Raw genomic sequence first — 57671 nt, forward strand, 5'->3', positions numbered from 1 at the left:
ACTATTCTCAGGAACGTGCGGTGGGTTCGGTGTCAGCGCGTTCGAGGAAGGGGCGCGCTGGCATCGTTATGTTGGTCGCTATGATGCAGATTTTACAGAATCTATAAGTTTAAAGCTCTTCAGAGATTGATTACTGAAGACTGCTGGAGCGTCTTTCGCGCAGCATACACATTACACGTCTATAAGTTTGATGATCCGCTTAACTGATTTTTATGACATACATATGCGGACTAGACCTAACTAAAATCGTTAAATTACAACTAGTTGTACATTCCTTCACCGAAGACCTTTGTCGCCTTCGATAATAGATTGCGGGTGCGCCTGAATTTAATTTTGACAAAAGCCGGTGATTATCAATCAAATGTAAAATGAGCTTATTGACATATGTCGAACAATGGGTGATTTTTGTCGTGCGTGGTCAAGGAGGATACCGTGCAGACGCTATTGAAAGTTGAGAGCCTGAAAAAATCGTTCGGCGGTGTTGCAGCACTTCGCAATGGCCAGCTGGAACTGCGTGCAGGTTCGGTCCATGCGCTTTGCGGCGGTAATGGCGCAGGCAAATCCACATTCCTCTCCATTCTGATGGGTATCCAGCAGCGCGACGGCGGCAAGATCTGGCTGCGCGGCGAAGAGGTTCAGTATTCGACGCCTGCGGAAGCGCTTAAATCCGGTATCGCGATTATCGAACAGGAGCTGAGCCCTGTTCCGCATATGAGTGTTGCAGAGAATATCTTTCTTGGTCGCGAACCTCCAGCGCGATTTGGCGGCATTGACTTCAAGAAGATGAACAGTGAAGCGCAGGCGCTTCTGGATCGTCTGGAGTTTGACATTCGCGCGACACAGGTGATGAGCCAATTGTCGGTTGCACAGATGCAGCTCGTGGAAATCGCCAAGGCGTTCAGCCACAATGCCGATGTTATCTTCATGGATGAGCCGACATCGGCCATCGGTGAAAAGGAAGCGCAGCAGCTGTTCAAGGCAGTCGAACGTCTCAAGGCTGAAGGCAAGGGCATTGTCTATGTCTCGCATCGCCTGTCCGAGATTTTCCAGATCGCAGATTCCTATACGGTTTTCCGCGACGGCGGTTATGTCGGTTCGGGCGCGCTGAGCGATATCGACCGTCCCGAACTGATCCGTCTGATCGTTGGGCGCGAGCTTGGCGAAGAATTCATCAAGACCAACGAGCCTACCGATCAGATTGGCTTCGAGGTTTCCGATCTCGCTCTTCCTGGCAAGATCGAAGATATTTCGTTCTCGGTCCGTAAAGGCGAAATCTTTGGCATTTACGGCCTGATGGGTTCGGGTCGTTCCGAAATTTTCAACTGCATCTTCGGTCTCGACAAGGCAAGCAAGGGCGAGATTCGGCTTGAGGGCCGCGCCCTCAAAGTGGGCAAGCCTGCTGATGCAATGGCTGAAGGCATTGCCTTTGTCACCGAAGACCGCAAGCTGACGGGACTTAACCTCACAGACAGTGTGCGCGCCAATATCTGCCTTGCCAGTCTTCCTGAAATGAGCCCGTCATTTGCCATGCGTCAGCGCGAAGAAGCTGAAGCAAGCGCTAAGATGATCGCGCATTTCGGCATCAAGGCAGCACGCGACACGATGCCGGTTTCCGGTCTTTCGGGCGGCAACCAGCAGAAAGTTGTGCTGGGCAAATGGTTCCTGCGCAATCCGCGCCTGTTGTTGCTCGATGAGCCGACACGCGGTGTGGATGTGGGCGCAAAACGCGAAATCTATCGCATCATCTGCGAATTCACTGCGTCAGGCGGCACCGTCGTGATGATTTCATCTGAAATCGACGAGGTTCTGGGCATGTCCGACCGTATCCTCGTGATGCGGCAGGGCCGGTCGGCTGGCGTCTATGACAGGGCCGACACTGACGCACAAAAGCTGGTGCATTTGTCGACCTGATGGCCAGGCGTTGATCTAAGCGCATCCCGAAAAGCGGGAACCGGTTTTCGGGATGCGCGTAATGCAATGCTCTGCACGCTTGATTGAGATTAGGCCTGACACTGGCAGGCTGGGAAGAGGCTGGAAAACGTGAGCAATATCGAGAAAACACAAACGAACAGCTGGTTCGCTTCCGAGAAGCGCCGGTTGATCATTCAGGAATACGGCATTTTCCTAGCCTTCCTGCTTCTGGTCTTCATTCTGTCGGTGTCGAATCCATACTTCCTGACAACGGGCAATATTTCAAACGTCCTCCTGCAAACCTCGATCAACGGTGTGCTGGCGATCGGTATGACGTTTGTTATTCTGACGCGGGGCATTGACCTATCTGTCGGCTCAGTTGCAGCGCTCACAGGTATTGTTGCAGCGAGCCTCGCCACGACATCTGCCGCTGCAAGCGTTGCGGGCGGCCCTTATCCGGCAATCGTCGCCATTGCTGCCGGTCTTGCAGTTGGTTGTGCCTGCGGCGCACTGGTTGGCTGGATTGTTTCGCGTTTCTCGGTGCCAGCATTCGTAGCAACGCTCGGTATGCTGTCGGCTGCACGCGGCATGACGCTTATCTACGGTGGCGGTAAGCCTGTGCCTGCACTGATCCCGGATTTCCGCTGGATCGGAACTGCCAAGATTATGGGCATCCCGATGCCTGTCATTATTCTGGCGATCGTCTTCATCGGTGCCTGGTGGGTTCTCACGCGCACGCGCTTCGGCCGTTATGTCTATGCTGTTGGCGGTAATCCACATGCAGCAAAGACATCGGGTATCAACGTCACTCGCGTTCGTTTCTCTGTCTATGTCATCTCCGGCGCACTTTCCGGCCTTGCAGGTATGATGCTTGCTGCCCGCACCGGCTCCGCGCTGCCACAGGCCGGTATTGCTTACGAACTGGATGCAATTGCTGCGGTTGTTATCGGCGGCACCAGTCTTTCGGGCGGCGTAGGCCGTGTCACGGGAACGCTGATTGGCGCGCTCATTATTGGCGTCATGAACAATGGTCTCGATCTGATGGGTATCGAATCTTACTACCAGCAGGTTCTTAAAGGTGCGTTGATCGTCGGTGCAGTCATGCTCGATCAGAAACGCAACCAGAGCGCCTGATTTCTAAAAATTCTGAATTGCCAGTTTCATGGCGCAACCAAAGCCGCACATTCAATCATTGCGGACATTGTGGAGGAGAATACCAATGAAGAAACTGCTGATTGCCCTGGCATCGGCTACGGCTCTGCTCGCAGGCGCCGCAAATGCTCAGGAAAAGCTGAAGATTGGCGCAGCCCCTTACGGCCTGAATGCTGAATTCATGCAGATCTGGTCTGAAGCGCTGAAAGAACATCCAGCTGTGAAGAGCGGCGAAGTTTCGCTGACGGTTTTCGACGGTCGTTATGACGCGCTCGTTCAGCAGGAACAGTTCAACACCATGATCACGCAGAAGTTCGACGCGATCATTTTCGTGCCGATCGATGTTGAAGCCGGTGCGACTGCCGTTCAGGCAGCTGCCGATGCAAACATTCCGGTTGTTGGTTCCAACACCCGCGTAAATTCTGATCTTCTGGCTTCTTATGTCGGTTCTGACGATGCGGTTTCCGGCTACATGGAAGCCAAGACCGTTCTCGACAAGATCGGTTGCAAGGGCAATGTCGTCATCATCGAAGGCCCGATTGGTCAGTCGTCGCAGGTTTCGCGCCTCGAAGGCAACAAAAAGGCGCTTGCTGAATGCCCGGACGTGAAGGTTCTTGAACAGCAGACCGCAAACTGGTCGCGCGCTGAAGCACAGACGCTGATGGAAAACTGGTTGACCGCACACAAGGGCGAAATCAACGGTGTAATCGGCCAGAACGACGAAATGGCTCTCGGCGCGATTGAAGCCATCAAGTCGGCAGGTCTCAAGGTCGATGACTTTGCTATCGCCGGTATCGATGGTGTGACCGATGCGCTTAACGCAGTTAAGGCCGGCACCATGACGTCGATCCTGCAGGATGCACGCGCTCAGGCGCAGGGTGCAATGGACCTCGCAATCTTCCACGCGAAGAAAGGCGACTACAAGCCACAGTCCGACATCTGGGCTCAGTATCCTGACATGCCGTTCAACGATGGTAAGGACAAGGAATACAATGTTCCTTGGACGCCAGTAACAGCCGACAATGTCGACAAGCTGCTCGAAGCACGCAAGTAATAGAGAACAGCGGGATGGGCAGTCCCCGGCTCATCCCGCACCCCAAACATTCCGCTACCCTCAACACCGAGGATCAAACAATGTCCGACCAATCTCCCCAAATCGACCTGAACTTCCCGCTCAACGGTAAAGTTGCTCTGGTAACTGGCGCTGCTTCCGGAATTGGCGCGGCCGTTGCTGAGGCCTTCGCTGCCAAGGGTGCAAAGGTTGCTGTGCTTGATATCAATGCTGATCAGGCGCGTGCCAAGGCAGAAGCGCTTGGAGACGGTGCAAAGCCTTTCGTCTGCGACGTATCTGATCCGGCGTCGGTGAAGGCTGCGGTATCAGGCGTGGTCGAGGCATTCGGACAGATCGATATCGCTGTAAACAGCGCCGGTGTTGTTTTCCTCGCTCCCGCCGAAGATCTGACCATTTCCGATTGGGATCGCACGATTGCAATCAACCTCAAGGGCAGCTTCCTCGTCACGCAGGAAGTGGGCCGCGCCATGATCGCTGCAGGCAAAGGCGGCAAGATCGTCAATCTCGCCTCGCAGGCCGGTACTGTTGCGATTGAAGAGCATGTTGCTTACTGCGCGTCGAAGTTCGGTGTTATCGGCATGTCGAAAACCTTTGCTGCCGAATGGGGCAAATACGGCATCACCGTCAACACGATCTCTCCGACCATTGTTCTCACGGAACTGGGCAAGAAGGCCTGGAACGGCGAAAAGGGCGAAGCCGCCAAGAAGCGCATTCCAACCGGACGCTTCGCGTTTCCGGAAGAAATTGCAGCCGCCGCAGTCTTTCTGGCGTCAAGCGGTGCGAACATGATAAATGGTGCCGACCTTCTGATCGATGGTGGCTACACAATTCTTTAACAAAGCGAACGGTCTGACGATTGTTCGGGGCCGAAAATACGGCTTTAAAATTATAGAGCGGGAACTCATCTCTCGCCTTCGATAGGTGCAAAATGCAAAGATTTATCAATAACCCTGATGAAGTGGTCGAAGATACCGTCAAGGGTTTCATCAAGGCGCATAAAGACCTGGTCCGGCTTTCGACGGAAAATCCTCGCGTGGTTGTCGCGAAAGATGCACCTATCGAGGGGAAAGTTGGCGTTATTACCGGTGGTGGATCGGGCCATGAGCCTGCTTTCATCGGCTATACCGGCAAGAACCTGCTTGATGCTGTTGCCGTTGGCGAACTGTTCTCCTCGCCGACTGCCAAGAGCTTCTATGATGCTGCTCGTGAAGCCAATGGTGGCAAGGGCGTCGTCTGCCTTTATGGAAACTATGCTGGCGACAACATGAACGTCAAAATGGCGATCAAACTTGCTGCCAAGGCCGGAATTGAAGTTCTGACCGTCGTCGCCAATGATGATGTCTGCTCCGCTCCTGCCGACGAACGCGAAAAGCGTCGCGGCGTTGCTGGCGAAATCTTCATGTGGAAGGTTGGCGGTGCAAAAGCTGCATCGGGTGCAAGCCTTCAGGAAGTGCAGGCAACAGCACAGAAGGCCATCGACAATTGCCGTTCTATCGGCGTTGGTCTTGGTCCGTGCACGCTGCCAGCTGTCGGCCATCCGAACTTTCAGATCGAGCCAGGCACGATGGAAGTTGGTATCGGCCATCATGGCGAGCCGGGCGTCCGCGTCGAGCCTTTGAAGCGTGCTGACGAAGTTGCCAAGGACATGAGCAAGATCGTTCTCGACGATCACAATTTGCCCGAAGGCACCGAAGTTGCGGTTCTGGTTTCCGGACTTGGCGCAACGCCAATCAACGAGCTTTATATCCTTAACGATACCATCGAGCAGGAAATTACAGCGCGCGGCCTCAAGGTTTATCGCACCTATGTCGGCAACTACTTCACGTCGCTCGAAATGGTCGGTGCGACGCTGACAGTCATGGCGTTGGATGATGAACTGAAAGCACTGCTGGATGTAGAAGCCCGCTGCACGGCGGTTTTGTAAGAAAGAGGCATATCATGCAGACATTCAAGAATGCCGGATCGGGTGAGATCGTTCTTTCGCTTGCAGACCGGATTATCGAGAACAAAGCCTACTTAAGCGAAATCGACGGCAAGATCGGCGATGGCGACCATGGTGTGAACATGGCCAAGGGTTTCGGCCTCGCAGCCGAACGCCTGCGCGGTAAAGACGTAACGCTTGCTGAAGGTCTTGATACGCTCGGAACCGTTCTGCTGACCGAAATCGGTGGCTCGATGGGCCCGCTTTACGGCGTGATGTTCAACGAGTTTGCAGAAAAGCTGGAAGGCGTCGAAAATATTGATGCAGCCACGTTCAGCACCATGCTTCATGCAGGTCTTGAAGGCATCCAGTCGATCGGTTCGGCAAAGCTTGGTGACAAGACGCTGCTCGATACGCTGATCCCGGCAATCAATGCTTTTGACGAAGCAAACGGCAAGGGCCAGTCCTTTGCTGAAAGCCTGGACGCTTTGTCGGCAGCTGCTGAAGCCGGTCGCGACTCCACACTTAATCTCGTGGCTAAGATCGGTCGCGCGAGCCGTCTCGGTGAGCGTTCACTGGGTGTCCTTGATGCGGGTGCAACATCCTGCGCACTGATTCTGACTGATCTTGCAGCACAGGCAAAGAGCCGCTTGCAGTAAGGCTTTCTGTCCCGATTTTGAGTTTGGCGTCTGAAAACTGTGTGGGTCCACACATTCAGGCGCCAAATTCGTTTCATCATGTTGCAATTGCGTTTGAACGCTTTCATGTTTGCTGCGCAGGAGAGAGGCAACAGAAAATCGCATGACGCTCAAGCCCAACCCATCGCGCAAGGTCGGCAAACCAAAGACCGGTACAAGCGAGAATTCGATCACGATTCCCATGCGTTATGGCGATGATCCCTATGTATGGGCCTGCTGGCTTTATTACGAAGACGGCCTGACGCAGAGCGAGATTGCCGACGTCATGGGCATTTCGCGCGCAACCGTGAACAGCTATCTGGCCGAAGCGCGCGATAAGGGCATCGTCAACATCTCTCTTGAGGGTGGGCGGTTGGAATCGCTGTCTGTTGCTCAGGAGCTGAAGCGCCATTTCGGCCTGACTGACTGCCTTATCATTCCGCATGACGACAATGCCCGGCCGCTGATTGATCGGCTGGGGGTTGCGGGCGCACATGCGCTCAACAAAATTCTCAAATCCGGCGATACGCTTGCGGTTGCCTGGGGACGGACGGTGCTTTCGGTCGGCGAGCAGACCGCTATAGGCTCGTTACAGGACATGACCGTCGTGCAGGCGACAGGCGGCACCACGGCGTCATTTCCCTATACGCCCGAACGTTGTGCGGCAGCACTTGCAGAAGCTGTTTCGGCACGCTGCGTGAATATTATGGCACCCGCTATGGTGCGTTCGCAGCAGACGCGGGATGTGTTGCTCGAAGAGCCTTTGCTTCAGGAACAGTTTGCGACCCTTGAGAATGCCAATCGCATTCTCTTCGGTGTGTCGTCGCTTCGTTCCAATTCCACCATTCACACCAGCGGCTTTTTTGAATCGGTTTCTCTGCAGCAATATCTTGCAGCGGGCGCTGTCGGTGTTGTGGCAGGCCGTTTCATCGATGAGCGTGGGAAGCCGGTTGCAGGTCCGCTTGATGAGCGGACAATCGGCATTTCGCTCGATAAGCTGCGGCAGATTCATACCGGTATTGCGGTTGCAGGCGGTTTCGACAAGGTGCCAGCACTTCTGGCAGCGCTCCGCGGCGGTTTCATAAATGTGCTTGTGACCGATGCTGCGACGGGACTCGGTATTCTGCGCGCCGATGGTGTGATTGATCTTGATGCGCGTCTTTCGCAGAAGCCCAAGACCAATCAGGTTCCGACAGCTTTTCGCGTGCGGGTGAAAAAGCTCCTCAACAATCCAAACGAGGTGGTTGAGGAAATGCTCGACGGTATTGTTCGGGCCCATAGCAAATTCGTGCAGCCGATTGGCGGCTCCAACCGGGCACTGGTCGCGCGGGATGGTCCGCGCCCCGGCAAGGTGGGGCTGGTCATTGGCGGTGGTGCCGGTCACGAGCCATGCTTTGTGGGCTATGTCGGCAAGGGACTGGCGGACGCTGTGGCGGTCGGCAATGTCTTCTCGTCGCCTCCACCCGATCCGATTGTGCAATGCGCATTGGCAGCTTCCAACGGCGAAGGCGTTCTCTTCGTCTATGGCAATTATGCCGGCGACGTTATGAACTTCGAGATGGCGGCTGAAATAGCCGAGGAAAAGGGCGTCAGGATAAAGACGGTTCTGACCACCGACGATATTGCCTCATCGCCAATCGACGACAAGGACGGACGCCGCGGCGTGGCAGGTAATTTCTTCGTCTTCAAGGTGGCAGGGGCTGCCTGCGACAAGGGTTTGTCGCTAGATGCCTGTGAGATCGTTACCCGCAAGGCCAATTCGCGGACTTACACGATCGGTGTGGCACTTGAGCCGGGTTCATTGCCGCAAACCGGTCGGCATAATTTTGAAATCGGCCCTGAAGATATGGAAATCGGCGTTGGCATTCACGGCGAGCCGGGTGTATCGCGTGATCGCATTCGTCAGGCCGATGAAATCGTCGATGGCATCATGGACAGAATCTTCAACGAAATGAAGGCTGTACCGGGTGATCGCGTGGCGGTGCTGGTCAATTCATTCGGAGCGACACCGCTGATGGAACTTTACGTTCTCTATCGGCGTGTGGCGCAGCGACTTGAAGCCAAGAATATTCACATTGAAGCCAACTGGATCGGGCATTATTGCACGTCTCTGGATATGGTCGGAGCGTCGATATCAATCATGCATCTTGATCATGAGCTGTCGAACCTGCTGCTGCATCCATGTGAAACGGCAGGCCTCAAAATCAGCTAAAGGCTGTGTTTGGGTTCTATCGTTTCACTGTGCCTGAAAGTAAATTAGCATACGCCTTATGACGAGCGACGCCCGTTGCAGTTGTAAGGTTTGAGGAGAAAATCCATGTCGGAAACTGCGGCTCGTCGTCTTGCCCATATGTTTGATGCTGTTTCTGCGTCGCTTGAAGCGGAACGCGATCGGCTGTCAGAGCTTGACGGCGCAATCGGCGACGGCGACCATGGAACGACAATGGCCCTGGGCTTTCAGGCCGTGCGCAGTGAATTGTCGAAGCTTAATCTCGACGAAACTGACATTTCAACGGTTCTCAATACGGCGGCAACCGCATTCATTAATGCCGTCGGTGCATCGACTGGACCGCTTTATGCAACTGGCTTCCGCCGTGCAGCGCAGGCAACGGAGGGCCACAACAATCTTGATCTGGCGACGTGTGCAATCATCATTGAGGCCATCGGCGTTGGCATTCGTGAGCGAGGCCACGGACAGCGTGGCGACAAGACAATGCTCGATGCCTGGCTGCCTGCCGCCGAAGCCGCGCAAACGGCGGTGAATGAAAATCAAAGCGCGGGCGAATTCTGGAATAGGATTGTCTCAGCTGCCACGGCCGGTGCGAACACGACCCGATCCATGATTGCAGCCAAAGGGCGTGCCGCGCGTCTTCGCGAACGTTCGCTTGGTCACATTGATCCAGGGGCTGCATCGACGGTCATCATCCTGCAGGCGATGGCGGCATCGGCAAAGAGCTGAGGGCTGGCTTAAAAGCGGAAGCTTGGAGAGTAATAATAGAATATTACTCGAGTTTCCCGCGTCCTAATATAATTTCAATTATTGAACCTCGTAGGATATCAGTCCCAAGCAAACTGGCTGATGTCCGGCAGACGTATCGGCTCAATGCGGACTGACCCTATAGAGCCCTCGGTTAAGTGCGCCAGAAGTCTTCTGTTTCTCGGCATAGACTGCGGGATCGGCGAGGCGGCAACCCTAAACGCACCGCCTTCATTCTCATACTTTCCCCAAAATTTGGATCGTTTGCAGTACTGGTTTCATCAGCATCTAAGATGCTGATGTTTTCAACCTAAGAGCTGACGCATGTTTGGGAAATTGTTTCGGCGTTGGCGTTTCAAACGAAACGTCAGGTTCTTAATAGCTGACGATTGATAATCTATAAATTCACTAGAATTAATTATCGAAAGCTCGTTATGAACATCACATCGCGTGAACAGGAGTTCTGGCTGCAGGCCGAAGAGGGCGCTCATAGCGGGCAGACTCAGCGGATTGTCTTGCGCAAGCTGCCGCGTCGGCGGCGCGATATTCGCCCATCTTTTATCCTGCAAAGGCTCGGTGCGACGGTAATTTCTGTTCTCGGTTCAGTGTCTCTGGTGTTCTTCCTGATTTTTGCAACCGGCAGCCCGGCTACTTTGCTCGCGGGCGGACAGGCGACGAAAGAAGAAATTGCAGCGCTGAATGCCAGCTATGGGTTTGATCGCCCTGTGATTGAGCAGTATGGGCAGTTTTTGTTTAACAGTCTGCGTGGCGAGTTTCCGAAATCCCTGCGTTTTGACATCCCGGCGGTTGATGTTCTGGCGCCTGCCATACCACTGACGCTTACTCTGGTTTTGACAGCGCTTCTGATCGGTTCAGCATTAGGGCTGATAACTGGTTATCTGTCGGCCACGTCATCGAGCCGGTTTCTCCGTGAAGGCCCGCTGGCACTTTTAACCGTTGTGCAGTCCACGCCTGTTTTTGTGACCGGCATTCTTGCGGTTCTATTCTTCTCGTTGACGCTTGGCTGGCTGCCGACGGGAGGCAGTGGCAGTCTGCGTCATCTCGTTTTGCCCGCGATGACTTTGTCTCTGCTGATCGCTCCACCCGTAGCGCGGCTGTTTCGCACCAGTCTTAAACAGCAGCAGGGGGCAGACCATGTCCGCACTGCTTTATCGAAACAGATTTCGCTCGGTCGTGTGCGTTTCAGGCACATCGCAATCAATGCCCTCGTTCCTGTGATTGCACTCTTGGGCACGCAAACGGGAACCCTGTTGGGCGGCGCTGTTCTGACAGAAACAGTCTTTGGCTGGCCGGGTGTTGGCACGGTTCTGGTTAGCGCCGTTGGTATGAAAGATTACCCAGTCATTCTGGCGGCGATTGTCTTGATCGCCCTGACTGTCAGTCTTTGCAATCTGCTCGCTGATCTTTTCATCGCTATTGTTGATCCGCGAAGTGCGGTGGCAAAATGAGTGAAATTTCCACTTCTGAAATCCTTGATATCCCGCGCGAAATTCCAACGCCAAAGTTGGCTTTGAGAGGCAAGATCGGCTTGCTGATCATCCTGCTCTGGGTGGTGGCTGCCATTTTTGCACCGCTCCTCGCTCCCTATGAGCCCAATTCCAGTGATCTGATGGCGTTTCTGCAAGAGCCGTCATTCAATAGCGGGCATTGGCTCGGCACCGATGATCTTGGTCGAGATATTTTAAGCCGGGTGTTTTACGGCGCACGGCCTGTTCTGCTGGTTGCAACCATTGCAACGCTTCTTTCCGCTTTGATCGGAAGTCTGCTGGGAATTGTTGCAGGATTGAGCAATCGCTTGCTTGATCAGATCATTGCTCGGATCGCTGAAATTCAGCTGACAATTCCCGGTCTGGTTTTGGCGCTTCTGGCACTAGCCTTGTTTGGTTCAAGGCTTGAGAACTTGATCCTTATCCTGGCACTTGAAAGCTGGCCTCTGCATTTCCGTGTTGCGCGTTACTATACGCTGAACGCGCGCAATCAGGGGTATATGGAAGCCGCATGGCTTGCAGGTGTTCCGCTGTGGAGGTCCGTTCTGCGCCATATCGTGCCGGGACTGTTGCCGCTGTTGATTGCAACGTCCACGATAAGTGCCGCCTTCATCATCATGACAGAAGCTGGTCTCAGCTTCATTGGTTTGGGTATTCAGCCGCCAACTGCCGATTGGGGTCTGATGATCGCCCAGGGAAAATCGCAGCTAGGCGCCGCCTGGTGGCTGTCGCTTATGCCAGCTCTCGCTCTGCTCAGCCTTCTCTTTGGTGTGCAGCTTTTGGGTGATGCCCTTTCAAGCAGGCTTTCCGCGCGCGAAACAGGAGAGCCAGCATGACAATTATCAACACGCTTCTGTCCGTTGAAGGGCTGGTTGTCAGGTCCAATGAAACTGAACTCGCAGGTCCGGTGTCATTCACGCTGAAACAAGGCGAAACGCTTGGGATTGTTGGTGAATCCGGTTCCGGTAAAACACTCACAGCAATGGCTGTTGCAGGGCTTCTGCCCCAGAGCCTTTATGCTGATGGTCAAGCTTATCTCGATGGAGCACCACTCGCACTTGGCATATCTGACCAAGGCCGTGACGTCAGAACGTCACAGATTGGTGTAGTTTTTCAAAACCCAACAACGGCTCTTAATCCGCGCTTGAGCGTTGGCGCTCAGCTGTTTGAAGCCCTGTCGCCTGCCATGCGCCGCGATAAAGCCAAGGCTGCGACTATCTGCCTGCACCTGTTGGAAGAGGTGGGCATCAGCGAGCCCGTGAAGAAGCTGACCGCTTGGCCACATGAACTTTCGGGCGGGCTGGCGCAGCGCGTTGTCATTGCGATGGCTTTGGCGCGGCAGCCGAAACTGCTTATCGCGGATGAGCCGACGACAGCACTTGATGTAACGGTGCAGGCGCAAATTCTTGATCTCATTGCCCGACTGCAAAAACGTCATGGGTTCGGTGTTCTCCTGATTACACACGACATGGGCGTGATCCGGGATCGAGCGGATAGTGTTGCTGTCATGGATGGCGGGGCGATCGTTGAAAGCGGCGCTACGCTCAATCTTTTTGCAAATCCCAAGAGCCGCGCTGCGCGGTCACTTCTGAAGGCAAGCGAGCTGGTTTTTGCGACCGCGAGTGGCGCGCTTCACGGTGCTGCTTCCCAACCTCCACTTGTTGAAGTGAAGGCTCTTCAAAAGACATTCCGCAATGGCCCGCGCGCGCTTTGTGGTGTCGATATTTCGGTGAAGGCTGGAACGACACTGGGGATTGTTGGCGAGAGTGGGTCGGGTAAAACCACGCTGGCGCGGATTATTGCCGGGCTGGAGCGCGCAGATGACGGCCATATCCTGATTGACGGTAACGCGCGACCTCCGCGGACACGCTCAGACCACGTACAATATGTGTTTCAGGACCCGTATTCGTCTCTCGATCCACGCATAAGCATCGTGAACACAGTGGCGGAACCCTTGCTTGCCAACGGGCTTCGCAAAGCTGAAGCTTTGAGAATTGCGCAAGGCTTGCTTGAAGAAGTCGGTATCCATCCCGCTTTGTGGCATCGCTTGCCGGGGCGTCTATCGGGAGGACAGCGCCAGCGCGTAGGTTTCGCGCGGGCGATTGCACCCAGCCCCAAACTTCTCATCGCCGATGAGCCAGTTGCTGCACTCGACCCCACATCGCGGGAGCGTGTACTTGCCTTGATGGAAGACATGCAGCGTCGGCACGGCACTGCGCAACTGCTCATTTCTCACGATCTATCGGTCATTGCACGGCTTTGTCGCGAGGTCGTGGTGATGCGTGGCGGTGAAATCGTCGAACGCGGCGAAACCCGCCGTATCTTTGAGGCTCCGGCTCATCCTTACACCCGACAGTTGCTTGCGGCCATTCCTGGTAGAAAGCCGCTTGTCGCTCCCAAGTTCTGAATCTGAACACAAAAACTGGAAAAGACACATGATTGTAAAACGATCATTGCATGCATTGAGACTGATGGGAGCAAGCCTGCTTCTCTTGTCTGCAACGCTATCGGCGACCCACGCGCAAGCACCTGCGGACTATGGCAAGACCCATGAATTGGTGGTGGCGCTGCCCTATGCCTTGCAGACCCTTGATCCAGCCGTTGGGGGCAATTTGCGCGGCGATCTGAGCATCATCGCCTCAATCTATTCGCCACTGACGCGCCTTGATGGTGAAGGCAAACTGGTGGGTGTTCTAGCCAAAGACTGGAAGCAAGGGTCGGATACGCGTTGGGTGTTCGATCTGCGCGACGACGTGGTTTTCTCCAACAATGTGCCATTTGATGCTCACGTCGTTAAGTGGAACATCGAGCGCATTCTATCTTCCGAAAAGCCAAGCTGGATCGTCTCGTCGATGAAGGCGGTTGATAAGGTTGAAGTCCTTTCACCGCATCAGGTTGCCTTTACGCTGAAAGCGCCCGACATTGAGTTTCCCAAGCGGCTGGCAGGCATTTTCTATCTGGAACCGGAGTGGGCCAAGTCACACAATCCAGCGATTGAGGCTCTTGGCACCGGCCCCTATAAGCTGGTGAGCTATAATCCAGAGGGCGAAGTTCGCCTTGAAGCCAATGAACATTATTTCGGCAAGGCTGCACCCTTCACCAAGGCGCAGTTCCGCGTTGTGGTCGATGCTGCAGCCAAGATTAACGGCCTGAAATCCGGCGAGATTGATGCCGCAGCGGTTATCGCGCCGCAGGATCTCGCACAGCTCGAAAGCAATGGTAATCTGGTGGCAGGTGCGCGTCCAAGTACGCGCGTACAGATCATCCGTTTCAACACCAATATCAAGCCGCTTGATGATGCGCGTGTGCGGCAGGCTTTGAACTACGCCATTGATAAGGAAGCTATCACAAACGCGTTGTTCAAGGGATTGGTAAGCCCTGCCAACAGCCAGATCATCACCAGCTTTCATGAGGGCTATAACACAGACCTCAAGCCGTGGCCTTATGATCCCGAGAAGGCCAAAGCGCTGCTTGCGGAAGCGGGCTATTCGGATGGCTTTGATGTCGAGATGGTGTTTGGCAAAGGCACCTATGTCGGTGGAGAGCAGGCAGCGCAGATTATCGCGGCGCAACTGGCAGCAGTTGGTGTCCGTGCGCAGCTCAATATTCTGCCTGCCTCGTCCCATGCCGAGCGCGCGGCGTCTGACAAAGCCGCTGGCCTGACGTGGTTTGGTTACGCCGATACCGCAAGCATTGCAGCCGAAACACTGACCTATCTCGGCAGCACGCATTTTCAGACAATTGGACCCGTCCCAGCCGCCTTTGACGAAGCGGTAAAACAGGCGAAGGGCGCACTCACCAAGGACGCCGAGCTTGCATCGGTCAAAAGCGCGACCGAAGTGGCATCTGATGAAGCGCTTGCCGTCTTCCTTTGGGATCTGCCGCAAACCTATGCCTACAGCAACAAAGTCGTATGGGACATCCGCCGGGATGACTGGACGCTGCCATACGAAATCAAACCTGCTGAATAAGCCTCTCTTCCAAAATACAGAATACAGGAAATACCTATGACCAGTGGTCTGACGAAATATATCCGACACAAGAGAAAGCTGCACGACGCACGAAAGGGACAGCCAGCAGGCACCGGCCAGCTTTCCGCCCGCGTTGTTGCCGAAGGACGCAGCGGTATCCGTCGTCTTTTCATTCGTGATTTTCAGATTATCACCGATGGATCGCCCGCCGGCGGTGGCTTTGATCTTGGTCCGGCCCCGGGCGAATTGCTGATCGGCGCCGTTGCTGGTTGCCTCAATCATGGCTTTCTTATTCAGGCATCCCTGCTCGATATCGAGATCGATGCGCTGGAAGTTGTCGCCGAAGCTGTCAGCAAACCGGGACAAATCGGAACAGGCTCAAGCGAGCCAGTCGATCTGGAACTTCGCTACACCGCGAAAATCCAGTCTCCCGCATCTGACGCTGAGCTGGAAGACCTGCGCCAGCGTGTTGAGCTTAACAGCTTTGTTTATAACGTCGTTACCCGCGGCGCTTCGATTGCAGGACGTCTGGAAAGGATCACCGCATGACCATTCGAGTTATCGAAACAGATAAGGCAACTTCCGGCGGTCTGCGTTTCGCCACGCGAACGACCCCTGAGCCGGGTTACGGGGAAGTGCTTATCGATGTCACACACACCTCGCTGAATTTCGGTGAGACCCGACGTGGTGCGCGCGGTCTTGAGGCTGATGGTACGGTTCTTGGATGGGATGCGTCCGGTGTGATTGTAGCCGTTGGCCCACAAACCAAAGCGCCTCCCATTGGAACATTGGTTGTCACACGCGCCCCACTTGGAGCCTGGGCTGAAAAGCGCATTGCACATGTTGAGGATATCGCGGTCATTCCGGAGGGTGTCGATCCGGCAGAAGCTGCAACTCTGCCGACGGCAGCTGTCACGGCGCTGGCGACCTTGCAGCTTGGTGGGCCTATTCTCGGCAAGACAGTTCTGATCACCGGTGCTTCTGGCGGTGTAGGCCGCTTTGCAATTCAGCTTGCACGGCTGGGTGGCGCGCGCGTTATCGCCTCTGTCGGATCAAAAGCCAGTGCGGCGGGTCTGACAGAACTTGGTGCGGACCTTGTTGTGACCAGCCTTGATGATGTGAAGGAAGGTATCGATCTGGTGATCGAGAGTGTCGGCGGGGCGCAGCTCGTGCAATCCTTCAAGCTTCTTAACCGTCATGGCAATGTGCAGAGCCTCGGCTGGGCTTCAGGCGAAGACGCCGTTTTTGGTCATCTTGGCACGGTTGGTTCGGTTGGGCGTCACATTCATGGCTTCCTGATTTCCGAGTATCGGGTAGGCTCTTATCTCACGGCACTGCTGCGATGGCTGGCTGAGGGCAAGCTCAAGACAGAAGTTAAGTGGCGCGGCGACTGGAACCAATTTGACCAGGCTGTAGCTGCCCTTCTTGACCGGCGTTTGCATGGTAAAGCTGTTTTGGATGTGAAACCATGAATGCACATGCCCAATCCTTCCGGCATACGCAATGGTTTGATCCGCCAATCGAGGCGGACATCCGGGCGCGTGTCGAGCAGGTGAAAACTGAGCTTGCGCCGCATGTGGTAGAGCGGGACCGTAAAGGTTCCGCCCCCGTTGAGGAAGCAGCACTTCTTCGGCAGTCCGGGCTGGCGGCACTAACGATTGATGATGGTTTGGCGTTGTTTTGCAAAGCTGACGACCGCCGGGAAGCGATAGGCGCACGCTGGCAACATGCCCTTTTTGCGATCCGGGAGATTTCACGCATCGACTTATCAACCGCTGCACTTCTCGGTTATAATTACATGCATCTGCTGCGTATTGAGATTGCCGGGCGTGGGCCGGTGTTCTCAAAAGCCGTGGCAGATTCGTTGCAGGTGCCGACACTTTGGGGTGGTGCCAACAATCCAGGTGGTCCTGCCGCAGACCTTAAGCGGGTTGATGGCGGATATATTGCCAATGGCAGGAAAAGCTTCGCAACCGCTGCACAAACAGCTGACCGTTTGGTCGTCGGCGAAAGCTATCGCGCGCCCGATGGCCATGAGAAACGTTTGACGTTCGTTCTTGATGCGTCAACACCGGGCATTGTCCATGCTGATGACTGGGATGGCATTGGTGCGCGTCGCTCCGCTTCAGGCAGTCTGGTATTCGAAAATGTATTTATTCCGGATGACGCGATTTTCAGCACATCGGCAGCCGATCCAACAAAGCGTCCCCTAAATGAATCGATAGGCTCGCTGGCCTTTCAGATCATGTTCGTCAATTTTCTCAATGGAACGGCGTTGGGAGCAATTGATACTGCATTGTCGCAATTGCACTTGCGCAAAAACGGCCAGAACACATCAGTGCCGGACTATATCGCCGATACAATTGGCAACTCTATCACCACAGCCAACGCATCTTTTGCGCTTTCAACTGTCGCCAACAAGGCGTTTGGCGAACTGGTTGCAGACATTGATGAGAACCGTCTGGCACCGGAACGCCGTGGCGAGATTGCTGATCTCATATCACAGGCCAAGGTTGCTTCGGACGCAGCAGCGCTCTCAGTAACATCGCGCATTTTTGAAGCCGTTGGCGCACGTTCCGCGACTTTAAAGCAAGGGCTGGATCGCTATTGGCGTGATGCCCGCATCTATACACTGCATGACCCTGTGGCTGTAAAAATACAGGAAATTGGCAGATATGCCGTTGATCTTGAGTTGGCGACGCCTTCGGCGAACAGTTGATTTTGACAGCACTTATCTCATAAGTATCGTCCAGCTTTCAAAGCTGGGCGGCCTGTCACGCAAAGAACGAACTGATGGACATGATTGACGCAAAATCCAGGCATCCAAAAGAACGCCGGGAAAAGGGAAGCTGGCGCTTCCTGTTCCGCTCGGACAGTGTTGCGCTCAATCTTGTTGCGACCGTCGCCGCGTCAAAAGACAGGGCCAAGGGTATCGATCGCTTTTCAGAGGCGTCACTGCTGGACAGATGGCTTTGTGAAGCGGAACTACCACCGCTTGCTGGTTCTGTGACGGACGAGGAACTTGCAAAGACAAAGTCTTTGCGAGAGGCAATATTCAGGCTGGCCGATAATCGTATCAATCACAGTGAGATATCGGCGTCGGATATTGCTTTGATAAACGCTCATGCCCGTTCAGGTATGCCGGTTTTACGTATCGCCTGTGATGGCTGCAGCACCGAGCCGCCTGATGCAGCCGAAATGAACGAAATTCTTGGCCTGATCGCGCGTGATGCGATCGACGTTTTCACCGGGCCATATCGCACGCGTATCAAGCAATGCGCGTCGCCACGTTGTCATGTCATGTTCGTTGATAAATCACGGGCAGGTAATAGGGTTTGGTGTGCCATGTCTCCCTGTGGAGATCAGGCAAGTGCGCGCGCGTATCGAAAGCGAAAAGCGAAAGAGAGTGCATAGAGGCTGGGTCGAGACGAGCGATAAGCATGTTTTCGCTGAGAAGCTGACGATTGTGGCTACCCCCAATTGTCTCGAAACGTTTAACCCTTAGTGTTTCTGTTTTCGCATTCTCATGCCGCGCGGACAAAACATGCAAGATGCCGGTTGGTGTTTCGCTCGACAAGCGATGGCGGGGCTTCACGACATTCTGCGACAGCGAGAGGACATCTTGTCGAGAAGCCGCAGCCCTTCGGCGGGTTGGCCGGACTTGGCAGATCACCGCGCAATACAATACGCTTACGCTGCCGTTGGGCGATGGGGTCAGGCAATGGAATGGCTGATATCAGTGCTTCAGTATAGGGATGTTCTGGACGATCAAAAACATCGGAGGTTTTGCCGGTTTCAACAATGCGCCCCAGATACATGACAGCTACGCGATCCGCGAAATGCCTTACAACTGAAAGATCGTGACTGATGAACAGATAGGACAGTCCAAATTGGCGCTGAAGATCGAGAAGCAGATTGAGTATTTGCGAGCGGATCGAAACATCAAGTGCTGAAACAGGCTCATCCAAAATCATTAGCTTTGGGTTGAGCGCAAGCGCTCTGGCAATCACAATGCGCTGCCTTTGTCCGCCCGAAAAAGCGCCGGGTTTTCTCATTGCATGTTCCGGATGCAGCCCGACCAGCTTGAGCAGCTCAGCGACACGAGCGCGTTGCTCCGCCGCTGTCCCGATATTATGGATTGCAAGCGGCTCGGCAATGCTTTCGCCTATTGTGAGCTTTGGGTTCAGTGCCGATGCCGGATCCTGAAAGACGATCTGAATGTCGCGTGAAAGTCCGCGGATTGTTTCTGACAAGCCATGAGCGACCGGCTTTCCATCAAAACTGATATTGCCCGACGTCGCTTTCGTCATGCCGAGGATTGCAGTGCCGAGCGTGGACTTGCCACAGCCTGATTCACCAACGAGTGCAACGCTTTCTCCGCGCGCGATGTCGAGACTGACCCCATCGACAGCTTTGACGAAATTGACGGTGCGCCCTAGCAAGCCACCACGAATAGGATAATGAACTTTAAGATTGTCGACCGAAAGCAGTGTTTCGCTCATAGCAGCGCTCCCACTTGTTGCGAACGCCAGCAGGCAGCAGCACCAACATCAATTCGTGATAAAAGCTTTGGAGCGACCTCATGACATTGATCTTCTGCAATGGGGCAACGGGGTGCAAAGCGGCAGCCTTCAGGCCATGACCCGATATTGGGTACGATACCTTCAATCGTTGGCAAATGCGTTTTAGGTTCACCATCGAGACGCGGAATGGTCGAAAGCAAAAGCTTCGTATAAGGATGCTCTTGTCGTGCGAAGATCGCTTCGACCGGAGCTTGTTCGATGATGCGCCCCGCATACATCACTGCCACACGGTCTGCCATGTCCGCAACAACGCCCATATCGTGGGTGATGAGCAGTATCGCCGTTCGGGTCTCATCGCGGAGTTTTTTCATAAGGTCAAGGATCTGCGCCTGAATGGTAACGTCAAGCGCTGTCGTCGGCTCGTCGGCGATTAGAAGACGGGGGCGGCAGATCAAAGCCATAGCAATCATGGCACGCTGGCACATGCCGCCGGACAGCTCGAACGGATATTGTTCGAAACGAATTTCCGGCTCCGGAATGCCCACTTCTTCGAGCATGGCAATGGCAGCATGGCGGGCTGCTTTGCCGCTCAAGTTGCGATGCACGACGAGGCTTTCCTCTATCTGCCTGCCAATTTTCATCAGCGGGTTAAGTGAAGCAACGGGTTCCTGAAAAATCATCGCAAGATCATTGCCACGCAGGCCTCGCCGCGCTTTATCGGATATGCTGACCAGATCGCTTTCGCCGAACCGAATGCTGCCGGATGCAATTTTAGCGACTTTGGGGAGCAAGCCCATCACGGAAAACGCAGTCAGGGATTTTCCGCAGCCGGACTCGCCTACAACGGACAGGATCTCTCCTTCGTTGACTTGAAAACTGACGCCATCCACGACCGGCTGATCTGCAATGTGAACGACAAGTTCATCAACTTTGAGCACAGGTTTTGTCATTCCGCCTCCGTACCCACGGCTGCCCAAGGACTGTAGGGATGCGCCATGCCAATATTGTGGCCGTCTTCACGCATGACAACAGAAGGGATAGAGAAGTTCACCGGATAGAGTGTGTCTTCGATGATCTCGACAGGAAATTCCTCGCTCAGCCGCGTGGCAACATCCGCCTGTGCGCGCTCACCGACGCGAAGCTTTACGCCGCTGGCATCTATCCGTGGCGCGTGCAGCGCTGCCTCCGGCGAAATGCCGAATACATCGATATATGACAATATCTGTGCCACAGCGGGCATAATCTGCCGCCCACCTGCAGCGCCGAGCGCCAAATGAGGTATGCCATCTTTACTGGCAATAATGGGGCACATATTGGCAAGGGGCTTCACGCCAGCTGCAATTGAGTTTGGCTGGCCGGGACGAGGGTCGAACCACATCATGCCATTGTTCATGAGAAGATCGAGCGACGGCGCGACGACCTTTGAACCAAAGCGCGATAATAACGTGTTGGTGAGTGAAACCATGGTGCCATCACGATCAACAACACTGATATGGGTAGTGCAGCTTTCTCCAGTGCTCCCGTGGCCAAGCGTTCTAAGCCGTTCTTCGGATGCGCGGCGGATGGCTCGCGCGAAGGCGAGCGCGGTTTTGCCCGAGAGTGCATTTTCCTGTGGCAATGTCCTGCCGAGTTCTTCAAGAACGCGTGCCAGTGTCGGTCCGCCGGAAAGCCCAGGCATGGCGTGGACGGAGGAGCCGCGATAATCAATCGTCAGCGGCTTCTTCCACTCCGGCTGAAAGTCGCGCAGATCGTCGCTTTCAATGCGACTGCCACCAGCACGTAAATCGGTAATGAGAGTTTGGGCGATTTGACCTTCGTAGAAATCGCGTGCGCCTGCTTGTGCCAGCCGTTCCAGCATTGCAGCTTTTTTCGGCATAGGAATACTGCGCGGCGAGCCTGTTTCCGGCACACGAGGCGCACGGCCATTATCGAGAAAGAGCGCACTTGATGCAGAAAAGCGGTTTAAGCCTTCGCTATCGATAGCCAGACAAAGCGTGGTGAACCAGTCGATTTGCAATCCCCGTCGGGCATGGTCGATTGCTGGCTGCAGCGCATCGGCGAAGCTGATGGAACCAAAGCGTTCCAGTGCAGATGCCAGGCCCGCGATGGCGCCCGGCACACATATGGAGCTGTAGCCTATAAGGTTCCGGTCTTCGACAACTTTGGGCCAGTTAAACCAATCGCCGTCACTGCCGGCTGCTACCGGATAATCGTTGGGGTCAAGACGGCTCGCGGACACCACGTTGAAATCAAGCGCGTCCACACTTCCGTCTTTGCCATCCGCACGCAGTAAAAAGCCGCCTCCACCAACACCGGAAAGCCATGGTTCAACGACACTCAAGGTAAGTGCTGTGGTTACTGCGGCATCCATGGCATTGCCGCCACGGCGTAAAACGGCGGCACCTGCTTCGGCGGCGAGCCAGTTCTGGCAGGCGACCATGCCGCCTTCGCTGCGGATTTGCTTTTTCTGGATTTCCCAGTTCTCAGCCATGCGTCTGTCCAAATCTGCGGTTTCCGATAGCGTCGGGTATTTTCGCCCCCACAGCAAAGCGCCCTGCATTGGCGGACGAAGCATGGTGCGCTGCTATCTCTTTCGCCGTGGCAACCCACGCGTCTGACTGGCCGGTGATCTTATCCAGCAGTTCTTCCAGAAGAGCGATGCGTTGCGCCCGACCCGAAATCCAGTCATGCACGGTCAGCGTAAACAATCCGCCAAAGCGGTGCAGTGTGCGCCATTCGGAAATCCAGTCTTGCAATATTGCCTGTCCGGATTGAAACGGCCACTTGTCGCGTCCGCCACCTTCAAACTTGAAGAAAATGGCGTCATCGGTTGCCCACTGCACCGGGATTTCCGTAACATCGTCAATCTCATAGGGATGGTCAAAGCCGGAGAGCGAGGAGTCATAAGCCAATCCCACACGCTTGATTTCACGCAGCATATGCGGCGTAATTTCCCATGCGGGCGAACGAAAGCCGACCGGGTTCTTGCCGGTTTGTTTGACGAATAGTTCTATGCTTGCTTCCAGCGCGCCGGTGAATTCCGCATCTGATGCGTCGGCAACGATTTCATGAAAATAGCCATGCAGACCAACCTCGTGCCCGGCTTCAACGAGGGCTGGCAGGATTTCCGGATTGGTTTCTGCGGTCAGCCCAGGAACGTAGAAGCTCGCTTTGACGTTATAACGAGCAAAAAGGTCAATCAGTCGATAAAGCCCTGTGCGTGGTCCGAAGTTACGGATTTCCAGCGTCGCAAGCCGATCAGGAAGGCCGTCGCGGTGCGCCCACATGAACGGCACCTGCGCATCCACATCAACTGACAGAAGCGTTGCAGATTGCTTTCCGGCTGGCCATTGATAGCTGGGCCAAGGTGATTTGATGTTTAGCCCTTCGGTCATAGCGCCTTCTTCTTTTGCTGGAAAACGGCAAGTGAGCCGATGGAGTTTCCGCCATCGACCGTCAATGTAGCGCCGGTGACATAGGCGGCGGCCGACGATGTGACATAAAGAACAGCGGACGCCACATCAGGAGCGGACGATGCGCGTCCAAGCGGGATCGATGCTGTGACGGTCTTCACATGCTCATCGGATAAGGAGCTGACATCACTCCCGGCTGCAAAGCCCGGTTCCACCGCATTGACGCGGATGCCGTATTCAGCAAGCTCAAGAGCGAAACCTTTTGTGAGGCGGTCGAGAGCGGTTTTAGAGGTGCAATAAGGAACGGCTGTGGTCCGCATCTTGCGTGCAGCGCCTGATGAGATGTTAACGATGGAACCGGTGGTTTGTGTAGTAACCATCTGTTTTGCGAAAAGCTGTGACAGCAGAAATGGCGCGCGCAGATTGACGCCCATGATGCGGTCCCAGTCTTCCACCGAAATATCGAGCAGGAAGCCTGACGGATATATGCCTGCGTTGTTGACGAGAATGTCCGGTGCGCCCCAGCGTGCCGCAACCGTGTCTGCAAAGCTGGTGATCGAGGCCGCATCGGTGAGGTCTGAGACAATACCGAAATGGCCTTCGCCGGGAAGTTCCGCGACGCGTGAATCAAGTTTTGACTGATCCTGATCGGTAAGGCAGAGGATTGCGCCTTCCTTTGCAAAAGCTTTGGCAATCCATCCGCCAATTATGCCACCAGCGCCGGTTACTATAATTTTTTTGCCTTTGAATTCATTCTCAAAATTCACGGATAAAACTCCTATCTGCCGCGTGGATCGAGCCGGTCGCGGACATGATCGCCGATAAGGTTGATGGAAAGGACGAGCAGGAACAGAGCGAGGCCTGGAAACGTCGCTATCCACCACGCAGAGGCGACATAGTTGCGCCCCGTTGAAAGCATCGCGCCCCAGCTTGCGGTTGGTGGCTGTACGCCTAATCCAAGAAAGGATAGCCCGGCTTCAAACAGCACCATCAGCCCGAACTCGAGTGTAGCAACGACAATAAGCGCGCCTGCGATATTGGGCAGAATGTGCCGCCACAAGAGACGAAACCAGCCTGCACCCATGAAACGAGACAGGCGGACATAAGGCATGTTTGCAATTGAAAGCGTCTGCCCATAGGCAACACGCGCATAACGCGGCCAGCGTGTGAGCGCGAGTACGATAACGACATTTGCAAGGCTTGGCCCCAGAATGGCGACGGTGATGATTGCCAGAAGAATGGCGGGAACTGACAGAACCATGTCCACCAGCCGCATAATGATGGTTTCAGTCCAGCCACGATAAAATGCAGCCAGCATACCCAGAATACTTCCCAGAATGCCCGAAAGCACGACTGAGGAAACAGCAACCAGTAGCGAAATACGCGCGCCATAAATCAGGCGGCTTAAAACATCGCGGCCCAGTTCGTCGGAGCCAAGATAATAAACGATGCCACGGCTTTCAAAGCCCGGCGCCTTGAGGCGAGCCAGGAGGTTCTGCTTGTTTGGATCCATGGGAGCAAACACGGGCGCAAAAATTGCGATCAGGAGCAAGAGAACCAAGATCGCGAGAAAAGGGGAAACCGTGAGCGGTAGCTTTTTCGACCATTTGGCAAATGTACCGGATGATGAAGTGAGGGACGTCATGCCTGACCTCCCATCCGAATGCGCGGGTCCATGATACTGTAAAGCACATCGGCAACAAGATTGAGTGCAATTGCGGTGACCGCGCCCAGCAGAACAACCCCTTGAACAAGCATGAAATCCCGCGCGGCGATTGCCTGTACGGTCAATTGTCCGAGACCCGGCCAGGCGAAAACAGTTTCGACAATCACAGCTCCGGCCAGAAGATTGGCAATTTCGAGTGCTGCGACAGTCACGACTGGAATGGAAGCGTTGCGCAACAAATGACGAATAACGATGCGCGTTATTGGAACGCCCTTGGCATGAGCGGTGCGCACATAATCTTTTTCCAGTTCATCGAGAACTGCTGTACGCGCTACGCGAGCAAATGTTGCCATTGACAAAAGCCCAAGCGCGATGGACGGCATAATCAGGCTTGGCCAGTCACGGGCACCTGAAGGCGGCAACCATCCAAGCCAGACCGCGAAGACCATGATCATCAGGATCGCGCTCCAGAATGTCGGCATGGATTGCCCGGCCAAGACAAAGCCCATAATGGCTTTTGATTCAGCCCGTCCCCGACGTACAGCCATGATAACGCCAAGCGGAATACCGAGGCCGATTGCCACGAGAAGAGCGCCTCCGGCAAGCATCAATGTGTAGGGCAGGCGGCTTGCTATAAGTGTCCAGACCGACACATTTTGCACGTAGGAACGACCAAGATCGAAGGTCAGCAGACCGCGCAAATATTCGAGGTATTGAATGGCGAGCGGGCGGTCAAAGCCAAGTGCCGAGCGCATAGCTTCAATATCGGCCTGTGTCGCATTCTGTGGAACAAGCAGCAGAACGGGATCGCCTGCCAGACGTTGTAGAAAGAAAATGAGCGTCATGACGCCGAGAATGGCGATCAAAGCCTGCACAATGCGGGTCACAAAAAAGGCTGGCACGCGTCTATAGTTCCCTTGTTATTTTTATTTAGAGCCGGCGCATGACTGCGCCGGCCATTGGCTTTTTAGTCCTGCCAGCTCATGCGGTTCAGGAAGAGGCTTTCATTTGCGGTTGGTTTCCACTGAAGCTGCTTTGCCGCGCCATAAATAATCGCAGCCTGATAAAGCGGCACGAGTGGAACTTCCTGGGCAACAAACGTGCTGACGGTCTTGTAGTTTTCAAGGCGGGTCTTTTCGTCCAGCGTGCCGCGTGCGGCTTCCAGCGCCTTGTTGATGTCAGGATTGTTTGTCGACGACCATGAACTTGAAGAATGCAGCAACGGGAAAAGCACGCCGTCTGCATCCTGACAGGCGCAGGACCAGCGGCCAAAAGCGATAGCGGGCTGGCTTTTAGGTTCACTCTGCGCGCTTTTCAGATAGGTCGCCATATCGGTCATTTCGATGTTAACGGTAAGCCCCGTTTCGCCGACCATCTGTGCCACTGCCTGCACAATGCGCTGGTCGAAAGTGGGGGCTGTGGCGAAGCTTACTGCCTTGCCGGTCGCACCTGCATCCTTGATGAGTTGTTTTGCTTTATCAAGATCATAGGCATAGCCTTCAATGCCTTCGACATAGCCGAAATGCGATGGCGTCACCATCTGGGCAACAGGTTGATCGACACCACCCAGAAGACCTTCAGTAATTGCTTCCTTATCGATTGCGCGCGCTACGGCCTCGCGGACGCGTTTATCATCGAAAGGCGGAAGATTTGGATTAAGCTTCACATAGCCGACGCGTTCGGTCAAAACAGAGAGCGGTTTGGCGTTTGCGGAGCCTTCGATCTGTGCTGCGAGATCGGCATCAAGACCAACTGCCAAATCGGTAGTGCCGGATTGCAGATTGGCAATTCGGGTTGCCGCATCGGGGACCGCGCGGAATTCGGCGGTTTTGAATGCGCCCTTGTCACCCCAGTAATCGTCGTTGCGTTCCAGTGCAACGGATACGCCACGTTGCCAATTTACAAATTTATATGGACCGGAGCCAACAGGGGCGGCATTGAAAGCATCGTCGCCTTTGGCTTCCACGATTTTTTCCGGAACTATGGAAAGTTTCACGAGCTGGGCGAGGAGCGCCGGATAAGCACCGTCGGTTTTGACGGTTACCTCATGCTCCCCCGTTGCTTCTGCCGATACGATCTTGTTGAACTGACCGAGCTGCGGGCTGGCAAAAGCCGGGTTGATGATACGATTGATGCTGAAGGCAACATCCTTCGCTGTCAGCGGTGAGCCATCGTGAAACTTCACATCATCGCGCAGCTTGAAGACAATTTCCGTATCGGAATTGTATTTCCATTCGGTAGCAATCTGCGGAGCGATTTCACCCGCATCGCTGCGCGTCACCAGATTGTCGAAAATGTTGCGATAAACGTAGTAGCTGTCCGGATTCCATTGCTTGTGTGGATCAAGCGATGACGGTTCGTTCACAAGGTCAACAACTAGCTGATCCTTGGCAAAAGCCGTGGTCATTGCAAGCGGTGAACAGGCCAGAATGAGGCCTGCAATGGCGGAACGGATCGAACGGCTGACTACTTTCATATTTATAATGCCCCTGGTTTGTCCAAATGCGGTTCTGGACGAGATTGCTTCTCGGTTTTGTTTTTGCCCGCGTTGCGGCGGGCAGGTTTTGCGCCGACCATTGCTTCTGATTCAAGAAAGCGGTCGAGGAGATATGTTTCGAGTGCCGTGTTGGCAGCGCCAAACAGATCCAGAGCTTCACTCTTTCGCCCTTCGATAATCGCACTGATTAATAGTGATCGATTGGCGGGGATTAGTTTCACTCGGCCTGTCTTTTCAAAGAAATTGACCAGTCGTACCGCACGATCCCAAAGATCGGTCAGCCAGCCGGAAACGATCGGCATGTTGAGACGGGTAGCAAGAAGCTCCAATATTTCACGTTCGTAGCGGCGGATTGTCGGAAGAATGTCGCCGCCAAGTTCATTGCGTTGCGTTAGCGCAAGATGCATTTCACCGAGCGCATTCAGCCGCTGGATGGAGGTCTCATCCAACACAGCCGCGAAAAGGAGTGGCTCCAAGTGCCGTCTTGCTGCGCTCAGTTCACGGATTTCACCTGCAGAAATTGGTGTGACGACCCAACCGCTGCGCGCTGAAGACGATACCAATCCACTTGCTTTAAGACGTGCGAGCGCTGCGCGAAGTGCTCCGCGTCCAAGCGCAAATTCGGTTGCAAGTGCAGATTCCGACAGCCGTTCACCCGGTGCCAGAACACAGTTCACAATCGCACTTCGCAGCGCCTTTTCCGCCAAATCTCCCTTGCCTTCAAGCGATATGGGAGACGTATAGGCATCATTATCCAACATTTATAACTGACCTCTCAGTTTTATATTTTGAAATCTCTTTTATCTATTTAAAAGGGCATATTTTCTGTTCCTGATCGCTTAAGTGAAGAAATTATCTCCATATCGCGCTCCGAAAGAAACAGTGTCATGTTGCCTTCACTATTGCTATAAATCAACCATTTCTCTTTGAGGTGTAAAAATGAAATGACATTTTTCTATTGCGCGCAGATTTAGAAAATACGCCGGTTGCGGCAATTTCTATAAGGTGACAGTATCAATTATTAATATTGCAAATAATAAAACTGAGATGTCAAAATGACTCTTTGATTTGCAATTTGTTTTCCGCAGTCATGATAATCGGGGAAACCTTAGGGGAGATAATTTGATGCGCTTTAGAAACGCACTCTTCGCCGCGCTGCTTGCCGCGACAGCTCTGGCGGCTTTGCCGCAAAATGCTGGTGCCAAAGATTTGTTGGCGGTGGATTTCATAGCAGAGCCAAGCTCGCTTGACCCGCATGTGCAGTGGAACACCGATAGCTTTAATGTTTATCGCAATATCTTCGATAACCTTCTCACCCGTGATGACAAGGGGGAAATCGCCCCGCAAATCGCAACGGAGTGGAAATATTTATCCGATGCCGAAATAGAGTTTAAAATCCGCGATGATGTAAAATTTCATGACGGAAAGCCGCTAACTGCTGAGGACGTTGCCTTCAGCATCAAGCGCATTATTGATCCGGCCTTCGCAAGTCCGCAGATTGGTCAGTTCAACCAGATCAATGACGCTGTAGCTAAAGATGGTACGACCGTCGTCGTCACCACAAAGGGTCCTTATCCTGTACTGCTTGCACAATTGACCAAGCTTTCCATCGTGCCAAAGCATGTGGTTGAGAAAGTCAGCAAGGATGAGTTTAACATTAAGCCCGTGGGCTCCGGTCCTTATAAGCTTGCAAACTGGAATCGCGGTGTCGAGGTACTGCTTGCGCGCAATGATGATTATTGGGGCAAGAAGGGTGAATTTCCTAAAGTTGCATTTCGTGCCGTGCCGGATGGTTCAACCCGTATCGCAAACTTGCAGGCCGGAACGACCGATCTTGTCAGTAATCTCGATAATGATCTAGCGGCACAGCTCGAAGCCTCTGGCCAGGGGAACGTTCTGCCAGTTCGCGGTGAACGCATTGCCTTTTTCTCGCTCAACATCAATAAAGCGCCGCTTAATGATCCGCGTATTCGCCTGGCTATCGCTCATGCGATTGATAAACAGGGCATCGTTGAAGGTATTCTCGGTGGCTATGACGCACCACTTGATGAGTTGACCTCTCCGGTTTCATTCGGCTTTGTCGAAGGCATCAAAGCACCGGACTACAATCCTGAAAAGGCCAAAGAGCTTGTGGCTGAAGTGGGTGATGCGGCAAAAACTGAGATCACACTACTCACGACACCAACATACGATCAGCGTGTGGTGCAGGCAATTCAGCAGATGCTGAACGAGGTCGGTCTGAATGTAAAAATCGTTACCACCGATATGGGCAACTGGATGCAACAGATGCAATCAGGCGCCGATACAATTCCATCGGCCGCGTTTGGTCGCTGGAGCTGTGGTTGTCAGGATGCGCTTTATCCGCTCTTGCACTCGTCCAGCAGCTGGTCGACCATCAAAGATGACCGTTTGGACAAGGCACTTGATGAAGCAAGAAACGTCATCAATCCTGAGCGACGCCTTGAACTCTATAAGTCTGTGCATGAGATCGTGGCTGCAGAAAACTATATTATTCCGCTCTATCAGGCATCGGTGATTTATGGTGCAGCCAAGAGTGTGGAGTTTACCCCGCTACCAAATGAGAACCTCTTCCTCAACCGCGTTGGCTGGTCGGAGAAATAAGTCAGATTAAGAATCCAGAAAGCCGGGCACATATGTAGTCCGGCTTTTACCGTTTCCAAGTTTCACCTCAGGAACACAATGCAGTGATTACAATTCTCGAAAATGCCAATGTCGTCGACGTTGAAAACGGTAGTATTCTCGCCGACCAGAACATCGTTCTGGAAAACGGTTTTATTCGCGAACTCAACGAAGCCAATCCTTCGCATTCAGATGCCAACCGGATCGATCTCGAAGGCTCTTACGTTATTCCGGGTCTCATTGATGCCCATGTTCATGTTACAGCCTACACTGCCAATCTGGGTGAACTGCCTCGTCAGTCTCCAATGTATGTGGCTGCGCGTGCAGCGAAGGTGCTTGATGGAATGCTTTCGCGTGGTTTTACGACTGTACGGGATGTCGGGGGGGCAGAATTTGGTCTTGCACAATCTGTTGAAGAAGGACTGATTTCAGGGCCAAGGCTTCTTTATGGTGGTAAGGCGCTTTCCGCGAGTGGTGGTCATGGCGACCATCGATCCATGGGTGTAGATCGGTCCGATGAAACCTATGCTCAAGTGAGCCTTGGTCGACGTTGCGATGGAGTTGATGACGTTCGCCGAGCCGCGCGAGATGAAATTAGACGCGGCGCCCACCATATCAAGATCATGGCAAATGGAGGCATATCTTCGCCAACTGACCGCATCACATCAGATCAGTTTTCAGAAGAAGAGATTGCGGCCATTGTCGATGAGGCCAACATGGCCAATCTCTACGTGGTGTCGCATACCTATACCGCTCGTTCGGTTGCGCGTGCTGTGCGCAATGGCGTCCGCTCAATTGAGCATGGCAATCTTTTGGACGAAGAGACGGTCGCACTTATGAAAGGGGCTGGAAGTTATCTGACACCGACACTTTCTTGCTTTCGTGCGCTTGCCGAAGTGGGTGCGGAGAGTGGCTTTCCAAAAGACCGAATGGACAAGATCAAGCTGGTGCTCGATTCCGGGCTTCATGCAGTCGAACTTGCTTACCGCGCGGGCGTGCCCATGGCTTATGGTACAGATCTCATCGGCCCGATGCATTCTCGACAGCTGCACGAGTTTGAATTGCGTGCTGACGTAGTCCCGCCGCTCGATCTGTTGCGGGCTGCAACAAGCACTGCAGCAGAACTCGTGCGCCTCGAACATGAAATCGGACACGTTAAGGAAAATTACCGCGCCGACCTCAATATTCTCTCAGCCAATCCGCTTGATAAGGGGGTTCTGGAGAGTTTTGCCGATCATCTGCAGCTCGTCATCCAAGGTGGCGCAGTCGTCAAAAGCTACCTTTCATAGCTTTCGAAATGCTATCTCGCATTCTTCTGTAACCTGACTATCCCATTCGTTTTTATCGAGTGGGGCGAGTGGAAGAATGCGGGTCGCCCGTTTGGTGAAAGGAAACTTGGTGGCATCTGTCGAAGCAAAGCCGCCACTATCGACCACAAATACACCTTGCTCAGCCAGTGGAGTAAAGGACGTGCGGAAATGGTTGCTCGATTTGACGTGAATAATCGTCTTGCTTTCGAGATTGATACCCATACTACGGAAAGCCTGAGTATCATATGCCTGAATGCGTTCTGTAACGATTACGATATGGCCGTCATCGCGAATACGTAAGACTGCTCCTAAACCGCCTTCCAGCAGTTCACCATGCAGATTTGCGCCTTCATTGCGGTAGCGAACCTCGGTAACGCGCTCCACAAATGCATCCACGATAAATGGTTCGCCGTTCTGCAAACGCCCCATGGAAACCCTGCCGCGATTGCCTTCGCCAATCAGCTGAGCATCCAGAACCGCCTTGCCATCAACCATGAAACCTGCAGCAAAGGGTAGATCCTGCGCTGCTAGACTGGCGAAAATATCGGCGACATTAGCTACCCCACCCGAACCAGGGTTATCGCCTGCGTCGCCAATGACGACGCGGCCTTTGACTGCACGCGCATAGATCTCTGCTGCTGCTTCTTCAAATGAAGGTGCCTGGCGAGTGATTGCTTCTCGCTGTTGCCATATGACTTCGGCCATGTCGCGATAGGCCTTTTTCATAGCTTCTTCGTTGTTGCCTGTGACGAGAACCGAGCTTCCAACATCATCGGAATCCACATAAGGGAAACCTCCCATCACGACGACATCGGCCAGCCCGTCTCGAAGCTCGATTTCGTTAGAAAGCGCAACGAGGCTTTTGAAAGGATCCGCGTCGCTGGTTTGAGCGCTCATGGGGGCCGCTACTGGTAAACGGAAGCGTCGCGTGCGCCAGGCGGTGGGATCAAGTGTCAACTGCATCATTTTTTTTCCGCGCGCATGTGTGTCGGCGTGCGGATAGAGCTTGCCGCCGATAACGACGTCCACAACCTGTGGCAACATTGGCTCGACATTGGCATGAAAATCGAGCGGAACCGCTATGCGGACATCAGGCCCGACGATTTTACGTACTTTGCGTGCAAGATCAGTTTCAGGTGTGGCTAGACCTTCAACGACCAAAGCCCCATGCAGCAACAGTGCTACAACATCGATCGGACCATTGGCGGCAATATGTTCCAGCGAACGAATGATTTCAGCCACGATCCGGTGGTAACTTTCTGCTTCAAGCGTTCCGCCGGGCAGGCACCCTGTACATACGCCATAAGCAATCTCGTAACCGGCTTCATCAAGCGCTTCAGTTACTCCGCCGAGCCAATTGCTGGTCGAGCCGAATTCACGCCTTACATCTTCGCCCTGAAAATATTGCGCTGATAGGAAGCCGTCATAGTTTGCTTTGACAGGTGTGAATGCATTGGCTTCGTGAAAGAGCTGTATAACGGCAGCACGGGGCATCGGCTTTCCTTTAGTTACGATCAGACTTCACGACTGTCCTGCCATCGCAGATAGGGCAGAATGAAGCGCGCTGTTCGGCTAACAATTGGGTGAAATGCAACTTGTGAGACTGGTGTCGGGCGTAGGGCAAGTTGATTGTCAGCGACACCACATACAGCATCAGCGATTACATCCGCCATGGCACAAGCAAGTGCCAGTCCGCGACCGTTACAGCCAATCCAGCTGTAAAGACCGTCTTCGCGTCTGTGTAGATGCGGTAAACGATCAACCGTCATAGCGATACGTCCACCCCAGAAGGTTTTCACTGTGTTGCGCGGCAGGCAAGGGAAAAGTTCGCGCAAACGACGGTCGACCATCTTGGGCAGCCGATATGCTGCACCGGCCTGAATGGCAAGCGCGCCGCCAGAGACCAGTCGTCCCTCACGATCCTTACGGAAGTAACGGAGGTCAAAGCGGGTGTCCGACGATGCTTCATTGCCCGGCAGGATTGTTCGAACCAAGTCACCTAGAGGCTCAGTAGCTACTTGGTAAGAGGTAACGGGGACAATGGAACGCTGAAGCTCTGGCCAGAGATTACCAGTGTGTGCTGCGGTTGCGAGCACAACTTTTTCAGCGTGAATTTCGCCGTTTGGGGTCTTGATCTGCCAGCCTGTATGCGTTCGCTTCAGATTAAGTGCTGGGCTTTGCTCGTATATTGTAACACCTTCTGAAACTGCACCACGCGCAAGCCCAACTGTAAATGCATATGGGTTGATGTGACCGCCGCCAAGATGCTCCCACCCCCCATCATAGGCTTTGGTGCCTAGCCGTTCAGCCATCTCATCAGGAGAAATAACTCCAGTTGGTGCGCCTGCTTCTGCCCATTGTGCTGCGAGCGCTGAAACGCGTTTGAAACGACCAGGACTGTGCGCTGGTTGCAGCCATCCAGCACGGCTTAAATCGCAATCAATGCTGTAACGATCGGCTAAGGCATAAAGTTTGTCGGCCGCACCTTTGACAAGCTTGATAAATTTTTCGGCTTGTTCTCCCGGCCAAATATTCCGCAACGCGTTTGGACCGTGGCGTGTTAGCGCTGAGATAACCTGTCCATTGGCGCGACCTGATGCTCCATGACCAACTTTGGCAGCTTCAAGCACCGTGACCTTTCGACCGCGCCTCGCAAGCTCGATAGCTGCGGCCAGACCAGCAATTCCGCCGCCGATGATAGCGATCTCGGTGTGAGCCGCCCCTTCAAGTGGATTGCTCTCAAATGTCTCGCGCGAAAGTGACATCCATAGTGGTGACGGCTTATCTGATGGCCAGGATTTCATGCGCGTACCATCGCTATTTCCAATCCACAACTCGCGCGCAAATCAAAAAGAGCATCACTGTTTCCCGTAAGGGTCAGGCGATCCTGCCCTGTTGAGACAATTGTGTCCGAAGAGTTGGTACTCGATAGCGCACCAAGTTCGGATGCGTTTGGTGTGGAAACCGATAGCAGACGTCGCGCTCCATTTGGGTGTTTCAAAGCGTCGGATATCCAAAGCAGCTCGGGGGTGTGGTGCTGACAGAGCAAGCATTGATAGGAGGGCGTGACACTATCTTTGAAGCGACTTATCGAAAACCGTAACTCTCCTATATCCGTTTGCCGCGAAAAGTGCCGAACTGTTTCCATTCCGATCAAATTCTGTTCATAGGTTTGAGCGTCGTTCTCAATGTCGTTGCTCCGTAGAGCAACGCCGCCCAAACCTGATCCCTTATCGAGAAGCCTGCGCCACCTGGCATTGGCTTCTGTTGGCTCCACTATTGCGAGGATTTCAATATAGGAACCATCCAGCATAACACAGCGATTTGCGGTGCCCATGACAGCACTATGCTTTGCGATTGGCGTTACGGAGAACCCGATATTCTCGAAAGCTTTTCCAGTTTGAGCGAGATCACTTGCCAGAATGATAACGTGGTCGATGGGGAGATTAAAGCTCATGCTGCCACCGTCATTTTGCGAATGCCATAAATGCGGTCGACAATGACTAGTGTGATGATTGCCATAAGCAGTTGCAACGTACTTAATGCCGCGATTGTCGGGTCGAATTGATGTTCGAGATAGCTCAGCATAACGACAGGTAAAGTGTTGGTTTTGGCGCTGGCGAAGAAATAGCTGACCGGCAGATTGTCGAAAGATGTGAGGAAGGAAAATAGCGATCCAGCCATAACACCTGGACGGATTAGTGGCAGCGTGACGTGCCAGAAAACCTGTAAGGGATTGGCACCGAGGATTGCTGCAGCTTCTTCATAGCGACGCGGCAAGTTGCCATAAACACCCGCAACCGTTCGCACAACGTAAGGCAGACAGACCACTGTGTGGGTAATGAGCAGCGCGGTGAAAGAAATGCCGAGCCCAAGCCAACTCATGAAGAAAAGTGATGCGAAACCGATCACGATCATGGGCATAGACAAGGGCGATAGCAGAAAGGTCATGATTGCGTTCGCCCATCCAGCACGAGAACGCGCAAGATACAGGCAAGCTGGAATCCCGATGAGACTGGAGAGAATGGTTGCACCCAGACCGATCTTTAGGCTCACGATCATCGCATCGACAAAAGGCTTATAAGCGAAAATATTCGCAAACCATTTTAGGGACCAACCGGGGATTGGAAAAGCGACATAACCGGCTGAGGTGAAGGAGACCACGACGACCACCAGAATTGGTGCCAGCATAAAAATGAAGAAGACCACAACGAAAATGGTTAGCGCTAAACCGGCCCAGTCTTTGTCAAATGGCTTCATCATTTCACGCTCCCCGCTGTCGCACGAGGCGAAGTTGCAGGAAGAGACACGCGACTGCGATTATCAGAAGGATTGTGCTCATCGCACTTGCCATGCCGAAATCGCGCGTGGTGTTGAATTGCTGATAGATCATCAATGGTAAGGTCTGCAAACCACCACCCAGCATTACGAGTGTCACGAAGCTACCATTAGCGATCATGAATACCAGAATTGCTCCGGTACCGATGCCGTCGAGTGAAAGTGGTAGTGTCACTTCCCAGAATGTTCGGAGGCGGCTTGCGCCCAGAATTTTTGCAGATTCTTCAAGGCGACGATCAATCCCTTGCAGAACCGTGCTGATAGACAGCACCATGAATGGAACCAAAACATGCACTAGCGCAGCGATGGTAATTTCAGGTGAATTGGTAAAACGCAAAGGCACTGAAAGAATACCAAGCTGATCGACCAGCAGATTGTTGATGAGGCCGCGGCGCGCAAACAGAACCTGCCAACCGAAGGTACGCATAATAATGGATGTCAGGAGTGGTGCGATTAGCAAAAAAACGATGAGGCTTGCCCACCGGCCAGCCTTGCGCACCAGAAAATAAGCGACAGGATATCCAATCACCACGCATATCAGTGTCACGCCACCGGAAAGCAGAAGCGTTTCACCAATGATGCGCAGGTAGAACGGGTCGCTGAGCAGCGTGATATAGCGAGTGACCGTCAGACCACCTTCAGCATCGACAAAACTGCGGATGCTGTTGTCAAAAAGTGGAAGTACGAAAAATGCCAGCAGAAAGGCCAAAGCGGGCAGTGCAAGTAGCCAACCCGGCAGGGCCAGCCCCTTTGCTGCAATTGTGTCTGATGTTTCCGTCTGGCTCATATTTCCACTCCAAGAAGTGCGAAAGCACTGCCTTACTGGCCGATTTCCCGGTTCCAGCGATCAACCCATTCATTGCGAACCTGTGCAATCTGTTCATAGGGTGGGAAAGCGGTTTTCTGCCATGGTGTAATGCGCGGCTTCAGCTTCTCACTGTAGACCACGTCCACATTGGTAACGCCGTAATTCATGATATCAGCAAACTTAGTCTGGTTGGCTGCATCAAGCACTTCGTTAATGTAGTCCCAAGCGAGCGGATTGGCATTTTTTGGCTTTTGCACAGCAAGTCCGTTGAGCGAACCGCCTTCTTCAGGGTTGATGAAGTCGATCCAGGTTGCACCCGCATCATAATGGTTCCAGGTGCGACCATCGAAATAGATACCGATATCAGCTTCACCCGAGGACAGATGATTGAAAAAGTCGTTGGGGCTAGCCCAGTAGATGAGGTTATCCTTCATCTTCTCAACAGCCTTGAAAAAGGGGTCAACATTGTCAGCGCCGCCGCCGAGCGCTTTCGCCATCGCCCAGATGAGCATGATAGGGGTCACCGCGTAGCTAATCGATGGGATTGAGGCGACGAATTCTCCACTGGCAACGCGGTCTACAAATTCGGCAAATGATTTTGGTGGGTTTTTCACCCGATCCTTATTGTAGGTAATGCCGGCTACACCATAATCGAACAGAGTGCCTTTGCCTTCGACGGAATCCGTTAATTCTTGTGGGATTTTTGCAAGGTTCGGTAGTTTGTCGTGTGTAAATTCATCAACGAGCCCCGCTTTCGCGGCAGTTAAGGCGAGATCCGGTGTCATGATGAGCACGTCAAGTGGTGGCTTCTGAGGGGCTGCTTCTATCTGTGCCAGCCATTGTGGTGGGCCGCCGAGGGCAACGCTCGCTTTGGCTCCTGACTTGGCTTCAAATGGTGTGACGAAGCAGGTGCGAACCGCTTCTTCCCACACACCTCCAAATGCAGTGACGGTAATTTCTTTTGCACTCTGTGCTTGAGCAAAGCGGGGCAGATTACCAGCCGCGAACCCCAGTCCAAGCAGGGTACCGGAGCCGAGGAAGTTGCGTCTTGTCAAAATAGGCATTTCGGTTCTCCGATCAAAAGGGTCAGGTGTTTTCGAGCAGGTTTTCTACAGCCGATGCGAGAGCCGCATGTGCTGTTGATGTGGCGACTGCTGTTGCATCAATACGGGGAAATTCATCCGGCAATTCACTTAGAACGACATCGAAGATGTCCTTCCGACGCCGCTGCCGTACGGTTGCAGGTAATGCAACCAATGCTTGGTTAAGTTGGTCCATCAAAGCTGGTTCAAAGACTTCATCCCACCGTCGACGTTCAGGTCCTTGGCCATCTGTTGACTTGCTTTTGGATAGATCTGAGCGGCACTGCCTGGTGGTTGCCGGATCGAGTTCTCCGTCTTTGATTGCTACGCCATAGTCGGCGAGGGCTGCGTCGACAGAGACGAAGCCGTCTTGAACATCCCGCATCACAGCTGTCGGATCACGGTCATACGGATTGCCCCAGCCACCAGCACCCGGCGTTAGAAATGTAACTGTGTCGCCCGCATTGACGATTAAGACGTCTATCTTACCCAGTCTGCGCTCATCGGGTTTACCGCGATTAACGATCAGCTCACCGGGTAATCCCGCTTTGCCGCCGTGGGCGCCCCATGGGCGAAACAGCAGACGCTCCATGCCACGTCCAAGCACATTGCTATCATCCGTCAGCACGCGGAAAGTCAGTTCCATGCCGCAACCGCCACGCCATTGACCTGCGCCACCTGAATTCGGGCGCAAAGCATAGCGCATAATCTCAATGCCGAGTTCTGCTTCAACCGTCTCGACGGGATTGTTTGCGAGGTTTGAGATGCCGCTGTCGCGACCATCAACACCATCTTGCCCTGAACGCGCGCCGGTGCCACCGATCATTGGTTCAATCACCTGCACGCGGCGACCACCCTTGCCATCGGGTTCAGCCATCACCACCGGGATAACGGTTCCGGATGAAGCTGCAGGCATGATCGCTGGCAGAGCCTGACCAAAAGCACCATTGAGTACATCATTGACGCGAATGGCTGCTGCATGACGAACGCCCGTAGCAGCAGGTTCCTGCGGATTGACCAAAGTTCCTTCGGGCGCGGAGATGCGAACCGGATCAAGCAAACCAACATTGAGTGGAACTGTTGAATCAAGTGTGTTGACCAATGCAAGGACACGAAGCGTAAGCCATGCGTGCGGCCGTCCGCGCGATGGAATGTTCATTGCTGTCGCCACTTGTGGGTCGGTGCCAGTGAAATCGAGATGTACTCTGCCGTCGTCGAACGTCACCTTCAAGGCTATGCGGACGGGCAGTTTTCCTGCTGCATCGTCATCAAGATAATCCGAGAACTTATAGGTCCCGGCTGGGACTTTACTCAGTACCGAGCGGGCTTTTTCAGCAGCATAGGAAACAAGATCGATACTTGCGGTGGAAACTGCGTCGACACCGTGCTGCGTGATTGCCTGCTCGAAGCGACGGCGACCGGCAGCAAGAGCTGCGAGCATGGCGCGAATGTCGCCCATATTGGCTTCCGGTGTGCGGCTGTTTGCATCGAGAAACAGCTTCACTTCCGGCGACATTTCCCCTCGCTTCATCAGCTTGACGGGTGGAATGCGCAGGCCTTCCTGAAAGATTTCTGTATTGACCGGTGAGATGCTTGAAGGCACACGTCCGCCGACATCCGAGCAATGTACGAAGCACCATCCGTAAGCGACGATGCGGCCCTCATGGAAATAGGGTTCGATCATATGCAGGTCAGGCAAATGGGTCGCAAGACCCTCAGAACGATACGGGTCGTTGGTTAGAATAACATCGCCGGGCTCAAGTTTACCGACTGCTTCGATAGTCGGACCGCATTCAAGCCCGACAAATCCTGAAACGCCAATAGAGCGAGGATAGGCGAAGAAACGACCATCGAGCCCTGCCAGCGCGCAAGCAAAATCGGCTGTTTCTTTGACGTAAAGCGTGCGTCCTGTACGTTGTAGCGTAAGGCACATCTCTTCGCTGATGGCTGCAAGCTTGTTGCCGAGAATGGCAAGTGTGACCGGATCGAGTTTCATTTGGTCAGCCTTTCAAGATGCAAATTTCCGGATTTGTCGCAACCTGCAGTCCAGTTGGGCAGGACAACTGTGGTGGTGTCATCCTGTTCAATGATTGCCGGGCCAGTGATTAGATCACCATTCCCAAAAGAGCTTCGATTGAGTACTGCCGCATCAAGCCACGCGCCCTTATGAAATAGCGGGCGCATGCCTTTGGTTGCAGGAACACCGGTGCCCGCAGCAAAGTCAGGCGGGGCAATATTGGGGGTGACGCCGATCACTGCGAGGCGGGCTGTACCAAGCTCCACCTCGGCCTGTGTGTCACGAAAACCATAAATGCGTTCGTGTTCGCGATGGAAAGCGTCTGCAAGTGAATTTGGATCAGTTGCAACGTCGTTGAGGGTGACGCGGAGCTCATAGGCCTGGCCGACATAGCGCATGTCGGCGGCTTTTTCGAACAGGCGTCCTGTGCTCTGTTCTCCTTCCTGACCCAGCCATTCAATGCCTTCCGATTGAAGCAGCTTGAATGTTTCGTTCAGCAAGGCAGCACTTGCTTTGTCGAGTGGACGACGCAGGCTGCGAACGAAGTCGCGGCGTAGGTCCGCCGCAGCTGCACCCAGCGCACAGAACGTGCCTGCTGCAGGTGGAATGATAATATGGGCGATCCCAACTTCTTCAGCCAGAAGATTGGCGTGGGTTGGGCCTGCGCCACCGAAAGGCACGAGGGCAAAGGTCGCCGGATCAAGACCACGCGATGCGAGTGTCTTATATAGTTCAGTGGCCATGCCAGCTGTCGTTACAGCAAGCGCGCCTTCTGCGGCTTTTGCAGCTGCATTATCATCATCAAAACCAATACGATTACCGATGATCGTCAGCGCGTCTTTGGCGGCCCGACTGTCAAGCTGCATACGCCCACCGAGGAAGCCCATTGGGTCAATATAACCCAGTGCGAGGTAGCAGTCGGTGACGGCAGGCTCCACGCCTCCACGTCCATATGAAACGGGGCCTGGTGAGGCACCTGCGCTGCGAGGTCCGACTTTCAAAACACCATGATCGTCAACCCAGATGATTGAACCGCCGCCTGCGCCAATTGCGGAAACATCCACGACCGGCAGAACTAGCGGCAAGCCACCAATGTCGGTCTTGGTCGCCAATTGTGCGGCACCATCTTGGGCTACCGCTATATCTGAGGAGGTCCCCCCCATGTCGAATGTAATGATCGATCGCGCGCCGGATATTTCGGCAAGGCGGGCTGCTGCCATGACGCCGGAGGCAGGTCCGGAAAGAATGGTTTCAACCGGACGCTCTTGCGCAGATGAGAGGCTGAGTGAACCGCCATTGGATGCAGTGACAAGGATGGGGGCAGTCACCCCATCGCGGGCAAGTCCGGCTTTCAGTCCGTCGAAATAGCGTCCCATCAGTGGTTGGATATAGGCGTTGAGGCAGGCAACAAGTGTGCGCTCATATTCACGAATTTCAGGCCAAATGACAGCGGCGGAAGTAACTGAAAGACCATTTGATTTGGCAGAAATCTTCGCTGCAAGCTCTTGCTCGATAGCGGGGTTGGTATAGCCATTGATAAGCACAAGAGCTGCGGCCTCAACATCAAGCGCTTTCAGTTTTTCAGCAACATCTTCTAGAGCTACATCGTCCGGAAACTGTGAGGTTGCACCATGCGCGGAAAGCCTGGCGCCAATTTCGATGATACGATGGCGCGGGACGAGGGGCTCTTCCTTGCTGGCATGAAAATCGAAGGAGGAGGGCATGCGGCTGCGCGCGATTTCAAGAATATCGCGATAACCTTCGCTGACGATCAAGGCGATTTTTGCGCCTCGACGCTGAATGATCGCGTTGAGGCCAATCGTTGTGCCATGCATCAGCGTATCGATTTGATCCGCCTTGCGATCGGCTTTTTGCAAAAGCGACTGCAGCCCGACGATCAAAGCACGCGATGGCTCGTCAGGTGTCGACGGTTCTTTATAGTGGATCAGGCTTTTTTGGTCAGGATCGAACAGAACAAAATCTGTAAATGTTCCACCTACATCGATGCCAATACGTGCGCCATTCTTCTGCATATGCCAAGCTTTCAGTTTATTCCGGTGTTACAACGACGGCATCTTCTGATTTCCAACCGAGCGTAATTTCTTGATTAAGGTGATAGGCAAGCTCACCGAGGCTGCTTTCGGCTTGCCGATAGATGAAAACCTCACGACCCAGCGCGGGAATTTCGATCTGATATGCGGCGTAATTGCCACGGAAAACAGCGCCAACGACACGCCCGTCCAAGAATCCTTCGCCCTTCGCGACAGGCACGATGCGTTCTGGACGAATGGATAGCGTCAGTGGTTTCTCTGTTGGCTGCAGGGTTGCGAGCGGGATAGCTATTGAGCTCTGGGGGCCGGGTATGTGAAGTGCTGTGCCATCGCCAGATGTCGTGCCTTCAAAAATGTTTGAGGCGCCGAGAAATTCGGCAACAAAACGGCTTTGTGGTCTGTCGTAAATATCGCCCGGCGTGCCGAGCTGGAGGATGCGTCCGCTTTTCATCACAGCCACCTGATCGGCCATGGAAAGTGCTTCCTCCTGATCGTGCGTGACAAGCAAAGTCGTGATGCCAAGACGCGCCTGCATGGCCCGAATTTCGAACTGCATGCTTTCACGTAATGATTTGTCGAGTGCGCTCAGGGGCTCATCCAGCAACAGAATCTTTGGGTTGACCACAAGCGAGCGGGCAAGGGCAACGCGCTGTTGTTGACCACCAGAAAGCTTAGCGGGGTAGGTGTCTCCGCGACCGGACAATTGAATAAGATCGAGCATGGATTTGACACGCTCATCACGAGCACCGCGGCCAAGACCTTGCATCTTCAGGCCAAAGCCAATGTTCTCGGCCACTGTGCGATGTGGAAACAGGCTGTAATTTTGAAAGACCATACCGAGTTGGCGCTGGTGCGGGGGAAGGGCGGTTACGTTGGTTGCACCGATTTGAATTATTCCGGCATCAGGGCGCTCAAAGCCTGCAACCATGCGCAAGGTGGTCGTCTTACCACACCCCGAGGGCCCAAGTAGCGAGACAAGCTTGCCTGCTTCGATGGTCAGATCAAGATTGTCAACAGCAAGGCTGGAGCCGTAACGTTTCGTCAGAGTGCGCAGCACTAGCGTACTGGCTGTATCGCCTGGAAAAGAATTCATGAGGGCATCTCGCAATCTGCCCCTTTATCAACGCTAAAGACCATGTGCATTTCCAAAACTTACAGTATATTGTAGCGCTACAATCGGTCTTTAGGCTGTTTTCGTCAAGGAAAGGTTTTTTGCGATATAGCTTTTTATGAGTACAAAAAACCTTGAGAAGAGTGTCTCGTGAGAATAATTTGTGCAATAAGCCATGAATAACTTAGTCCGCAGCAAAAACGTTATAACGATGCAGTCGGTAGCGAAAGCCGCTGGCGTGTCGCCCATGACTGTATCAAACGCCTTTCGCTACCCTGAGCGGGTGCTGGAAGAAACGCGGCTTCGTGTGTTTCAAATCGCCGCTGAACTTGGCTATGTGCCTAATCATTCTGCGGGCATTTTGTCCTCGGGACAAAGCCGGGTTATCGGTGCTGTTATTCCCTCAATGAAGAATTCAAGCTTTTATAAATATGTGCGCGGAATGCAGGATCGCGCCGGTGAAAGCGGCTATGAACTGATCTTGAAACTTGCCGAAACCAGACAGGACGAGACGGCCGCTATTCAGACCTTTATCGGTTTGCGTGTTGCGGGAATTTCGTTGGTTGGTAATCAGCATTCCAAAGAGGCAATAGACCTTATCCGCAAGACGGAAACGCCGGTTGTAGAAGGTTGGGTCACGGACAACGTGCTTGATATGGCCGTCGGCTATTCAATGACCGATGCCACGCGTGCCATGGCGCTGTTACTTATTGAACGGGGTTGTCAACGTGTCGGGTTTGTCGGTTATGGCGGCATCTCGGCCCGGCGATATAGCGACCGTTTGCCAGCATTCCAAGCGACGATGGCAGAAGCGGGGCTAGAACATCATCGTGTCTGTTTTATAGATGAGGCAGATGGGTTTGGAGCGGGTCCAAAGGCGCTCGACGCATTGCGTCTTATTGATCCTGAGGTCGATGGAGTCATCTGCCCCACCGACATTGTTGCTGCTGGCGTAATTTTTGAATGCACCCGCTTGGGTTGGCGTGTGCCTGAACGGTTGGCGGTGACTGGCTGGGGTGATTATGAAATCGCATCCGAAATAACACCTGGTCTTTCGACCATACAGCCAAATGCCTATGAGATGGGTGCGAAGAGCATGGAGATGATCCTCGACCGTGTATCAGGAATTAAGGCATACGAACCCGTGCTTGATATTGGTTATGATGTCGTAAAGCGTGAGAGTGCCTAAAGCGCGTCTTTCTTTCTGAAAGATGATGCATCGATACCGAGCTTTTGCAAGCGCGCATAAAGGCTGCGTCGTGGGAGCTGCAGAATTTTCGCAGCCTCACCGACATCGCCGTTCAAGCGCTCCAGTGTTTCGCGCAAGACTTTCGCCTCAAACTGATCCATTTGTTCGGCAAGCGGCAACTGGTTTGCTTCTTTTGTCGGACTGCTCCCAAGCCCAAGAACAACCTGTTTGGCAAAATTGCGTAATTCACGCACATTTCCCGGCCAGTCATCCGAGTTCAGACGTGTTTCAACTGCTGCATCTATTGTTGGGCGCGGCTGGCCAAATTGGGCAGCAGCTTCATCAAGGAAATAGGAGAAAAGCAGTCCGATGTCCTTGCGACGTTCTCGCAAAGGGGGAACACGCAGCCTGACTGTTTCCAGCCGATACAGGAGGTCCGACCGGAAGCGGCCAGCTTTTACCGCATCTTCCAGATCGCCCTTCGCAGCAGCAATGATCCGCAGGTTCACTGCTCTCGGCTCACCAGTTGTGCTGGGCAATTCGCGCTCTTCAACAACACGCAGAAGCTTGCCCTGTAAAGAAGAGGACATGCTGTCGATTTCATCGAGAAAAAGCGTGCCGCGATCAGCATCGGCGATCCTCCCGCGCTGAATGCGATTGCCGAACAGCACATCATCCGCAATGGCATCGGGCAATGCCGCGCAGTCAATTGCAACGAAGCCGCGTGCATGACGTGAACTCCAGCGGTGGAGCAGCCGCGCTACAAGCTCTTTGCCGGTTCCCGTCTCGCCCTCAATCAAAACATCAACGTCGACACTCGCAAGCTGTCGGATTGTTTCACGCAGCCTTACCATGACCGGGGTTTCGCCAAAGAGCGGGAAGTCTTGCTCGGCTTCTGCTGCAGCCTTTCGCAGTCTCCGGTTTTCCAGCACCAGCCGCCGCATTTCTAACGCACGCCGGACGCTTGAGATCATGTGATCGGCAGCAAAAGGCTTGGCGATGAAATCAAACGCGCCTTTTTTGAGGGCCGCTACGGCCATGCCGATGTCTCCGTGCCCGGTCATCAGAATGACCGGCAGCTCAGGATCACGGGCCAGCAACGCTTCCATCACTGCATGGCCGTCGATTTTCGGCATCCGAATATCGGTAACGACTATGCCCGGAAAATCAGCGCTCAGATTGGCGAGGGCGGATTGTCCGTCACCAAAGGTTTCGATGTCGAGCCCGGCTATTTCAAAGGAATCCGCCAATGCTGTGCGAAAGGCCATGTCGTCATCGACCAGCATTACGCGGAGTGGTTCTATGCCTGTCATGCTTGTTTTGCTCGCTTCACAGTGGCTGCGAAGGCGGCACCTCCCAAAGGTGAAGGCACAATACGCAGGGTGCCTTCAAGTTCTGTCATAATATCGCGTGTAATGCCCAGACCGAGACCCAGTCCTTCAGGCTTGCCGGTCACAAAAGGGCTGAACACTTCATCGCCCAATGCGGGATCGATGCCAGGACCGTTATCGGCGACAGTCAGCGTTACGTGCTGGTCTTCTTCTGAGATGAATAAGGCGATGCGCGGTTTTGGTTGGTTTGCTACCGCATCAAGAGCGTTCTGAAACAGATTGACCAGCACCTGTTCGAGACGAACGCGATTTGCAAAGACCTGAAAATCGCACCCGTTCGGCGTTTCGAGCGTCACGCCTGCACTCCGGAAACGATCACCCATGATAAGAAGCGTGCCTTCCAGCAATTCATCCAGCCGGGTAGGGGCAAGTTCGCGATGTCCGCGCCGTGCAAAGCGCCGCATTTCCTGCGTGATGAAACCGATGCGAGCTGTTAGCTCCACGGTCGTTGAAAGATTGGCTGCAACTTTCTCGAGTTTGCCTTTGCCAAGATGATGTTGTGCGTTTTCCGCCAGTGTCTGAATGGTAGCCACTGGCTGGTTGATCTCATGGACGAGGCCGGCGGTAATCGAGCCCAGCGACGCGAGCCTGTTGGCTTGCGCAAGTTCTTCTCGCGCTTCGCGAAAGCGTTTATCCGCGCGTTCGCGCCGCACCATTTCCGCGCTCAGTTCTGCTGTGCGTTCGCTAACAGCTGTTTCCAGTGCCGCACGATCCGCAGCCAGACGTGCCGCACGGGTGATGCGCCAGTAAATCGCGCCAACAAGCGTCATGGCAATCAGAAGCGCTGCAACGGTGATGAGGCGGGACAGATCATGGGCAGCACGCATGGAAGGTGCGACTGCTTCGATATGCATGAGTTTAAGTTCGGTCCCAGCTATTGGCTCATCGACGGTAATGAACTTGGAGCCGGATGGACCACGCATCATATTTTCAGGTTCGAATGCGTAGTGGCTTGGCTGAAGGTCTGCGACGCTGAATTGTCCGCTCTGGCTGATTTTCGTACGTTCTTCGGCTGAAATGGGCTGGAATGACCGCAAATCCTCTGCCTTATCGGTCGAGGCGAGAATAATGCCGCGCGGATCGATAACGAATGTCTGGCCGGGATCGTTCGACCAGGTTCGCACCAGCCGGTGAAATTCAAACTTAACGACCACAACACCGACTGGATTAGCCTCATCGCCGATCCGTCTGGAGAGAAACAGACCGAAGCGTCCGCTAAGATCACCAATGGCATAATATTCGGCGGCACCCGCCGACATTGCGCCCTGAAAATATGGTCGATAGCCGTAATTACGACCGACAAAACTCTCAGGCGTGTTTGCATTCGAGGAGGCTATCACCATGCCGTCGCGCTTGATCACATAGATGATCGGAGAGCCGATCTGTTCTGCAAGGAATTCGAGCTTTTCGTTCAATCGCGCTGTTGCGTCCCGCGAGCCGCCATCCAGAACATCGTGCAAATCGCTATATTCTTTAAGCACCACCGGTAGCAGGCGAAACTTGGCCAGCTCGCTGTCAATCAGTCTCGTCTGCTGTCGCGCAACAAGAGTCGCGTCCTCGCTCAACCGATCAAGCGCATCCGTCTCTGTCCAAAATTTTGCGGCTGTCCAGAATATCGTTGCCAAAATCACTGCCAAAGCAACGAGAAGGATTCTGGTCGCGTTCCACGATATCCTCATTTGTGCAGGATTATGCACTAATGTTGAAAAAGTCACGCAGAATTTTGCACAAAATCCTTTTCCGATTGTGTCAAAATTGAGATTAATTGAGTTAATTCAATAAACTAAACTTTTTAATCCACGGCTATAGCGGTCGCAAATCTTGTCCCGCATTTTAGCGCCACTTCGAAAATGGGAGTTTCGTAGGGAGGAGCTAATCCGTGCAACCGAAAGAATATGATCTTTTTGACGCTCAGTTTTCTGAAATTCAGGCGTGCGTATTTTTCTATGCGCAAACGAGCGAAGACCGAACCGGTCGAGGGGCACGGATCTAGAAACCCACCATTTAGCAATCGCTTCTGGGAGGGTTCGGTTTCAAAGCATCTGAAAGATGCGAAGCGGACCACCCTGAAAGCAGTCAAAACACCCGGAACAAGCGCGGCTTCGCGCTCATACAACGGGTGAACCTCAAAGATCGAGAGATTTGAAGGAGCAACCGCATGGTCTCAATAACATCCGAACGGAGTGATGCGCAAAGCACCAATAGCCGGCTTAAATCCATCATCGGCGGATCGACCGGTAATCTTGTCGAATGGTTCGACTGGTATGTTTATGCAGCTTTTACTCTTTATTTTGCGCCGCATTTCTTTCCGTCGGAAAGTCAGACTGCGCAGCTTCTGAGTGCTGCCGCAGTTTTTGCCGTTGGCTTCATCATGCGCCCGATTGGTGCGTGGATCATGGGTATTTATGCCGATCGCAAGGGTCGTAAAGCGGGTCTTGCTCTATCCGTTACGCTGATGTGCGCGGGTTCGCTTATTATTGCAGTGACCCCCGGTTACGAAACCATCGGTCTTGTCGCTCCGGCTCTTCTGGTACTTGCACGTTTGATGCAGGGCCTGTCGGTTGGCGGTGAATATGGTGCGAGCGCGACTTATCTCTCCGAAATGGCTGGAAAGAGCCGCCGTGGATTCTTCTCATCTTTCCAGTATGTGACGCTTATTTCCGGTCAGCTTCTGGCAATTCTGTTGTTGATCGTGCTTCAGAGCACAATGGAAACTTCGGCGCTCGAATCCTGGGGCTGGCGTATTCCGTTCTTCATTGGCGCATTGCTTGCAGTTGTCGTTTTTTGGCTGCGTCGCGGCCTTGCTGAAACCGAAAGCTTCAAGAACGCAAAAACCAAGGATGCACCAAAGTCGGGCTTCTGGACGCTGATAAAGTATCACCCGAAGGAAACAGCGCTGGTCATGCTTCTGACCGCCGGTGGTACGCTCGCTTTCTATGCGTACTCGATCTACATGCAGAAGTTTCTCGTCAACACGTCCGGTTTCAGCCGTGAAGTCGCCAGCCAGATCAACGCGATCACGCTGTTCATCTTCATGTGCCTGCAACCGATCGCGGGTGCTCTTTCCGACAAGATTGGCCGTAAGCCGCTGATGGTTGCTTTTGGTGCAGCCGGTGTGTTGTTCACATATCCGATCTTCTCTACGCTTGAGCAGACGCGTGATCCGATCATCGCTGGTTTGCTGGTCATGGGCGCTTTGATCATTGTTACGGGTTACACCTCGATCAATGCGGTGGTGAAAGCTGAACTCTTCCCGGCTCATATCCGCGCACTTGGCGTGGCGCTGCCTTATGCTCTCGCCAACACATTGTTTGGCGGAACGGCTGAATATGTTGCGCTGAGTTTCAAGAATGGCGGCTGGGAACGCGGCTTTTACTGGTACGTCACTGTCATGATCGGTATTTCGCTGATCGTTTATCTTCGGATGCGCGATACCAGCAAAGACAGCCTGATCAAGGAAGACTAATAGATGAAAATGCCGGGCTAAAAGCCCGGCATTTTTGTTCGGTAAAGCTTTCAATCAGCGTCGATGCGTCACTTACCGGAGGGAGACGATTTCTCCGAAATTGTCTGCGCAGCATTTTGGATTAGTGGCCCAAAACTATCGCTAAAGCCTTCAGCAGTCCATTCTTGAAGGCTTCCCGCCACATGGATTGCACCAACGGGCGTGCCTCTCCAATCCATGATTGGGGCACCGATGACTACTTCATGATTGAGCAATTGTTTACACAACAGTGAGTGTCCGCGTTCACGTGTGGCGCGTACGTATTCCATCACACCTTCCAAATCGCGAACGGTGTGCTGCGTAAATGGGGTAAGATCAGAGCGGCTGACGATATCGGCAATAATTTCGTCCGACAGGCGCGAAAGTATCGCCACGCCACCTGCGGTGCAGTAAGTCGGCACAGCATTCCCAACAATCGTCGCGCTGAACACCTCATGTTTGGAGGGCATACGCAGTGCGTAGATCACGCGCACATCATCGAAAAGCGATAGATCAACACGCTCACTGACACGTCGCCGTAGTTCCAACATAACAGGATTTGCACGCTGCAACATGGGGTTGAGCCGCAAAAGATCGTGGGTCATATCGAGAGTGCGCAAGCCCGGCAGATAACCGCGATCGTCCGGGTCGCGCGCCAGCATATTCAGCTTGAGCAGCGTATGGACAATTCTTTGTGCAGCACTTCGATCAATGCCAGCAGCACCGGCTACCTGGCTGAGTGACAGGGGATGTCGTGCAGTTTGAAATGCTGACATCACCGCGACCGTTCGGGCGACTGACCGCAAGAATAGCGGATCATCCGCGAAAGCGTCTGCCTCATCCGGGTCGAAAGTGGATATGCCGCGCAGGTCTCGAAATGTGTTCATGAGAAAAAGCTTTAATCCAGATTCAATGATTGACAAGCGTCAAAGTTGGTCCCTATCATAAAAAATCAATATAGATGTATCGCTGACAGATACACGTAATAGCCCGAGGGGGCAAATCAGGAAAATGGGAGTACGCTCGTGTCAAAACGCGTGGCTGTAGCTGGCTTTTTGCATGAAACGAACACTTTTGCTGCAACTCCAGCAACATTGCCAGCGTTCGTTCAGGGTGGCGGATATATCCCGCTTTCGCGCGGTGACGCGATTTTCAAAAATGCGCAGAACGTCAATCTTGGTATCGCCGGGGCGCTGAAATTTGCGCATGAAGCGGGCTGGGAAATTGTGCCAATCCTATGGGCTGGCGCCATTCCTTCTGCTCCTGTCACAAAGGACGCTTATGAAACAATCGTCTCTGAGATTGTCGAAGGCTTAAAGGGATGCGGTCCGCTTGATGGTATCTTCATCGACCTTCATGGCGCCATGGTTGCCGAGCACATCGATGATGGAGAAGGCGAACTTCTGGAACGTGTGCGTGCGGTGCGCCCAAGTGAGCCGCTATCAGTAGCGCTTGATCTGCATGGCAATATCACAAAGCGCATGTTCGACCAGGCGGATGTCATGGTTGGCTTCCGCACCTATCCGCATATCGATATGGCCGAAACCGGTTATCGTGCGGCGGAAGCATTGCAGGCGCTGATGGACAAGCCTCACGGCTGGCATAAGGCAATGCGACAAGGTGATTATCTCATTCCGATTGCGTGGCAGTGCACAGATGAACAGCCCGCCACAGGCCTTTACGGCATGACCATTGATCTGCCGGAAAATGTGCTGACGGCTTCGCTGTTCATGGGCTTTCCTGCGGCCGATTTTCCTGAATGTGGCCCGTCAGTCTTTGCCTATGGCTGGAACGGCCAGGCGGTTGAAGCCTGTGCCGATGAGATCATGGCAGCCCTGTCTGCGGCAGAGCCTGCATTCGCAGGCACAGCCTATCAGCCTGAAGAAGGCGTTGCGAAAGCCATTGAGCTTTCCCGTGATGCAAGACGCCCGATTGTCATTGCCGATACACAGGATAATCCCGGTGCGGGTGGTAGTTCGGATACCACAGGAATGCTACGCGCACTCGTTTCTGGTGGTGCGGAACGCGCTGCTATCGGCTGTATTCATGACGCAGAAGCAGCAAAGATTGCACATCAGGCAGGCGAGGGTGCAGAAGTTGAAATCGCACTCGGCGGGAAGTCCGGAATTGCAGGTGACGAGCCCTACAGAGCAAAGTTCATCGTTGAAAAACTGTCCGACGGCAAGGCACATGCAACTGGTCCCTATTATGGCGGAACATGGCTCGACATGGGACCATCCGCTTGTTTGCGGCTCGGCGGAACGCGGGTTGTCGTGACCACAAATCTGGCACAGATGGCGGATCGTGCGCTTTATCGCATGGTTGGCATCGAGCCTGAACAGGAATCCATTCTGGTCAATAAAAGTTCGGTGCATTTCAGGGCGGATTTTGCACCAATCGCCGAAAAGCTTCTCGTTTGCACCGCCCCCGGCGCAATGCCTCTCAGCCCTGCACAATTGACATGGAAGAATTTGCGTTCAGGCATCCGGCTTGAGCCGCTGGGAGACACATTCAAATAAAACAATAATAACAACCTTCAGAGGAACCAAGTATATGACGTTTTTTAAACCACCACACACTGGGCCTATCCTCCGCAAACTCAAATATGGCATTGCCGCTTCGCTGATTGCGCTCAGTGCGGGTCATGCCGCAGCAGAAACAACACTAACTGCCGTTATGCACTCGGATCTGCGTATGCTTGATCCGGTGATCACCACCGCGCACATTACGCGCGATCATGCCTATATGATTTATGATGTGCTGATTGCCGTTGATGAAAACTTCAAACCTCAGCCACAAATGGCAGAGTGGACTGTCTCAGATGACGGTAAGACCTATACTTTCACGTTACGCGATGGTCTCAAATTTCATGATGGTGCGCCGGTAACGGCTGCTGACGTTGTCGCTTCGCTTGAACGCTGGGCCAAGCGTGATACGGGTGGCCAGCTGATCATGGACATCACAGATTCGCTCAAAGCAAACGACGATAAAACGATTGTCTGGACGCTCAAGGAGCCATTCGCACCGTTCCTCGATACGATTGCCAAGCAGTCTGCATTGCCTCCATTCATTATGCCAGCGCGTATCGCAGCAACACCTGCCGATACTGCAATAACCGAACATATCGGTTCGGGACCGTTCAAGTTCGTACCCGCCGAGTTCCAACCGGGCGTCGGCGTGACTTACATAAAGAACGAAGATTATGTACCACGCAGCGAGCCAGCCAGCTGGATGGCAGGCGGTAAGGTCGTCAACGTCGATAAGGTGCGTTGGGTCACGATGACCGATGCTCAGACCGCCGCGAATGCGCTGACAAGTGGTGAAATCGACTATATCGAGCAAGTTCCCGTTGATCTGGTGCCGCTTTTTGAAGGCGATGATACAGTCGTTCTGGAGCAGCGCGACCCGCTTGGCTATCAGACCATGGGTCGTCTCAATTTCAAGCATGCGCCTTTTGATAATCCGGATATTCGCCGAGCGGCGTTCCTTGCTATGTCGCAGGAGCCAGTGCTGGCAGCTCTGATGGCTGATCCAAATTACTATAAGGTTTGTGGTGCGATTTTTGGTTGCGGCACACCCAATGCAACAGATGTCGGCTCTGAAAGTCTTGTAGCAAAGGGTAACATCGAAGAAGCGAAAGAGCTTCTCAAGAAGGCGGGCTATGATGGCAAGCCGGTTGTCCTGATGCAGCCAACTGACGTGTCCAGTCTGTCACCGCAGCCAGTTGTTGCAGCTCAACAACTGCGCGCAGCTGGCTTTACGGTCGATATGCAACCAATGGACTGGCAAACCCTTGTTGGTCGCCGCGCATCGAAGGACGAGCCTGCAAAGGGTGGCTGGAATATGTTCTTCACCAACTGGCAGATTCCAGAAATTGCGACACCGTTGAATTCGGTAATGCTCAATGGTCGTGGAGATCAGGCTTGGTTTGGCTGGCCGGTAGACGAGAAGATTGAGGCTCTGAAAAAGGAATATGTCGCGGCCAAGACGCCTGAAGAGCAGAAAGCTGCGGTTGAGAAGATACAAGCTCAGACACTGGAAAATGTTCTCTACATTCCGCTGGGTGAATATAACCCGCCGCAGGGCCGCAGAACCAATGTCGTCGATATGCTTGGTTCGCCTGTTCCGGTCTTCTGGAATGTGAAAAAGACCGAAGAGTAATCCGCCCGCAGCTATCGCGCTTAGTGCGATAGCTCCCAGTTCAACGTGGGTCCGGCACGCTGCCGGTCCCACCTCAAGCGGGACGCGCATATGGCTGTCTATCTGTTAAAACGTATCTTCGCACTCGTGCCGGTGTTGTTGCTGGTATCAGTGTTTGTATTCCTCCTCCTGAGACTGACGCCGGGTGATCCGGCTGCAATTCTGGCTGGCGATGCTGCCACCACCGAACAGCTTGAACGCATCCGCGAAGCCATGGGCCTTAATGAGCCGATCCTCACCCAGTATTTCACCTGGATGGGTAACATCATGCAGGGTGATCTTGGCGTGTCGCTGATTTCCGGCGTGCCAGTTCTCGATATGGTTTCGCAGCGTATCGGCCCCACAATTTCTATCGCTGTGCTGACAATTATCATCGCAGTGCTTGTCGCTATTCCAATGGGTGTGGTCGCTGCATGGCGCCACCGGTCATGGGCCGACTATCTTGTCATGAGCTTTTCGGTTCTTGGCTTTTCCGTTCCGGTCTTTCTTGTCGGCTATGTGTTGCTGTTGATTTTCTCGGTTAATCTAGGCTGGCTTCCGGTACAGGGCTTCAAGCCGATTTCATCAGGCTTGGGCGGGTTTCTTGAGCGCGCAATTCTGCCAGCTCTTACACTCGCTTCGATCTACATCGCGCTGATTGCCCGCATGACCCGTGCGGCAATGCTTGATGTACTTGGCGAAGATTATATTCGCACCGCGCGTGCCAAAGGCGTGAGCGATCGCCGCCTGCTGTTCGTTCACGCGCTCAAAAACGCAGCCGTGCCGGTCGTGACCATCGTTGGCACTGGCTTTGCCCTGCTGATTTCCGGTGTGGTCGTAACCGAGAGCATTTTCAATATCCCGGGCATCGGGCGCCTGACGGTGGATGCAGTTCTCGCGCGCGATTATCCGGTCATTCAGGCGATGATCCTACTGACGAGTGCGCTTTATGTGTTCGTCAATCTGCTGATCGACCTTTCCTATACTCTGTTCGACCCAAGGATTCGTTATTGATGCGCTCAGAAAAAACATCAGCGGGTATGCATTGGATGCTCCGCATGTTCTCGCTGCCGCGCGTTGCACGCGTTGGTATCGGGCCGATGATTGCCGCCATTCTTCTCGGTGCAATCCTTCTTCTCACCCTCATTTCTCCGTGGATTGCTCCACACGATCCGCTCGCCATGAACCCCATGATGCGGCTTAAGCCTGCATCGGATGAATATCTGCTTGGAACGGACAATTATGGTCGCGATCTCTTTTCGCGCATGATCCTCGGCGGGCGTATTTCGCTGCTGATCGGACTTCTGGCCGCCGCCGCATCTATTGGTGTTGGCGTGATCATAGGCCTTATTGCCGGTTTCTTCCGGACCGCAGATGCCATCATCATGCGTATGATGGATGCACTAATGGCGATGCCATCGATCCTGATCGCGATTGCTCTGGTCGCTCTCAACGGTCCGTCGATTGGTTCTGTCATCATAGCGATCACCATTCCGGAAATTCCCCGCGTCGTGCGTCTGGTCCGCTCTGTCATTCTGACCGCGCGTGAGGAACCCTATGTTGAAGCAGCCTTAGCACTTGGTTCAAGCACGCCCAAAATCCTTTTCCGGCATCTGCTGCCCAATACGATGGCACCGCTCATCGTGCAGGGCACTTACATCATTGCGTCGGCAATCCTGACCGAAGCAATCCTGTCGTTTCTTGGTGCCGGTATCAGCACGGAAATCCCGACCTGGGGCAACATCATGGCAGAAGGTCGCCAGTTTTTCCGGATCAAGCCATCGATCGTGCTGTGGCCGGGTCTGTTGCTGACACTCTGCGTTTTGTCGATCAATCTATTGGGTGACGCAGCGCGCGATACACTCGACCCACGTCTGAAAAAGCGGGAGGGCTGATATGGAACTGCGCAATCGTGATTTCACACATGAGCCTGTCGTTCTGGAAGTCGAAAATCTTGTTGTGGCACTTCCCGGCGGCACACCAGTTCTGCGTAGCGTCAGCTTTGACATTCGCAAGGGCGAAACCGTCTGCCTCGTGGGCGAATCCGGTTCAGGCAAGTCGGTAACGTCGCTCACCGCAATGGGACTCTTGCCGAAAGATGCACTTCTGGTCAAAGAAGGCGCGATCAGGCTCGACGGCACCGATTTGCTCAAGTTGTCGGCTGCGGACATGAAAAAGATGCGTGCAACACGTATATCCATGATCTTTCAGGAACCGATGACGGCGCTTAATCCTGTTATGCGGGTGGGTGAGCAGATCACGGAAGTTCTGGATGTTCATACCAGCCTTTCGTCAGAGGCCAAGCGTGCCAAAGTCATCAACATCATGGAGCAGGTACACCTGCCCGATGTGGAGCGCATTTATCAAAGCTATCCGCACCAGCTTTCAGGCGGACAGCGACAGCGTATCATGATCGCTATGGCGCTCATCCTGGAGCCGATGGTTCTGATTGCCGATGAGCCAACCACTGCACTGGATGTGACCACGCAGAAACAAATCCTGTCGCTTATTGCGGAATTGCAGGAAAAGCATGGAACAGCGGTGCTGTTCATCACCCATGATATGGGTGTGGTTGCTGAAATTGCTGATCGCGTCTGTGTCATGCGCAGCGGTGAGATCGTGGAACGCGGGACCATCCGTGACGTTCTGACCTCGCCACAGCAGCAATATACCAAAGACTTGCTTGGCTCTGTGCCAAGCCTCATTCCGCGACTGGCGCGTGAGCCACAGGGACGTGAAGCGGTGATCCGTGTTCGCGACCTTGGCATGACCTATAAAACTGGTGGACTGTTCAGCACCAAGCCCGGAGTTAAAGCCTCGTATGAAGTGAACTTCGAGCTTCAGCCCGGAAGAACACTTGGAATTGTCGGCGAATCTGGTTCCGGCAAAACCACTGTTGCCCGCTCGATCATGCGCCTGATCGAGCCGACGGAGGGTGAAATCGTCGTGGACGGGCGCGATATTGCGCATCTTGGAAAACGTGAAATGAAGCCTTTTCGCAAGAAGCTTCAGGTTGTGTTTCAGGACCCGTTCCGCTCATTGAACCCGCGTTGGACAATTGAACAAAGCTTGACGGAAGGCCCGGTCAATTATGGCGTTCCTTATGAAGAGGCTGTAGCCGAAGCCAAACGTCTGTTGAAGATTGTCTCGCTTCCGGAGGATTCGCTGAAGCGTTATCCGCATCAGTTTTCCGGTGGCCAGCGACAGCGTATCGCCATTGCGCGTGCGGTAGCCCTTCGACCAGATATTCTCGTGGCTGACGAGGCTGTCTCTGCCCTCGACGTTTCGGTACAGGCGCAGGTTCTCGAACTTCTCGCCGAATTGCAGCGCGATACCGGTATTGCCATCATTTTCATCACCCACGATCTGCGAGTGGCCGCGCAGATTTGCGATGAAGTCTTGGTGATGAAACGCGGACAGGTTGTTGAGCAGGGCAATGCTTCCGACGTGCTTGGCAAGCCTTCGCATGAATATACGCGATCTTTGATAGAGGCGGCGCCCGGTCGCTTCTGGGATTTTGCGGCGGGACGTCCGGCCGCTTGAATTATCTTCAGTATTTCAGACAGGAATGAAATCATGCCCATCATACCGTTTATTGAGGAGAAAGCCGGCGAGATGCGCGCGGTTTTTGAAGATCTGCATCGTCATCCGCAAATTGGCTTTGAGGAACAACATGCTTCAGGCGTTGTAGCGGAACTCTTAGAAAAATGGGGTTTTGACGAGGTGCATACCGGCATCGCCAAAACCGGTGTCGTTGGCATTCTGAAAGGCAGAAACCCAGGCAATCGCCGTGTGGGTCTGCGTGCAGATATGGATGCGCTGCCGATCGACGAGATTTCGGGCGTGTCTTACACGTCGCAAAATCCCGGCCGGATGCATGCCTGTGGGCATGATGGTCATACAACCATGCTGCTTGGTGCGGCTCAATATCTTGCTGAGACGCGCAATTTCGAAGGCACTGCTGTCTTTGTTTTCCAGCCCGCCGAAGAAGGTCTGGGTGGAGCACGCGGCATGATCGCCGAAGGACTGTTTGAGCGTTTCCCTTGCGACGAAATCTACGGAATGCACAACCAGCCGATGGGCACACTTGGCAAAGCACTTATCCGCAAGGGTGCGGCTATGGCTGGCGCAAGCTTCTTCGACATCAAACTGACCGGCAAGGGAAGCCATGCAGCCCAGCCGCACAATGCCCGCGATGTGCTGGTGATTGGTGCCGATCTGGTTGGCCAGTTGCAGACCATTGTGTCACGCAACATCCCTGCAACGGATGCCTGCGTTGTATCCTGCACGCAGTTTCATACCGGCAGCGCCTATAATATCGTGCCGGAAGTGGCAACCATCACCGGCACCATCCGCTATTTCGAGCAGCGTGTCTGTGAGCTTGCGGAAAGCCGTATCCGTGAAATTTGTTCAGGTGTGGCTGCAGGTTACGGTATCAAGGTTGATGTCGATCTTCGCAACGTCTTTGACGTCCTGCGCAACGACCATGAACTCTCCGACGCTTATATGGCGGCAGCGCGCGATGTGCTGGGTGAAGACAATGTGAGCGATGACTGTCCGGCCTTTATGGGCAGTGAAGATTTTGCCGACATGCTCGCGCGTGTACCGGGCGCTTACATCAACGTGATGCATGGCGGTAAAGCTGCGCTGCATAACCCTGCTTTCATTCTTGAACCCGAAACATTGCCTATTGGCGCATCGATCTATGCCCGGATCGTGGAAACCCGCCTGCCAGTAAACAAGGACTTAGCAGCATGAGTACGCATGAATTGCCATTTAACCT

At 53.7% G+C, this 57671-nt stretch carries 48 protein-coding genes (1 of these 48 running past the window's edge); 27 read left to right on the forward strand and 21 right to left on the reverse strand.

Translation table 11 applies throughout. From position 1 onward, the window contains the following. Positions 1-432: 432 nt before the first annotated feature. The 16 genes from RT142_RS13685 (at position 433) to RT142_RS13760 (ending at position 18603) form a co-directional block, all read left to right on the forward strand. Entirely contained in the window at positions 433-1911 is a 1479-nt protein-coding gene (locus RT142_RS13685) for a sugar ABC transporter ATP-binding protein (protein WP_313029276.1), read from the forward strand. A 129-nt stretch (positions 1912-2040) separates the two neighbouring features. After that, positions 2041-3045, forward strand: coding sequence for an ABC transporter permease (locus RT142_RS13690; RefSeq protein ID WP_007880217.1), 1005 nt, complete (start codon positions 2041-2043; stop codon positions 3043-3045). 85 nt (positions 3046-3130) lie between these two features. Beyond that, positions 3131-4117: a substrate-binding domain-containing protein gene (locus tag RT142_RS13695; RefSeq protein WP_064322108.1), complete on the forward strand. Its 987-nt coding sequence runs from the start codon at positions 3131-3133 to the stop codon at positions 4115-4117. An 80-nt stretch (positions 4118-4197) separates the two neighbouring features. Then, the gene (locus tag RT142_RS13700) at positions 4198-4971 is read left to right on the forward strand and encodes an SDR family oxidoreductase (protein ID WP_064322107.1); all 774 of its coding nucleotides are present in this window, start codon (positions 4198-4200) and stop codon (positions 4969-4971) included. Between the two features lie 92 nt (positions 4972-5063). After that, positions 5064-6059 carry a dihydroxyacetone kinase subunit DhaK gene (locus RT142_RS13705; RefSeq protein ID WP_079213536.1) on the forward strand — a complete coding sequence of 332 codons (996 nt, stop codon included), beginning with the start codon at positions 5064-5066 and terminating at the stop codon, positions 6057-6059. 14 nt (positions 6060-6073) lie between these two features. Continuing rightward, positions 6074-6715 (forward strand): dihydroxyacetone kinase subunit DhaL, encoded by a 642-nt coding sequence (gene dhaL / locus RT142_RS13710; RefSeq protein WP_064322105.1) that lies wholly within the window; start codon positions 6074-6076, stop codon positions 6713-6715. 142 nt (positions 6716-6857) lie between these two features. Further along, on the forward strand, positions 6858-8945 hold the full coding sequence (locus tag RT142_RS13715; RefSeq protein ID WP_313029282.1) for a bifunctional sugar-binding transcriptional regulator/dihydroxyacetone kinase subunit DhaK: 2088 nt from the start codon (positions 6858-6860) through the stop codon (positions 8943-8945). 105 nt (positions 8946-9050) lie between these two features. Next, positions 9051-9692 carry a dihydroxyacetone kinase subunit DhaL gene (gene dhaL, locus RT142_RS13720; RefSeq protein WP_313029285.1) on the forward strand — a complete coding sequence of 214 codons (642 nt, stop codon included), beginning with the start codon at positions 9051-9053 and terminating at the stop codon, positions 9690-9692. A gap of 452 nt (positions 9693-10144) precedes the next feature. Beyond that, the gene (locus RT142_RS13725) at positions 10145-11179 is read left to right on the forward strand and encodes an ABC transporter permease (protein ID WP_313029288.1); all 1035 of its coding nucleotides are present in this window, start codon (positions 10145-10147) and stop codon (positions 11177-11179) included. Next, entirely contained in the window at positions 11176-12054 is an 879-nt protein-coding gene (locus RT142_RS13730) for an ABC transporter permease (protein WP_113159056.1), read from the forward strand. The genes RT142_RS13725 and RT142_RS13730 overlap by 4 nt, the downstream gene beginning before the upstream one ends. Then, positions 12051-13625 carry an ABC transporter ATP-binding protein gene (locus RT142_RS13735; protein ID WP_313029293.1) on the forward strand — a complete coding sequence of 525 codons (1575 nt, stop codon included), beginning with the start codon at positions 12051-12053 and terminating at the stop codon, positions 13623-13625. The genes RT142_RS13730 and RT142_RS13735 overlap by 4 nt, the downstream gene beginning before the upstream one ends. Before the next feature lie 28 nt (positions 13626-13653). Beyond that, the gene (locus RT142_RS13740) at positions 13654-15189 is read left to right on the forward strand and encodes an ABC transporter substrate-binding protein (protein ID WP_313029296.1); all 1536 of its coding nucleotides are present in this window, start codon (positions 13654-13656) and stop codon (positions 15187-15189) included. A gap of 36 nt (positions 15190-15225) precedes the next feature. Beyond that, complete coding sequence (locus tag RT142_RS13745; protein ID WP_100557910.1) at positions 15226-15738, forward strand: OsmC family protein; 513 nt, start codon at positions 15226-15228, stop codon at positions 15736-15738. Further along, a complete protein-coding gene (locus RT142_RS13750; RefSeq protein ID WP_313029300.1) occupies positions 15735-16661 on the forward strand; it encodes a zinc-binding dehydrogenase in 927 nt (308 codons plus the stop codon). Before RT142_RS13745 ends, RT142_RS13750 begins: the two co-directional genes overlap by 4 nt. Continuing rightward, positions 16658-17908 (forward strand): acyl-CoA dehydrogenase family protein, encoded by a 1251-nt coding sequence (locus tag RT142_RS13755; RefSeq protein ID WP_313029303.1) that lies wholly within the window; start codon positions 16658-16660, stop codon positions 17906-17908. The genes RT142_RS13750 and RT142_RS13755 overlap by 4 nt, the downstream gene beginning before the upstream one ends. 74 nt (positions 17909-17982) lie before the next feature. After that, a complete protein-coding gene (locus RT142_RS13760; RefSeq protein WP_105519921.1) occupies positions 17983-18603 on the forward strand; it encodes a CGNR zinc finger domain-containing protein in 621 nt (206 codons plus the stop codon). A 110-nt stretch (positions 18604-18713) separates the two neighbouring features. Here the strand turns inward: RT142_RS13760 and RT142_RS13765 are convergent, their stop codons facing one another. From RT142_RS13765 to RT142_RS13805, 9 genes are all read right to left on the reverse strand, one after another. Beyond that, entirely contained in the window at positions 18714-19691 is a 978-nt protein-coding gene (locus RT142_RS13765; protein WP_105519920.1) for an ABC transporter ATP-binding protein, read from the reverse strand. Then, the gene (locus tag RT142_RS13770; RefSeq protein WP_313029308.1) at positions 19688-20662 is read right to left on the reverse strand and encodes an ABC transporter ATP-binding protein; all 975 of its coding nucleotides are present in this window, start codon (positions 20660-20662) and stop codon (positions 19688-19690) included. Before RT142_RS13770 ends, RT142_RS13765 begins: the two co-directional genes overlap by 4 nt. Further along, on the reverse strand, positions 20659-22203 hold the full coding sequence (locus RT142_RS13775) for a gamma-glutamyltransferase family protein (RefSeq protein WP_313029310.1): 1545 nt from the start codon (positions 22201-22203) through the stop codon (positions 20659-20661). The genes RT142_RS13770 and RT142_RS13775 overlap by 4 nt, the downstream gene beginning before the upstream one ends. Then, positions 22196-23107 (reverse strand): polysaccharide deacetylase, encoded by a 912-nt coding sequence (locus RT142_RS13780; RefSeq protein WP_231195614.1) that lies wholly within the window; start codon positions 23105-23107, stop codon positions 22196-22198. Before RT142_RS13780 ends, RT142_RS13775 begins: the two co-directional genes overlap by 8 nt. Continuing rightward, a complete protein-coding gene (locus tag RT142_RS13785; RefSeq protein WP_113485774.1) occupies positions 23104-23892 on the reverse strand; it encodes an SDR family NAD(P)-dependent oxidoreductase in 789 nt (262 codons plus the stop codon). The genes RT142_RS13780 and RT142_RS13785 overlap by 4 nt, the downstream gene beginning before the upstream one ends. An 11-nt stretch (positions 23893-23903) precedes the next feature. Further along, on the reverse strand, positions 23904-24770 hold the full coding sequence (locus RT142_RS13790) for an ABC transporter permease (RefSeq protein WP_231195612.1): 867 nt from the start codon (positions 24768-24770) through the stop codon (positions 23904-23906). Beyond that, complete coding sequence (locus RT142_RS13795) at positions 24767-25693, reverse strand: ABC transporter permease (protein WP_313029315.1); 927 nt, start codon at positions 25691-25693, stop codon at positions 24767-24769. The genes RT142_RS13790 and RT142_RS13795 overlap by 4 nt, the downstream gene beginning before the upstream one ends. Before the next feature lie 65 nt (positions 25694-25758). Then, positions 25759-27267 (reverse strand): ABC transporter substrate-binding protein, encoded by a 1509-nt coding sequence (locus tag RT142_RS13800; RefSeq protein WP_313029317.1) that lies wholly within the window; start codon positions 27265-27267, stop codon positions 25759-25761. Between the two features lie 2 nt (positions 27268-27269). Next, positions 27270-28049: a GntR family transcriptional regulator gene (locus RT142_RS13805; RefSeq protein WP_064322090.1), complete on the reverse strand. Its 780-nt coding sequence runs from the start codon at positions 28047-28049 to the stop codon at positions 27270-27272. Positions 28050-28413: 364 nt separating this feature from the next. Here RT142_RS13805 and RT142_RS13810 point away from each other — a divergent pair, with 364 nt between their 5' ends. Together RT142_RS13810 and RT142_RS13815 are read left to right on the forward strand one after the other, a co-directional pair. Next, positions 28414-29910 carry an ABC transporter substrate-binding protein gene (locus tag RT142_RS13810; RefSeq protein ID WP_313029321.1) on the forward strand — a complete coding sequence of 499 codons (1497 nt, stop codon included), beginning with the start codon at positions 28414-28416 and terminating at the stop codon, positions 29908-29910. An 83-nt stretch (positions 29911-29993) separates the two neighbouring features. Continuing rightward, the gene (locus RT142_RS13815) at positions 29994-31217 is read left to right on the forward strand and encodes an amidohydrolase family protein (protein ID WP_313029325.1); all 1224 of its coding nucleotides are present in this window, start codon (positions 29994-29996) and stop codon (positions 31215-31217) included. Here the strand turns inward: RT142_RS13815 and RT142_RS13820 are convergent. Genes RT142_RS13820 through RT142_RS13860 form a run of 9 tightly spaced genes read right to left on the reverse strand, consistent with a single transcriptional unit; the run spans position 31212 to position 42627 of the window. After that, positions 31212-32732, reverse strand: coding sequence for a M81 family metallopeptidase (locus RT142_RS13820; RefSeq protein ID WP_313029328.1), 1521 nt, complete (start codon positions 32730-32732; stop codon positions 31212-31214). The two genes, RT142_RS13815 and RT142_RS13820, sit on opposite strands and share 6 nt — an antisense overlap. Before the next feature lie 20 nt (positions 32733-32752). Continuing rightward, positions 32753-34042 (reverse strand): FAD-dependent oxidoreductase, encoded by a 1290-nt coding sequence (locus tag RT142_RS13825; protein ID WP_313029331.1) that lies wholly within the window; start codon positions 34040-34042, stop codon positions 32753-32755. Next, a complete protein-coding gene (locus RT142_RS13830) occupies positions 34039-34695 on the reverse strand; it encodes a VOC family protein (RefSeq protein ID WP_313029333.1) in 657 nt (218 codons plus the stop codon). Before RT142_RS13830 ends, RT142_RS13825 begins: the two co-directional genes overlap by 4 nt. Next, complete coding sequence (locus tag RT142_RS13835; protein ID WP_313029336.1) at positions 34692-35501, reverse strand: ABC transporter permease; 810 nt, start codon at positions 35499-35501, stop codon at positions 34692-34694. The genes RT142_RS13830 and RT142_RS13835 overlap by 4 nt, the downstream gene beginning before the upstream one ends. 1 nt (position 35502) lies before the next feature. After that, positions 35503-36363 carry an ABC transporter permease gene (locus RT142_RS13840; protein WP_113159035.1) on the reverse strand — a complete coding sequence of 287 codons (861 nt, stop codon included), beginning with the start codon at positions 36361-36363 and terminating at the stop codon, positions 35503-35505. A gap of 32 nt (positions 36364-36395) precedes the next feature. Further along, positions 36396-37448: an extracellular solute-binding protein gene (locus RT142_RS13845; RefSeq protein ID WP_112806473.1), complete on the reverse strand. Its 1053-nt coding sequence runs from the start codon at positions 37446-37448 to the stop codon at positions 36396-36398. A 22-nt stretch (positions 37449-37470) separates the two neighbouring features. Further along, the gene (locus RT142_RS13850) at positions 37471-39462 is read right to left on the reverse strand and encodes a hydantoinase B/oxoprolinase family protein (protein ID WP_113159034.1); all 1992 of its coding nucleotides are present in this window, start codon (positions 39460-39462) and stop codon (positions 37471-37473) included. Then, positions 39459-41516: a hydantoinase/oxoprolinase family protein gene (locus tag RT142_RS13855; RefSeq protein WP_313029338.1), complete on the reverse strand. Its 2058-nt coding sequence runs from the start codon at positions 41514-41516 to the stop codon at positions 39459-39461. Before RT142_RS13855 ends, RT142_RS13850 begins: the two co-directional genes overlap by 4 nt. 16 nt (positions 41517-41532) lie before the next feature. Next, positions 41533-42627 (reverse strand): ABC transporter ATP-binding protein, encoded by a 1095-nt coding sequence (locus RT142_RS13860; protein ID WP_113159032.1) that lies wholly within the window; start codon positions 42625-42627, stop codon positions 41533-41535. Positions 42628-42856: 229 nt separating this feature from the next. Here RT142_RS13860 and RT142_RS13865 point away from each other — a divergent pair, with 229 nt between their 5' ends. After that, on the forward strand, positions 42857-43834 hold the full coding sequence (locus RT142_RS13865; protein WP_105519903.1) for a LacI family DNA-binding transcriptional regulator: 978 nt from the start codon (positions 42857-42859) through the stop codon (positions 43832-43834). Here the strand turns inward: RT142_RS13865 and RT142_RS13870 are convergent. Together RT142_RS13870 and RT142_RS13875 are read right to left on the reverse strand one after the other, a co-directional pair. Next, positions 43831-45147, reverse strand: coding sequence for a sigma-54-dependent transcriptional regulator (locus tag RT142_RS13870; RefSeq protein WP_113159031.1), 1317 nt, complete (start codon positions 45145-45147; stop codon positions 43831-43833). The genes RT142_RS13865 and RT142_RS13870 overlap by 4 nt on opposite strands. Further along, complete coding sequence (locus RT142_RS13875; RefSeq protein WP_113159030.1) at positions 45144-46904, reverse strand: ATP-binding protein; 1761 nt, start codon at positions 46902-46904, stop codon at positions 45144-45146. Before RT142_RS13875 ends, RT142_RS13870 begins: the two co-directional genes overlap by 4 nt. A gap of 479 nt (positions 46905-47383) precedes the next feature. On the opposite strand from RT142_RS13875, the gene RT142_RS13880 reads away from it, so the two are divergent. Beyond that, positions 47384-48691 carry an MFS transporter gene (locus RT142_RS13880; protein WP_064322076.1) on the forward strand — a complete coding sequence of 436 codons (1308 nt, stop codon included), beginning with the start codon at positions 47384-47386 and terminating at the stop codon, positions 48689-48691. A gap of 68 nt (positions 48692-48759) precedes the next feature. Here the strand turns inward: RT142_RS13880 and RT142_RS13885 are convergent, their stop codons facing one another. Beyond that, positions 48760-49596 carry an IclR family transcriptional regulator gene (locus tag RT142_RS13885; protein WP_007880122.1) on the reverse strand — a complete coding sequence of 279 codons (837 nt, stop codon included), beginning with the start codon at positions 49594-49596 and terminating at the stop codon, positions 48760-48762. A gap of 138 nt (positions 49597-49734) precedes the next feature. Between RT142_RS13885 and RT142_RS13890 the strand changes: the two genes are divergently transcribed. The 7 genes from RT142_RS13890 to RT142_RS13920 all read left to right on the forward strand — a co-directional run. Beyond that, positions 49735-51228 (forward strand): M81 family metallopeptidase, encoded by a 1494-nt coding sequence (locus RT142_RS13890; RefSeq protein WP_313029341.1) that lies wholly within the window; start codon positions 49735-49737, stop codon positions 51226-51228. 34 nt (positions 51229-51262) lie between these two features. Continuing rightward, entirely contained in the window at positions 51263-52870 is a 1608-nt protein-coding gene (locus RT142_RS13895; RefSeq protein ID WP_064322074.1) for an ABC transporter substrate-binding protein, read from the forward strand. A gap of 90 nt (positions 52871-52960) precedes the next feature. Beyond that, positions 52961-53902: an ABC transporter permease gene (locus tag RT142_RS13900; protein WP_064322073.1), complete on the forward strand. Its 942-nt coding sequence runs from the start codon at positions 52961-52963 to the stop codon at positions 53900-53902. Continuing rightward, the gene (locus RT142_RS13905; protein WP_079213568.1) at positions 53902-54783 is read left to right on the forward strand and encodes an ABC transporter permease; all 882 of its coding nucleotides are present in this window, start codon (positions 53902-53904) and stop codon (positions 54781-54783) included. The genes RT142_RS13900 and RT142_RS13905 overlap by 1 nt, the downstream gene beginning before the upstream one ends. A 1-nt stretch (position 54784) precedes the next feature. Beyond that, positions 54785-56431, forward strand: a complete 1647-nt coding sequence (locus RT142_RS13910; RefSeq protein WP_313029346.1) for an ABC transporter ATP-binding protein — start codon at positions 54785-54787, stop codon at positions 56429-56431. A gap of 33 nt (positions 56432-56464) precedes the next feature. Continuing rightward, entirely contained in the window at positions 56465-57646 is a 1182-nt protein-coding gene (locus RT142_RS13915) for a M20 aminoacylase family protein (protein WP_113159026.1), read from the forward strand. Next, positions 57643-57671 carry the 5' portion of a M20/M25/M40 family metallo-hydrolase gene (locus tag RT142_RS13920; protein ID WP_113159025.1) on the forward strand. Its footprint extends 1105 nt past the window's final position, so only the first 29 of its 1134 coding nucleotides appear in the window; it begins with the start codon at positions 57643-57645; the stop codon falls past the right edge of the window. Before RT142_RS13915 ends, RT142_RS13920 begins: the two co-directional genes overlap by 4 nt.

The organism is Brucella sp. (assembly GCF_032066345.1).
GTDB lineage: Bacteria > Pseudomonadota > Alphaproteobacteria > Rhizobiales > Rhizobiaceae > Brucella > Brucella pseudogrignonensis.

What these genes read in the sequence shown, in the direction of transcription:
- RT142_RS13695 (WP_064322108.1), top strand. Translation starts at nt 3,131, where the DNA reads ATGAAGAAACTGCTGATTGCCCTGGCATCGGCTACGGCTCTGCTCGCA.
- RT142_RS13700 (WP_064322107.1), top strand. Translation starts at nt 4,198, where the DNA reads ATGTCCGACCAATCTCCCCAAATCGACCTGAACTTCCCGCTCAACGGT.
- RT142_RS13705 (WP_079213536.1), top strand. Translation starts at nt 5,064, where the DNA reads ATGCAAAGATTTATCAATAACCCTGATGAAGTGGTCGAAGATACCGTC.
- dhaL (WP_064322105.1), top strand. Translation starts at nt 6,074, where the DNA reads ATGCAGACATTCAAGAATGCCGGATCGGGTGAGATCGTTCTTTCGCTT.
- RT142_RS13715 (WP_313029282.1), top strand. Translation starts at nt 6,858, where the DNA reads ATGACGCTCAAGCCCAACCCATCGCGCAAGGTCGGCAAACCAAAGACC.
- dhaL (WP_313029285.1), top strand. Translation starts at nt 9,051, where the DNA reads ATGTCGGAAACTGCGGCTCGTCGTCTTGCCCATATGTTTGATGCTGTT.
- RT142_RS13725 (WP_313029288.1), top strand. Translation starts at nt 10,145, where the DNA reads ATGAACATCACATCGCGTGAACAGGAGTTCTGGCTGCAGGCCGAAGAG.
- RT142_RS13730 (WP_113159056.1), top strand. Translation starts at nt 11,176, where the DNA reads ATGAGTGAAATTTCCACTTCTGAAATCCTTGATATCCCGCGCGAAATT.
- RT142_RS13735 (WP_313029293.1), top strand. Translation starts at nt 12,051, where the DNA reads ATGACAATTATCAACACGCTTCTGTCCGTTGAAGGGCTGGTTGTCAGG.
- RT142_RS13740 (WP_313029296.1), top strand. Translation starts at nt 13,654, where the DNA reads ATGATTGTAAAACGATCATTGCATGCATTGAGACTGATGGGAGCAAGC.
- RT142_RS13745 (WP_100557910.1), top strand. Translation starts at nt 15,226, where the DNA reads ATGACCAGTGGTCTGACGAAATATATCCGACACAAGAGAAAGCTGCAC.
- RT142_RS13750 (WP_313029300.1), top strand. Translation starts at nt 15,735, where the DNA reads ATGACCATTCGAGTTATCGAAACAGATAAGGCAACTTCCGGCGGTCTG.
- RT142_RS13755 (WP_313029303.1), top strand. Translation starts at nt 16,658, where the DNA reads ATGAATGCACATGCCCAATCCTTCCGGCATACGCAATGGTTTGATCCG.
- RT142_RS13760 (WP_105519921.1), top strand. Translation starts at nt 17,983, where the DNA reads ATGGACATGATTGACGCAAAATCCAGGCATCCAAAAGAACGCCGGGAA.
- RT142_RS13765 (WP_105519920.1), bottom strand. Translation starts at nt 19,691, where the DNA reads ATGAGCGAAACACTGCTTTCGGTCGACAATCTTAAAGTTCATTATCCT.
- RT142_RS13770 (WP_313029308.1), bottom strand. Translation starts at nt 20,662, where the DNA reads ATGACAAAACCTGTGCTCAAAGTTGATGAACTTGTCGTTCACATTGCA.
- RT142_RS13775 (WP_313029310.1), bottom strand. Translation starts at nt 22,203, where the DNA reads ATGGCTGAGAACTGGGAAATCCAGAAAAAGCAAATCCGCAGCGAAGGC.
- RT142_RS13780 (WP_231195614.1), bottom strand. Translation starts at nt 23,107, where the DNA reads ATGACCGAAGGGCTAAACATCAAATCACCTTGGCCCAGCTATCAATGG.
- RT142_RS13790 (WP_231195612.1), bottom strand. Translation starts at nt 24,770, where the DNA reads ATGACGTCCCTCACTTCATCATCCGGTACATTTGCCAAATGGTCGAAA.
- RT142_RS13800 (WP_313029317.1), bottom strand. Translation starts at nt 27,267, where the DNA reads ATGAAAGTAGTCAGCCGTTCGATCCGTTCCGCCATTGCAGGCCTCATT.
- RT142_RS13805 (WP_064322090.1), bottom strand. Translation starts at nt 28,049, where the DNA reads ATGTTGGATAATGATGCCTATACGTCTCCCATATCGCTTGAAGGCAAG.
- RT142_RS13810 (WP_313029321.1), top strand. Translation starts at nt 28,414, where the DNA reads ATGCGCTTTAGAAACGCACTCTTCGCCGCGCTGCTTGCCGCGACAGCT.
- RT142_RS13820 (WP_313029328.1), bottom strand. Translation starts at nt 32,732, where the DNA reads ATGCCCCGTGCTGCCGTTATACAGCTCTTTCACGAAGCCAATGCATTC.
- RT142_RS13825 (WP_313029331.1), bottom strand. Translation starts at nt 34,042, where the DNA reads ATGAAATCCTGGCCATCAGATAAGCCGTCACCACTATGGATGTCACTT.
- RT142_RS13830 (WP_313029333.1), bottom strand. Translation starts at nt 34,695, where the DNA reads ATGAGCTTTAATCTCCCCATCGACCACGTTATCATTCTGGCAAGTGAT.
- RT142_RS13835 (WP_313029336.1), bottom strand. Translation starts at nt 35,501, where the DNA reads ATGATGAAGCCATTTGACAAAGACTGGGCCGGTTTAGCGCTAACCATT.
- RT142_RS13840 (WP_113159035.1), bottom strand. Translation starts at nt 36,363, where the DNA reads ATGAGCCAGACGGAAACATCAGACACAATTGCAGCAAAGGGGCTGGCC.
- RT142_RS13845 (WP_112806473.1), bottom strand. Translation starts at nt 37,448, where the DNA reads ATGCCTATTTTGACAAGACGCAACTTCCTCGGCTCCGGTACCCTGCTT.
- RT142_RS13850 (WP_113159034.1), bottom strand. Translation starts at nt 39,462, where the DNA reads ATGAAACTCGATCCGGTCACACTTGCCATTCTCGGCAACAAGCTTGCA.
- RT142_RS13855 (WP_313029338.1), bottom strand. Translation starts at nt 41,516, where the DNA reads ATGCAGAAGAATGGCGCACGTATTGGCATCGATGTAGGTGGAACATTT.
- RT142_RS13860 (WP_113159032.1), bottom strand. Translation starts at nt 42,627, where the DNA reads ATGAATTCTTTTCCAGGCGATACAGCCAGTACGCTAGTGCTGCGCACT.
- RT142_RS13865 (WP_105519903.1), top strand. Translation starts at nt 42,857, where the DNA reads ATGCAGTCGGTAGCGAAAGCCGCTGGCGTGTCGCCCATGACTGTATCA.
- RT142_RS13870 (WP_113159031.1), bottom strand. Translation starts at nt 45,147, where the DNA reads ATGACAGGCATAGAACCACTCCGCGTAATGCTGGTCGATGACGACATG.
- RT142_RS13875 (WP_113159030.1), bottom strand. Translation starts at nt 46,904, where the DNA reads ATGAGGATATCGTGGAACGCGACCAGAATCCTTCTCGTTGCTTTGGCA.
- RT142_RS13880 (WP_064322076.1), top strand. Translation starts at nt 47,384, where the DNA reads ATGGTCTCAATAACATCCGAACGGAGTGATGCGCAAAGCACCAATAGC.
- RT142_RS13885 (WP_007880122.1), bottom strand. Translation starts at nt 49,596, where the DNA reads ATGAACACATTTCGAGACCTGCGCGGCATATCCACTTTCGACCCGGAT.
- RT142_RS13895 (WP_064322074.1), top strand. Translation starts at nt 51,263, where the DNA reads ATGACGTTTTTTAAACCACCACACACTGGGCCTATCCTCCGCAAACTC.
- RT142_RS13900 (WP_064322073.1), top strand. Translation starts at nt 52,961, where the DNA reads ATGGCTGTCTATCTGTTAAAACGTATCTTCGCACTCGTGCCGGTGTTG.
- RT142_RS13905 (WP_079213568.1), top strand. Translation starts at nt 53,902, where the DNA reads ATGCGCTCAGAAAAAACATCAGCGGGTATGCATTGGATGCTCCGCATG.
- RT142_RS13910 (WP_313029346.1), top strand. Translation starts at nt 54,785, where the DNA reads ATGGAACTGCGCAATCGTGATTTCACACATGAGCCTGTCGTTCTGGAA.
- RT142_RS13915 (WP_113159026.1), top strand. Translation starts at nt 56,465, where the DNA reads ATGCCCATCATACCGTTTATTGAGGAGAAAGCCGGCGAGATGCGCGCG.